Genomic DNA, 57,671 nt, shown 5'->3' with positions numbered 1-57,671 from the left:
GCCGACGTACAGAGCTACGCCGAATTGCGCTACCCGCAATTGGCATGCGAGGTTTTCCTCGACCACGGCGCCGATGCGGCGCTGCTATTCCATGGCAGCTTCGGTTTTCGCGAAGTCGGCCAAAACACCATGAACGAAGTGGAGGTGCGTACAAGCATGCTATTGAAGGACCTGTGCAGCTACACCTGGGTCCGCGAGACCTATGGCGAAACGCTGCCCGAACTCCCCTGGGCCGGCCACGCTCACCGCCTGCAGCGGGCACAACGCCCGACGGGAAGCTGAGCATGTCGTCGGTGAATCCGGATTTCGAGCAGGCCGGCGAACTCAAAATTGGCCAGGTCGGTATCGCCAACCTGCGCGTGCGCACGTTGGACGTGATGCGCCTGAGCCAAGAAATGCGCGAACGGGTGCAGCGCGCACCCAAACTGTTCGGCCGCGCCGCCGTCATCATCGATTTCGGCGGACTGGCCCAAGCGCCAGACGTGGCCACCGCGCAAGCGCTGCTGGACGGGCTACGCGAGGCCGGCGTGTTGCCGGTAGCGCTGGCCTACGGCACCCGCGAGATCGAAGCGCTATCGGAGGCGTTAAGCCTGCCGCTGCTGGCCAAATTCCGGGCGCAATACGAGCGCATCGACGGCGGTCCGCCTGCCGTCGCCGCAGCGCCGGTCTCACCGCCGCCTCCACCGCCCGCACCGGTGGCGCGAGCACAACCAGGGCGCATGCAGAAGACGGCCGTGCGTTCGGGCCAGCAGCTCTATGCGGAGAATTGCGATCTGACCGTGATGGCGACGGTCGGTGCGGGCGCCGAGGTGATCTCCGATGGCAGCATCCACATCTATGGCAGCCTGCGCGGCCGCGCACTTGCGGGCGCGCAAGGCAACACCGAGGCTCGGATCTTCTGCCGCGATTTCCGCGCCGAACTGGTCGCCATTGCGGGCAATTACAAGGTACTGGACGATGTTCCCAAGGAACTGCGCGGCAAAGCCGTACAGGTCTGGCTGGAACAGGACGAAATCAAAATTGCCGCGCAAGATTGACGCGGCCCTACAACGCACATATCAGGAGACATTCCTTTGGCTGAAATTATCGTAGTCACCTCCGGCAAGGGCGGCGTCGGCAAGACCACCACCAGCGCCAGTCTGGCGTGCGGACTTGCGCGGCGCGGCAAGAAAGTCGCCGTGATCGACTTCGACGTGGGCTTGCGCAACCTCGACCTGATCATGGGCTGCGAGCGTCGCGTGGTGTACGACTTCGTCAACGTGGTGCACAACGAGGCCACGTTGAAGCAGGCACTGATCAAGGACAAGCGCTTCGACAACTTGTTCGTGCTGGCGGCTTCGCAGACCCGCGACAAGGATGCGCTGACCCAGGACGGCGTGGAGAAGGTGCTCAAGGATCTGGCCGCCGACGGCTTCGACTACATCGTCTGCGACTCGCCCGCCGGAATCGAGAAAGGCGCGTTCCTGGCGATGTATTTCGCCGACCGCGCGGTGGTGGTGGTCAATCCTGAGGTGTCGTCGGTGCGCGACTCCGACCGTATCCTGGGCCTGCTCGACTCCAAGACCCACAAGGCCGAGAGCGGCAAGAGCCTGCCTGCGTTCTTGTTGCTGACCCGCTACAGCCCCACACGGGTGCAGGGCGGAGAAATGCTCAGCATCACCGATGTGCAGGAGGTCCTGGGATTGAAGGCGATCGGCGTGATCCCCGAGTCCGGCGACGTGCTCAACGCCTCCAACAAGGGCGAGCCGGTGATCCTGGATGGCGAGTCCCCGGCCGGACAGGCCTACGACGACGCGGTCGCGCGGATTCTCGGCGAAGAACGTCCGATGCGTTTCATCTCCGTGGAGAAGAAGGGCTTCTTCAACAAGCTGTTCGGAGGATGAGCATGGGACTACTCGATTTTCTCAAGGCTAAAAAGAACACCGCCGAGACCGCGAAGAACCGCCTGCAGATCATCATCGCCCAGGAACGCAACCAACGCGGCGGCCCGGACTATCTGCCGCTGTTGCAACGCGAGTTGCTGGAAGTGATCAAGAAGTACGTGAATATCGACGCCGACGCGGTCAAGGTGGATCTGGTCAAGGACGGCGAACACGACGTCCTGGATATTTCCGTCGCCCTGCCGGAGGGGCCGGCGCCCTGATCGGCACTGCGGCGCAGCCATGAGCACGGGCGCGGCACCGTCTGCGGTCCGCGTCTGACGAGAGTGGCTTGCTCTGCATTCGACCTTTTCTGCACGTCAACCGCCAATGCAGACCGATACCGCCATGACCGCATTGATCAGCGAAATTCTGACAGTCGGCGCAATCGGTCTGGAAGCGCCACGCGCGCTGCTGGCTCGCTACGCATTGGAACTGCACCATGTCGCCGAAGGCACCAGCATTCCCGGCAGTTACTGGGGCGAACCGGAAGCCGGCGTGATCGCCAGCAACGTGTACGTGCGCGACGACACACCGGTGCATTCGTTGCTGCACGAGGCCTGCCACCTGATCGTGCTGCCACCGCAACGCCGCGCGCAAGTGCATACCGACGCCACCGACTCGGTGGAGGAAGAGGACGCCACCTGCTATCTGCAGATTCTGCTGGCCGACACACTGCCCGGCGTCGGCCGTGCGCGGCTGATGGCCGATATGGATGCCTGGGGCTACACCTATCGGCTCGGTTCCACCCAAGCCTGGTTCGAGCACGATGCTGAGGACGCACGCATCTGGCTGGCGCAGCGCGGGCTACTGCCGGAATAAGTGCCTGCAACAAACCGCAGCGCTTGCGAATACCGGGATTGCACCGCTGTCGGCATCGGCCACACACTTCGCCCACGCTGAGTCGGCGGGTCTACATCGACGCGCCAACTCCCACTCGGGCGGACACGCATCAGCGCGTGCAACCTGGCCCGCCGAAATAGAAACCGCCGCTGCGCATTTCCGGTGCCAGGCGAATGCTGCTCACCCCCCTCATCACCGGCCCGCTCATACCTGCCAATGCCAACGTATAGCAGGTGGGAGAATCCAACGAATAGGCGGACAAATTGGTGACCGCATGCGCGTCCAAGTTGTCGTCGAGGTAAAAATGATTGGCCTGGAAAGCGGCTTTGCGATAGCCGCCAGCAGCGAACGCGCCGCTGCCCATCGGAGTGCTGGGAGTCAGATCGTTCGCGTAGATTTCGCCACCTGCCGAGAAACCCACCGCCGCACTACCCTGGGCCAGATCGCCGGAATATAGGCTGGCCTTGTAGTAGCCGATCCAGGTCCCATCCAGCATCAGCCACCAATTGCCGCCGGAATCGCGCTGGTACTGCACGCTCATCAGCCCCTGTTTGCCGCCACTGACGCTGTACCGGTCCGCCGCATATGGCGTGCCCAGCACATTGTCCGAAACCACCTGCACGAAATCGCCGCACTCCAGATTGTGGCAACCGGTCGTGGCGTAGCCGTCCTGCGTGGAATAAATGAAAGTGATCGACTTGTTGCCCCAATCCCGATACGAGGGCCGCAACTGCCAACCCACTTCCAAGGTCTGCTGCTGTTGCGCATCGCTTTGACCATAGATCCATATTTGGCTGATCGACATGTAGTCGTTGCTCGACCTAAACACCGGCGTCCAGATATTGAGATCCGCCCCCGCGCCATTGATCGGGGCACCTTCGGTATCGGCAAACATGGAAGCGTAATGGTGGCCGTTGGAAGCTGCCGCTGCGGTGATCGTGCCGGCGCGATCACCACGGGTCGGCGGCTTACCAAGGAACTCGCGCAGACTAGTGGCCTTCGCCAGATCCTCAATGCCCAGGCGCTCCAGCGGCACCGTGCCGGCATTGCAGCGGGTCGCCGCGTCGCTCGGCGAGGGCTTACGCAAGGCGCCATCGAGCCCTCCAACACGCGACGGCGGCAACGCCACCCGCGCGACGCCGCGCAATCCCGGTTGCTGCGACAACGGGATGCAATCGAACAGATGCCCGTCCACGAACAAGGTACGCACCACGGTGACGCCGTTATAACGGTTGTAGAGATAACGCTGCATCTGTGCGAACGCAGCCGAATCGGCGCGTCTGAGCGAGGCCGGAATCTGTTCCGGGGTCAACGCCGCATCGCGTTCGCGAAAGCGCGCGAATTCACTGGTCACTCGGGGAAACGCTGGGCTGACGAATCCATCCACCTGCGTTGCCGTGGCCGAGAGCGCTTGGCGCACCTGCACATGTGCCGGTGTCGCTAGCAACGGCGGCATCACGCGATCAACGTCGCGCGCGGCAGCATCGGTCAGCGTCGGCACTGCCGCATCCGCCGACGATGCCACGGCAGTACCAGCTCCGATCAGCAGCAAAGCAACGGCCTGCATGCCGACACGCACTCCCCACCCATGCACTTGCGCACAAGCATTTGTTTTCATGCCCGATAGCCTTGTAGTGATCAATGTGAAAATAGCATACGACGTTGCACGCAACAGGCGACTGGCGTTTACCGCGTGGATTTCACGCGAAAAATCACACGCTCGGCATCCGTCTCGATTATGTAGAAAAATTCTGTGATATCACTGCACGTTTTCATTTACATGACACAGGCGCTATGCCTGCGACCACAGCGCATCATTCAAGCAACTCGCGCGCCGTTGCGTGCGCGGGCAAATTCAACACCGCGCTGGCGAATGCGCGATGCAGCGTGGTCGTATCGGCCCTGCGCGCCGGCAAGCCCAACGCTACCTACTCGGGCAAGGTGGGCACGCCCTGGCGCGTGGATTTCAACGCGCTGCTCAGATCCAGGGTAGCGCGAGTACCGGTACCGGCCAGCGAATCCAAGTGCAGCGCCCAGCCCAGGTGTTCGCACAGGCGCGCGATCAAGTCCAAGCCGATGCCGCTGCCATCGCGGCTACCACCACGGGCCATGCGAGTGTAGATCGCGCTGATCTCTTCCGGGCTCATCCCATGGCCTGGATCGTCGATACAAACAACACCGGGCGACAGCATCCCGATCTGGATTTGGCCTTGGTCGCTGTTCTCGATTGCGTTGCGTAACAGGTTGCCGATCGCCACCTGCACGATGGCCAGCGGAATCAGCACCTCGCACGGTGGCAATGGCGCCAGCGCCAGTTCCAGACGCTTATCGGCGCACAGGTGACGGTGGTCGTCGACAATGTCCGGCAGCAACTGATCCAGACGCACCAGATCGTTGCCGCTTGCCAGTCGCGCCGGATCCTTGGCCAACATCAGCAGCAGCGAGATCAACTGACCGACGCCGCTGGCGGCGCGGCGAATGCGCAGCAACTGGTTGCGCACGCCTGGAGGGACGTCGTGCTGTTCCAGCGCCAGTTCGGCAGCGCCTCCGATCACGGCTATCGGCGTGCGTAACTCGTGGCTGGTGCTGTCGATGAAAGCGCGCTCACGCGCGACGAACAGGTCGTTGCGCGCAAGATAGTCGTTCAACGCATCGGCAATCACCACCTGCTCGGCGCTGGCGCGCGGATGCACGGCGATACGCTGACCAGGACGATCCGGACGCAGACGACCGATGCGTTGCGCCATGTCGGTCAGCGGCTGCACCACCCGGCCGATGCCCCAAAGCACCAGTCCACCAAGCAGCAGGATCGCCAACGCATTGGACACCAGCATCCACAGCGCCAGATCGTCCTCGTGGTCGTGCAATTCGCTGATATCCAGCACCAGTGCCAAGCGGCGACCGCGCACGTCACGCACCAGCACCACCTTTTCGCTGCCAGCGAGTGGCACTTCGTCGTGCAAGCCCGGTCCTAGCGCCGCCACCGCCGGCGGCAACGGCGCGCCGCCTGGGTTGCCGTACAGGCTCACGGTACGGGTATCGATCCAGCGGTAATGCGGATCGCTGGCACTGCGCTCCAGGAAATATTCCAGCTCCAACGTCAGCAGCGAGCGCCAGGTCAGTTTCTCTGCCTGCGCGTTGACGATGTAGCCATGCACGAACACCGTCAACGAGAGCAGCGCCGCATACCCAATCAACCACAGCGTCAGCCGCTGTCGCAACCCTGCCCTAAGCGGCATGCTCGTCTTCGTTGGATTCCACCAGCGCCAGACGGTAGCCGATGCGCGGCAGGGTATGAATCAGCTTGACTGCGAACGGGCCGTCGATGCTACGGCGCAGGTCGTAGATATGCGAGCGCAGCATATCGCCGTCCGGCGGCTCATCCCCCCACAGTGCATGCTCCAGGCGATCGCGGGTGACCGCCGCTGGACTGGCCTGCATCAGCACTTCCAGCAACTTACGGCAGGCCGGATACAGATGCAGGATGCGCCCGCCACGCGTGACCTCCAGCGTCGCCATATCCAGTTGCAGGTCGGCCACACGCAACACCTTGCTGCGGCCGCGGCCACTGGCTCGCACCAGCAACGCCTCAAGCCGAACCTCTAGTTCCGGCAACGCGAACGGCTTGGTCAGGTAGTCGTCGGCACCAGCACGGAACCCGGCGATCTTGTCCGGTAATTCGTCGCGTGCGGTCAGCATGATCACCGGTAAGTTGGTCTGGTGCTCCTCGCGCAGCACGCGCAGCACTTGCTGTCCATCCAGGCGCGGCAGCATCCAGTCCAAAATGAGCGCGTCATACTGTTGCGTCGTCGCCAGATGCAGCCCGGTCACGCCGTCCGGTGCCGCATCCAGGGTATGGCCGCGCGCTTCGAAGTAGTCGAACAGGTTCGCAACCAGATTTCGGTTGTCTTCTATCACTAACAGCCGCATGGGACGCTCGCATTACGGAGGACAGAGCACTCCATGCTAACGGATCCATGTCGGAACCCCGTCAGAAAGGGCGCTGTATCGATGGAAAACCCTTAGCATCATGGCACGATATCCGGACTACGCCACGTCAGCGCACCATCGACCCGAAGGCCCCTGAAAGATTCGCCCCGACGCTCGCACGCCCGGACTGGTGCAACCGAAGACAAGCCCTCTTCGACACTATTCCGACATGTATCCGACATTTGCAACACCAACATGCCTTCACCCGACCATCACCGGCCACGGTTGCCGCTCATGTCCAGCCCGCCCCCGCACTCGTCCGCCGCAACGGTAACCGGCTGCGCTGCACATCGGCACTTCTATCTGTGGCATGCGCTGATCCCTCTGACCATGGTGCTACTGATGAGCGCCGTGCTGATGAGGCTGGGTGGGGATTTCTGGATCGCCGACCTGATCTACCGCTCGGAAGGTGGCCAATGGGCGCTGCGCGATGTGGTGCTGACCCGCAGCGTGATCCATCACGATGGCAAATTGCTCAGTTGCGTGGCCTGGGCGATGACCGCCGTGCTGACGCTGTGGGCCTGGCGCCATCCTGACCGCCGGCGCTACCGCTGGCCGCTGCTGTACCTGCTACTGGCGGTGGGGCTGGGTACCGGCGTGATCTCCCTGCTGAAGTCGCTCACCAACATGGATTGCCCATGGGACCTGACCCGCTACGGCGGTGAACACATGTTCATCGGCCTGTTCGAACCACGTCCTGCCGGCATGCCGCGCGGGGTATGCTTTCCTGCCGGACACGCCAGCGCCGGTTATGCCTGGATCGCACTGTACTTCGTCGCGTTGGCCCTGAAGCCCTCCTGGCGCTGGCCAGCGCTGGCCCTGGGACTCGGCGCCGGGCTGCTATTTGGCATCGGCCAGCAACTGCGCGGAGCGCACTTCATGTCGCATGACCTGTGGACGCTGGCACTGTGCTGGGGCGTGGCGCTGGTGCTGTACCGTGTTTTGCTGTGGCCGCACACATCGCCGCCGCAACAAGCCTGCCCCACCTCTTCAAACGATGCGGAAAAGCCCACTGCATGAGCCCGTCCTTTCCCCGGCAACACCCTCCTCTCGGCTCCAAGCGCGGATGGGCCTGGCGCCCCCAACTGAGCAACGAAATGCTGGCACTGACGGCCAGCGCGTTCTTCGCCTTGGCCTGCAATGGCATGTTCTGGCGCAGCGCGATGAATGGCCACTCCGGCGACCTGAAGCTGGCACTGTCACTGTTCCTGCTGCTGCTGTCGGTGCATGGGCTGCTCCTGGGCTTGCTGCTATGGCGCGGTATTGCCAAGCCGATCCTGACCGTCCTGCTGATCAGTACCGCGTTCGCTGCGCATTACATGAACAGCTACAGCGTCTATCTGGACGCGGACATGCTGCGCAACGTCCTGGCCACCGACCACAAAGAGTCGCGCGAACTGATGACGCCGACGCTGATCGCGCCGCTGCTGTTCTACGCTGCGCTGCCGATCCTGGTGCTGTGGCGGGTACGCCTGATCCGGCGCTCACCGCTCAAAGCAGTGGCGATCCGCGCCGGCTTCCTGCTGGGCATGCTGGCGCTGGGCGGCATTGGCGCGATGCTGTCGTTTCAGGACCTGTCGGCGATGATGCGCAACCATCGCGAGATCCGCTACCTCGCCACTCCGATCAACTACCTGGTCGCACTGCGGCAGAACTTCAAATCCGACGGCCCCACTCACAAGGCCGCCAAACTGCCGCTGGAGCACGATGCCAAGGCCACCACGCGCGCACCCGGCAGCAAGCCGCGGCTACTGGTGGTGGTGCTGGGTGAAACCGCGCGCGCACAAAACTGGGGGCTCAACAGCTACGCCCGCCAGACCACGCCCGAACAAGCCAAGCTGGGAGTGATCAACTTCCCCGACATGCACTCGTGCGGCACCAGTACGGAAGTCTCGGTACCGTGCATGTTCTCCCCATTCGGCCGCCACGACTACAACGAGAGCACGATTCGCAAGCACCAATCGTTGCTGCACGTGCTCGAACACGCCGGCATCAGCACCTTGTGGCGCGACAACCAATCCGGCTGCAAAGGCGTGTGCGACGGCCTGGCATTACAGAGCATGGACGACGCCAAGGATCCACAGCTATGCAAGGACGGACGCTGCATGGACGAGATCATGTTGAAAGACCTGGCCGCCCAGGTGCGTGCCAAACCCGGCGACCGCGTGGTGGTACTGCATCAGCTCGGCAGCCACGGCCCCAGCTATTTCGAGCGTTACCCGGCGACGTTCCGTCACTTCACCCCGACCTGCGACACCGCCGACCTGGGCAACTGCAGCCGCGACCTGATCGCCAACGCCTACGACAACTCGCTGCTGTACACCGACCATCTACTGGCACGCACCGTGGATACGCTACAAGCGATGCCCGACTACGACACCGCCATGATCTATCTTTCCGACCACGGCGAGTCGCTGGGCGAAAAAGGCCTGTATCTGCACGGGGTACCTTATGCGATCGCGCCGCAGGAGCAGACCCATGTGCCGATGGTGATGTGGTTTTCGCCGGGTTTCGCCAATGCGCGCGGCCTGGATCTGGCCTGCCTGCAAGCCCGGTCGCGTCAATACGCCGATCAAGACAACTTGTTCTCTTCGGTGCTGGGCCTGATGCAAGTCAAGACCTCGGTCTACGACCGCTCGCGCGACCTATTCGCATCCTGCACCAAACCGCACTAATCGCCAGCGCGATCGTGACCCACCACGCGATCGCGCGATTCCCGACGTCGCCATCGTGCGCACCGCGCGCGGCCCACCGCAACGCCGCGCTTGCAGCCTAGCTGACGGCCCACTAGCCTTCCTTGTACACCGCCCAAGGATTCGCCGTGAACCACCGCCTCCCGCTGCTCGCGCTGTGCATCGGCGCGAGCCTGCTGTGCTTGTCCGCGTGCCGCAAGGATGCCGCACCCGAGAGCGTCGCACCCGCCACGCCACATGCCATCGGCGAAAGTGCAGACCAATTCGTGGCCCGCATCAACGAGGAGTACCGCAGCAAACTGCTCCCGGAACTGACCAGGGCACAATGGCTGTCTGCCACCTACATCAACGCCGACACACAGCGACTGGCGTCCGAAGCCAACGCACGCTGGTTGAGCACGCTCAACGGCTGGATCGCTCAGGCCAAACGCTACCAGGGCCAACCGATGTCGGCCGATAGCGCACGTGCGCTGCGACTGCTCAAGCAGATGACCACGATGCCAGCGCCGCGCGACCCGGCCAAGCTGACAGAACTCACCGCGCTGGCCGCAAAGATGGAAGGCGCCTATGCGGTGGCCACATCCTGCAGCGGTGAAGGCGATGCGCGCCACTGCCGACGCTTGGACGAATTGGAGGACGTGCTGCGTCGCAGTCGCGACTACGACCAGCAACTGGACGCCTGGCAAAGCTGGCACGCCACCGCACAACCGCTGCGCCAGGACTACCCGCGCTTGGTCGAACTGGTCAACGAAGGCGCACGCGAGATGGGCTATGCCGACACTGGCGCGATGTGGCGCAGCGGCTACGACATGCCGCCAGCGCAACTCATCGCCGAGACCGACAGGCTATGGGCTCAAGTCAAACCACTGTACGAACAATTGCATTGCTACGCGCGCAGCAAGCTCGACGCCGAATACGGCAAGGACAAGGGCGAAGTCGCAGGCGGACTGCTGCCGGCCCACCTGCTTGGCAACATGTGGCAGCAGGACTGGAGCAATCGCTGGGATCTGTTGCAGCCCTACCCTGATGCGAGCAATCTCGACATCACCGATGCGCTGGAGCGGCAATACCAGAGCGACCTGAGCGCGGCACTGGCGCGGCGTCAAGGCGACACCTCGCCCGAAGCACGGTTCATGGCACAACGTGAAGCGCAGTTGCTCAGCGCCAAGCAGATGACCGAGCGCGCACAGGACTTTTACACCTCTCTGGCGATGCCCAAGCTACCCGATAGCTACTGGAGCCGCAGCCAGTTCATCAAGCCACTGGATCGCGATGTGGACTGCCATGCCAGTGCATGGAACATGGACATGGCCGGCGACGTGCGCGCCAAAATGTGCATCAAACCGGATGAAGAAAACTTCGCCACCATCTACCACGAACTGGGGCATGTCTATTACAACCTGGCCTACGACACGCTGCCGCCACTGTTCCAGAGCGGCGCCAACGATGGCTTTCACGAGGCCATCGGCGACACCATCGTGCTGGCGCTGACGCCGCAGTACCTGCACTCCATCGGCATGGCCGAGACGCCGCAAGTCAGCCGCGAGGCGCTGATCAATACACAGATGCGTATGGCATTGAACAAAGTGGCGTTCCTGCCGTTCGGGCTGATGATCGACCGCTGGCGCTGGGGCGTGTTCGACGGTTCGATCAGACCGGAGCGCTACAACCAAGCATGGTGGCAACTGAAGGCCAAATACCAGGGCGTGGCCCCGGTTACGCCGCGCGACGAGGCGTTCTTCGACCCAGGCGCCAAATACCACGTTGCAGCGAATACGCCGTACACACGCTACTTCCTCTCGCACATTTTGCAATTCCAGTTCTACAAGAGTCTGTGCGATGCGGCCGGCTACAAAGGCCCGCTTTACGCCTGCACCTTTTACGGCAACAAGGAAGCCGGACAGAAATTCTGGTCGATGCTGCAACGTGGCGCGAGCCAACCCTGGCAGACCACGCTCAAGGAACTCACCGGCAACGAGCGCCTGGATGCCGGCCCGCTACTGGAATACTTCGCGCCGATGCAGGAGTGGCTCAAGCAACAGAACCAGGGACATCTGTGCGGCTGGGACACATCGACAGCGGCAGCTCGCTGAAACACAGCGGCAACTCCCCCCATTCATTGCGTAGACAACGCTTCATCCAACACCCAAGATTGCTCGGAAATCTTGACGATTCCGATCCCTCGTGCGCGCCCCCCCCCCCGCCTGCAAGCTTTCCCGTGCGCTGCTAGCGGCGCATACGACGCCATGCGATCAAAGCAACCGTCGCCAACGCGGCAACGCTGCCGATCGCGGTCAGTTGAGCCATCCGTCGCGCACGCTGCGCGCGCAACTGCACGTGCGCGTTGTCCGTATCGCCTGCGGAAAGCGGTGATTGAAACACCGCGTGAGACGCTACCGACTGACTGCGGGTCGTCGGCTTGGCGCTGGCGGGTGTGCGATCGACATCGTGGACGGGACGGAGGGTTTTATTCATGTCAGGCGTCGTCTTGGGCGTTGCGTTCATGCGTCGGGTCGATGCTGGGGTAGGCGTGGAGTCACGCCATCATTGTGCCAAGCGCAACGTTAACCCGATGCGGGCGAAACGTCATCTTGTACCTGCACGCTATCTGCATGGTCAGCGCATGAGCCAGCGGCCATTGCCGGACTGCTCAACAACGCCGACATCTGTTTGCCGCATGACGGCATCAGCATATTCACAGCTCGGTGTACTTGGTGATACGGCCCTTGGCCCGCTCCACCGGATATTTAGCCGCGTTCACCTGCATCTTGCGCTGCGCCGCATCGATCGGATCGATGCCGAGTTTGTCGCACAATTGCAGCAGATAAAGCAGCACGTCGGCGATCTCGCTGCCCACCTGCGCTTTCTTGTCGTCGGACAAATGTCGACTCTGCGTGTCGTCCAGCCACTGGAAATGTTCGAGCAACTCCGCCGCTTCCACAGACAGAGCCGCAGCCAGATTACGCGGACTGTGGAACTGGCCCCAATCGCGAGCGTCGGCGAAAGCACGCTGGGCGGTCTGCAGATCGCGAAGGCTATCGGGCATGGCATGGCTCGCTGTGGGTCACGCGGCATGGTAATGCAGCAGCGCACGCGGCAGCACATGGGGGAGACACTGTGCGCCGCTTACCGGACGACTGGACGCGCGTGTCTGCACGGCTCGCCATGGCCACTTACACTTCGGATCTACCCACGCCGGCATTGCAACAAGATCCCGGTCTGCACGTCGCTCGAATTTTCAGCCAAACGGGAGCGATCTAAACCAGGCGACGAGTGGCTTTCCCTATCATACGGGCGCGCTAGCCTCCCCGGTGGAGGAGCACTGCGACCGGCGCAACTGCGCGAACGGACACGCGCGGTCGCCTTGCGCAGGCCAGGCAGACGTATAGGATCGAAACAGATACGCAACTGCGCAGCATGAAAGCGGAAAGCATCGCTCGCGATGGTCGCTGTGCACCGAAAGCGCAATGCAAGCCCGTGACCTTATGCCAGCAGAGGTGACGGGCACGTCAAGAATTCACACACCCTTCACCCGCATCCGATGTAGGGAGTGCCAACTCAGCACGGGATAAGTTTTTCCTCGGCTGATGCCGCCGCCTACCGACGGCGTGGAAACGCCATCACTCTTTCCAAGTTTTTAACATAAAATTATCTTTTATATCAATGGCTTGATGTTCTTTTCGATGCCACTCGGTCGCTTAGACGTTGTCCACAGGGGGTGTGGATGACTTTTGCATAACGTTGTGGATAAGGTCGATACCGCCCTGTGAAACAAGAGTGTCAAACGGTGTGATGAAAATTTCACCAGAATTCATTTCCATGGGACCGCCCCGAGCCCATCCGCCCTTTGGGTGGCATGGGGGATCCAGCCTCATATGGCCAGGCGCTGGAAAGCCGACTTCACTCGGGTTCCCCACCGGCCTCGCAGAAGAGGCCGGGAGATGCGAGCGCGGGAGGATGCTCGCGGTTCAGACCAACACGTCTTCCTTGTATGCCTCCACCGGGATGCAGGCGCACATCACGTTCTTATCGCCGTAGACGTTGTCCACGCGTGCCACCGGCGGCCAATACTTCTGTTGCTTCAGGCTCGGCAGCGGGAACGCTGCCAGCTCGCGCGGATAGGCATAGGTCCATTCGCTGGCGGTGACCTGCGCGGCGGTGTGCGGGGCGTGCTTGAGCGGGTTGTCTTCGCGGTCCAGGCGGCCGTCTTCGATCGCGGCGATCTCCTCGCGGATCTGGATCATCGCCTCGATGAAGCGGTCCAACTCGTGCTGCGATTCGCTCTCGGTCGGCTCCACCATCAACGTGCCGGCAACCGGAAAGCTCAGCGTCGGGGCATGGAAGCCAAAATCGATCAGACGCTTGGCGATGTCCTCCGCGCCGATACCGCTGGTTTTCTCCAGCGGGCGCACGTCGAGAATGCACTCATGTGCGACCAACCCGTTGCGGCCGGTGTACAGGGTTTTGTAGTACGGAGCCAGACGCTTGGCAATGTAGTTGGCGTTGAGCAGCGCGACCTGAGTGGCCTTGCGCAAGCCGGTGCGGCCCATCATGGTGATGTACATCCAACTGATCGGCAGGATCGAAGCACTGCCGAAACTGGCAGCGCTGACCATGCCCACGCCACCCTCTTCGGCAACTTTTTGCTCTTCGCCGGCATTGGGCAACGTCTTGGGCAAATAAGGTGCCAGATGCGCTTTCACCGCGCAGGGACCGACGCCCGGGCCACCGCCGCCATGCGGAATGCAGAAGGTCTTGTGCAGGTTCAGATGCGACACGTCCGAGCCCCACTTGCCGGGTTTGGCGACGCCGACCAGCGCGTTCATGTTGGCACCATCGGTGTAGACCTGTCCGCCGTGGGCATGCACGGCCTCGCAAATCGCCACCACGTCTTCCTCGAACACGCCATGGGTGGAGGGATAAGTAATCATCAACGCGGCCAGACGCTGGGAATACTTCGCCGCCTTGGCGCGGATGTCTTCGATATCGACGTTGCCGTTACCGTCGCACTTGGTCACCACCACGCTCATGCCGCACATCTGCGCCGACGCCGGGTTGGTGCCGTGCGCCGATTCGGGAATCAGGCAGATATCGCGATGGCCTTCGCCGCGTGCGCGGTGATAGGCGCGGATCGCCAGCAGGCCGGCGTACTCGCCCTGCGCGCCGGAATTGGGCTGCAGACTGACCGCGTCATAGCCCGTACACTCGACCAGCATCGCTTCCAGTTCGTCGATCAACTGTGCGTAACCGGCGCTCTGTGCGGCTGGTGCCAGCGGATGGATCGCGCCGAACTGCGGCCAGGTCACCGGGATCATCTCGGCAGTGGCGTTGAGCTTCATCGTGCAACTGCCCAGCGGGATCATCGTGCGATCCATCGCTAGATCCTTGTCGGCCAGCGCGCGCATGTAGCGCAGCAATTCGTGCTCGCTGTGATGGGTGTTGAACACCGGATGCTGCAGAAACGCGCTACGACGCTGCAATTGCGCCGGCAGCGCGTCGACAGTGATCGCGTCGAGCGCATCGACGTCGGCCTGCACACCGAACAACTGCGCCAGCGCGACCACATCGGCGCGCGTCGTGGTCTCGTCCAGGCTGATGCTCAACGAGGCGCTGTCGATCGCACGCAGGTTGATCCCGGCCGCATGCGCCTTGGCATGCAGCGTCTGCGCATCCACGCCGGTGACGTGCAGGGTATCGAAGAAGCGCGCGCCAACGGCAACGCCGGCGCCGCGCAGCGCAGCAGCCAGGATCGCAGCCAGGCGGTGGGTGCGCCGCGCGATGCGGACCAGACCCTCGGGGCCATGGTAAACCGCGTACATCGACGCCATCACCGCCAGCAGTACCTGCGCGGTGCAGATGTTGGAGGTGGCCTTCTCGCGACGGATGTGCTGTTCGCGAGTCTGCAAGGTGAGGCGATAGGCGGGGTTGCCCGCCGCGTCGATCGACACGCCGATCAAACGCCCCGGCATCGAGCGCTTGTATGCGTCGCGGCAGGCCATGAACGCCGCGTGCGGACCGCCGAAGCCGAACGGCACGCCGAAACGCTGCGAATTGCCGACCACGATGTCCGCGCCCCATTCGCCAGGTGCGGCAATCAGCGTCAGCGCGAGCAGGTCGGTGGCCACGGCGACCAGACCGCCACGCGCATGCACGGCGGCGGCCAGTGCGGCGTGCGCGTCGACCGAGTCGAAATGGAGCCGGCCAAAGCTATCCGGATACTGCAACAGCACGCCGAAGCATTCGGCCTGCAGCGCTTCCTCAGGTGTCCCCACGCGCAGCACGATCCCCAGCGGCTCGGCGCGGGTGCGCAGCAGTTCCAGGGTCTGCGGATGCACCGCATCGTGGACGAAGAAGATATCCGACTTGGCCTTGGCCGAACGCTTGGCCAGGGTCATCGCCTCGGCGGCGGCGGTAGCCTCGTCCAGCAGCGAGGCATTGGCGATCTCCATGCCGGTGAGGTCGGCGCACATGGTCTGGAAGTTGATCAGCGCTTCCATGCGGCCCTGCGAAATCTCTGCCTGATACGGGGTGTAGGCGGTGTACCAAGCCGGGTTTTCGAGAATGTTGCGTAGAATCACCTTCGGCGTGTGGGTGCCGTAATAGCCCTGGCCGATAAAGGTGCGGAACACACTGTTTTTATCGGCAATGGCGCGAATTTTGGCCAGTGCCTCCTCTTCGGTGATCGCCTCGGGCAACGCCAACGCAGCCGGCGATTTGATGCTGCCAGGCACGATGGCATCGGTGAGCGCATCCAGCGAGTCGTGGCCGACTGTGCGCAGCATCTGCGCGATCTCGGCATCGTTCGGGCCAATATGGCGCTCGATGAAAGCCGAGTGGTGTTCGAGATCGCGCAGCGAAGAGGTGTGAGACATGGAGAGAGTCCGGCAGAGGAAGGCACGAGAAGCAGGCGCGCGTATGCTGCGGCACGACCGCCGAGGCGGTTGGCCGACGAGAAGCGCGCGCCTCCCAAATGTGCCCCTCTGTCCTTTTGCCTGAGAGTTTGGAAGCCGCTGTGCATCGCGCTGCGCTTCGTGCCCCTTCGGCGCCGGGTTTGACCGGTCTCTCCAGAGTCTTGGTGCGGGTGGTATCGGGCCTGAGCGATTACGGGCGTTGCGCCTTCGGCAGCGGGTTGCCCCGCTTCTCCCACCATATTGCAGATTAATTATAGCGCAGCCAGCACCGTCCACGGCCGCTGGAATCGAGCAATATCAGGCTGAATAGGCAACGTAGTCTGTGTGCAGCGACGCTGCTGGCGCGTATCATAGCCACACCCTATTCTCCCACGCCTGTCCATTGCCGGACTGGATGGTCGTGTGTGCGACCGATTTATCAGGATGTCCGAATGTCCCTCACGAACGTGTCCACCCGCCGCATGACCTTGCTGCTGGCTGGACTGACGATGTTCGGCCCGTTCTCGATCGACACCATTTTCCCGGCGTTCCCGCAACTGGCGCAGCGCCTGCACGAGGATCCCGTGGCAATCCAGCAGACGGTCAGCGTGTACCTGCTGGCCTATGCGCTGATGGGCCTGGCGCACGGACCGCTGTCAGATGCCTGGGGACGCCGGCGGGTCATCGTCGGTGGGTTGGCGGTCTTCATTCTGGCCTCGGTCGGTTGTGCGCTATCGCGCGACTTGCCGACCCTGCTGACATTCCGGGCGCTACAGGGCATCTCCGCCGGCGTCGGCATGATCGTTGGCCGCGCGGTGATCCGCGATCTGTTCCAGGGCGACGATGCCCAACGGCTCATGAGCCACGTGTCGATGCTGTTCGGTATCGCCCCGGCCATCGCACCGATTATCGGCGGCTGGATTCTGAGCAGTGGCCACGACTGGCCAATGATCTTCTGGTGGCTGGTCGGGTTTTCTTCGCTGCTGTTGCTCGCCACGCTGCGCTGGCTACCGGAAACCCATCCAGCGCAGATACGCACGCCATTGGCACCGCGCACGCTCCTGCGCAATTACCTCAGCATCGCGTTCAACCCACGTTTCCAACGCCTGGCCGCCGCCGGTGCGTTCAACTCCGCCGGGGTGTTCCTGTACATCGCCTCGGCGCCAGCGTTCGTCATCGACCTGCTCGGCATGAGCGCGCAGGATTTTGCCTGGCTGTTCATGCCCACCATCGGCGGCATGACCCTGGGTGCATTTCTCTCCGGACGCATGGCCGGCCAACTCGGGCCATTACGCCAGGTCCGCATCGGCTTCATCTGTTGTGGTGTCTCGGTGGCTGGCAACATCGCCTATACCGCGCTGGCACCACAGATCGCGCTGCCATGGGCGGTGTTGCCGATTTTCGGCGGTGGCTTGGGCATGGCGTTGATCTTCCCAATCCTTGGGCTCGCCGTGCTGGACATGTATCCACGCCAGCGCGGACTGGCCTCGTCGCTACAAGCATTCATGCAACTCATGGTGAGTGTGGCAGTGGCGGGGATATTGGCGCCGTTGCTCAGTGGCCACCCATTGCATCTAGCGCTGGGTTCGGGCGGGTTTTTCCTGCTTGGATGGGCATTCTGGTATCGGGATCGGCGCAGCGGCACGCCCCTGCCGAAGCCGGAAACGCAGATGCCGTTACTGGAACCGACAGACCCTCTATGAGCAACGAAGGCGTGGTTCGGCTATCGTCCTCGGGTCACCGTTGAGGGAATCGCATGTCCATCCAGTCCAAGCAGCGCCGCGACCTACGCAAAAAATTGGCCGAACGCCTGCGCCACCGTGCCGAGGTTGCCACCCTGAGCCCGCAGATCGAGGCACACGCGGAACTGCGCGATCAGCAACGCACGCTCCTGGCCGGAATCGTGCGCCGCGACGGCGAATGGGTGCTGGGCATGGACGGACGCATCGCCGGACAGAGCGAGAGTGCGGCGCAGGTGCTGTCACTAATCATGCAGGCAGCGGAAATGCACGAACGCACCGGCACACCGGTACGCTTGATGTACTCGGATGCACTGAAGGACGCCGCGCACGCCGATGCGCTGGCACAGGGCCTGAGCTTCGAGGAATTCAAAGCACGTCACACCCAGATCATGCGTCGCGACGATAGCGGCGCAGCGGTCCCGCCGGCCTGACTCCATGGGCCAGAGCGCGAGCCAGGCTGCGCATGAGGCCGTGTCGCTGAAGCGGGTACGCAAGCGCGACGGCATCGCACTGATCCAAGCGCATCGCACCAGCATCGCCCTGCATCATCCTTGGGCGTATCCGTTCACCGACGTGCCTGGTTTCGAAGCCTGGTATGCCCAAACCCTGGACGGCAGCAACATCGCGCTGCTCGCGCGCGAGCGCAGTAGCGACGCGCTGGCAGGGCTGTTCACTTTCGGCCAGGTGGTCGGCGGCTGTTTCCAGAGCGCCTATTTGGGCTATCACGCGATGGCCGGTTGCGAAGGCCGTGGGCTGATGACCCATGCGCTGCGCCTGTGCGTGGCCTATGCGTTCACCGAACTGGGATTGCACCGGGTAGAGGCCAATATCCAGCCGGACAACACTCGCTCGCTGGCGCTGGTAAAGCGCGCCGGTTTTCGTTGCGAAGGCTATTCACCACGTTACATGCGTATCGGCGGAATCTGGCGCGACCACGAGCGCTGGGCACGATTGGCCGACGACTGAACGCGTGCAGATTTGCCGGTTAGCGAGACGAGCGTAACTCCACCGCAAAGAAACCGACCCAACTCACACTCGATAAGGCCGAGCATCCGGAGCAAGGCCAGTGGACGCGGCAGAAAGGACTCTTGATCCTGCTGGAGCAGCCACCTCAGACCAGAAAGCCTATCGCGAGCGGTAGACACTTGCAGACCCGCCACTCGCTCACATCCATGATTTGGAACTTACGTTCAAGTCGCCATGGATTAAGTCAACCTAATATCTCGTATCAGCCAACGTGTGCTCCCTGTTGTAATGGGAAGTTTCTTCAAACGCACACGAATTCAAATAGTGCAATTCGTCACATTGCACTCCGTCATCACGGAACATCATCATGATCGCGACTCCAAGACTTAAAGCCAAAGCAAATGCAGTTGGCATTTTTGCCATTATGACCACTGCAACTGCAATTGCCGCCGCGCCCTCGGTGCCACAATGCGCTATTCCGCAACAATGGCCAACCCCAAGCGCGACAAAGGTCGTTGGCAATGGCACGCCAGCCAGTTGTACCGCAACAGCGCTTTCCAATGCTGTCGCACAGGGCGGCTACGTCACCTTCAATTGCGGCACACAACCACTCACCATTCCAGTCACCCAGTCGATCACGATCGACTCAAGAAATCCGACTGTGATCGATGGGCAAGGCCAAATCATCCTGGATGGCCAGCAATCCACACGCATTTTCCTGGTGAATTCATGGAGCGCACTCTCGGTGCGCAACATACAGCTTCAAAACGGCAGCTCCGTACAACCACCGTCAAACACCTCCTATGACCCAGGCACCTGGGGTGGCGGCGCGATCAAAATCGGCTACCAAAGCAAGCTGGAAATCATCAACAGCCAGTTTCTCTCCAACCGCAGCAGCATCGGCGGTGGCGCCCTGTTTGCCGGTAGCGACGCGGATGTCACCATCGTGGGAAGCTCCTTCTACAAGAACTCCTCATGGCTTGGCGGCGCGCTGTACACCCAACTCAGCCGCCTGACGATCGTCAACACGGATTTCGTGGGAAATCAGGCAATCAACCCTCCGCAGGGCTTTCCCGATGCCGGTGAGTTTGGCGGTGGCGGCGCCATCGACACCGATGGCGCATCACTTAACGGGTATATCCACGGGGGAGTGGGGAGCGGCGGCACCTTGTCGCTCTGCGGCACAGTGATCAATAACAATGTCGCCGCCAATGGCTCCGGAGGGGTGACACTCTGGGCATACGCGCCAGACACGATTGACGTGAAATATTCAACATTCGCCAACAACGTCGCGACCAGCGGCCTTGGCGGCGCTGGCCGCATCAGCCTTGGGTTCACCGATGCTTCGCATTCGGGTTCGACCATGACAACACCGGGCATCATCAACGTCGCCGAATCGAGTTTTATTTCGAATAAGGCAGCCAATGGCAATGCCGGTGCGTTATATATGGACTGCTACGGTGCGTGTGACATCAGCAACAGCACATTTTATGGCAACTCCGCATCGAACGTCGGCGCTGTCATCCAACATACCGGGTGGCCGTCATCGGTTGGCGATCAAGGCAATGTCACGGTGCGCTTCAACAATGTCACCTTCGCGGAAAATTCGCAGGGACCAGCGCTGTTCGGCGACAGATTCGACATTCACAACAGTATCTTCACCTCAAAGACCGAACGCTCGTTCTGCAGCAGCCAGAACAACAGCGGCGACAACATCATTGAACACTCAGGGAAAGGTGCAGTCTGGCCCTTCAGTTGCTTGAAATCTGGCTCGGTCAAATCAGCAGATCCATTACTGTCCGCTCCTAACAACAATGGTGGTCCAACCCTGACCATGCTTCCTGCTGCAAATAGCCCTGCATACGCCTCCGGCATGAACTGCCGCGAAATCGATCAGCGCGGCTACGCTCGACATCCCTCGCTATGCGATCTCGGCGCAGTGGAGATCAATGCAAAATCTAGCAGTGGCGGTTCCACTGGCGCTGGTGGTTCAGCAGGTGGTGGTGGCTCGACCGGTGGTGGTAGCTCCGCGGGCGGTAGCGGCTCGACAGGCGGTAGCGGCTCGACAGGCGGTGGCAGCTCCGCAGGCGGTAGCGGCTCGACAGGTGGTGGCAGCTCTGCAGGCGGTGGCGGCTCGACCGGTGGTGGCAGCTCCACAGGCGGTGGCGGCTCCACCGGCAGCCCCAGCTTCAGCACTCATATCATCGTTGACAGCACTTGGCAGACCGGTCATTGCGACCGCGTGCAAGTCACCAATACCGGCACCACTCCCGGCAATTGGGCAGTCACACAGACGGTCAGCGGCACGATCAACAACCTATGGAATGCAGCGTGGACGCAGTCCGGCAGCACGCTCAGCGCCACGGGCATGGATTGGAACAAGACCTTGGCACCCGGTGCCATGGCCGAGTTCGGTTTCTGCGCCAGCCGTTAATCTGGTCGGGTTATGTCACACCATCACCACGCCATGCGCGGTGAGCAGGAACGGCAGTGTCGCTTGACGCTGCCGTTCGTGCTTTAAGGCATCACCACACGCGAACCATTGGCGATCGGCAAACACGGGGCGATGCCACTCAATCCAGCCCATCCATGCGGATACGGTTGGCGAACAGCGAAAACGCCAACATCCCAGTTAGTCCTCTGACCCGCGCCATCCACGGCGGCAACCAACGCGGCGGCAGCACAATGCCGGATTCGAACAGCGGTGCGAATCCGACCGCATCTTCCAGCGTCATCTTGCCAGCGAACAACCCACGGCATAGCGACAGGCGGTCACGCTGCAAAGCTTGGCGGAAAAACGTGTGCACCGACGCCAACCCACGCAGATACACCGTGTCCTTGGTGAACGCAACGCCACCGCTGGTCGGCACACCACGAAACACGCGCTGGGTCGATGAAAAACTCTCCATCGGGGACTGTCCGGCCGCATCGAAGTAACGGAACACCTCGATAAAGTCGGCACCATCGCGTGCCAGTGCGATCGCCTCGATACGCATACTGATCCGCTTCATGCGCACGATGTCGATACTGCCGGTGATCTGCTCGGCGAAAGTCGCCAGACCTTCCTGGGTCGCCGTCACTCGTGGCGAGGACAGCGCAAGACTTCGCAGATGCACCTGTGCGCGGCCATTGAGCGCGGTCAGCGAATGCACCAAGGCCTCGTGGTGGAACAACTGCGCCCGGTCGTAATCGCTGAACGTCGCACCGGCGCGCAGGCGGATGCGGCGGGCTCCCGCTGCGGCCTTGGATGGCAAGTCCGGATCCAATTCGACCGCGATCACCCGCTTACCGAAAAAGGCATCCAGGTCGCGCTGCAACAACAAATGCAACGCGGTGGCCGACACCGGCACCTGCTCTTCGGCCGAAAGCAGCTCACCGTCCAGTTCCTGAGCGATATGAATGAAATGACTGGCCGCCTCGCGCATGGTCGCCCCTTGTCCGGGCATCGGATCTTCCGGGACGCCGAACAACTGCGCCGAATACGTCCCCACCGCCGATGTCCCCAGCGACTCCAGCAACGCCGCAGCCAGATCCCAACTGTGCACCGACGCCTGCAGATAGACACCAAGCGGATGCGTTGGATCGCACGCCTGTGCGATGGCGGCCAACTCGCGACGTGTGTCGGTCAAGTCCAGGCGCGGATACTGCACCTGCGGCAGTTGCGGCTGACCGCGCGCCACACTTTGCAGAAACGACGCCTGCAGCGCCAACGGCCAGCTCGTCAGTGCCAGTAGACGAATGCCGCGCACCGCCTTGACCATGCGCGCGTCCAGCTTGGTGTGATGGCGGATCTCGGCAGGTACCACCGCCATCGCAGAATCCGATCTCGCTCAGCGACGCAGGCTGCGTGGCGGCTGGCGCTTGCCGCCCGGCTTGCCGGAGGACGAATGGCCGGCGCGGCCGGTCGTGGCGTTCTGCGCCTTCCGCTGCGCCAGCTTGCCAGCGGCACCGGCGACTTCCTCGCGCAGCTTGAGGTAATTGGCCAGACGCGCGGCGTCGATCTCACCGCGCTCGATCGCGGCCTGCACCGCGCAGCCCGGCTCAGCCTGGTGTGCGCAATCGTTGAACCGGCATTGCGCCGCCAATGCCTCGATATCGGCGAAAGCGCCTTCGGCCAGGTCTTCCTCGCCAGTGGGCTTGAGCTCGCGCATGCCCGGCGTATCGATCAGGCAGGCACCAGAGGGCAATGGCAACAACGCGCGGTGCGTGGTGGTGTGGCGGCCACGCGAATCGCGCTCGCGTACCGCAGCGGTGCGCATCTTCTGCACACCGAGCAAGGTATTGGTCAAGGTGGACTTGCCCGCGCCAGACGACCCCACCAGCACCACGGTCTGCCCCGGTCGCAGCCAGGGCCGCAGCGCGGCGACGCTTTCAGTTTGCTTCGCATTGACCGTCAGCAGCGGGATCGACTGCGCGGCCAGCTCCTCCAGCACCGCCAGGGCATCGTCGGCGTACTCGGTGAGATCGGCCTTGGTCAGCACCACCACCGGCGCGGCACCGCCACCGCCGACCAGCAGCAGATAGCGCTCGATGCGGCGCGGATTGAAATCCGCATCCAGGCCACAGACGATGAACACCGTATCGATATTGGCCGCAATGACCTGCTGATGGTAATGCTCACCAGCAGCGCCGCGCTTGATCGCGGTGCGCCGTGGCAGCAGCGCGACAATGCGCGTGCCATCCAGCAGAACCCAGTCGCCGACCGCGGCGCGCTCATGGCTGGGGAAGCGTGGCCGTTGCCAATCCGGCAGCGACTCCACTTTGAAGGCGGTGTCCACCGCATCGGCGACCACATAGCCGGTGCGATGCTGCTCCACCACCCGCGCCGGCCGCGCTTGCGGATAGGCATCGAACTGCGCCAGCCAGGCCGGCTCCTCAGGCGATCCGGGCCAGGGCCAGCCGATGGGGCGCAACGCAGCGAAATCGATCTGGGGCAGACTCATGTGCGGATTCTAGACGCTGCCGATGCGGTCCCGGTGGTTCTATCGCATTTCCGCTACCATGCCAGTTCCACGCTCCACCGGCTAATGCGATGCCTACACCGCCGATCAAGCCGCTCGCGATTCGCGAACGTCTGTCTGAAGTCCGCTATGAAATCCGCGGAGAACTGGCCCGGCGCGCCCGTGACCTGGAGGCGCAGGGGCGCAAGCTGATCAAGCTCAATATCGGCAATCCCGGCGCATTCGGTTTCCGCGCACCGGACCATCTGCAGCGCGCGATCGCCGACGACATGGGACGCACCGACCCCTACACTCACCAACAAGGCATGCCGGAGGCACGCGAGGCAATCGCCGCGGCCTACGCCCGACGCCAGCATCCGGATGCCCATCCGGAGCGCATTTTCATCGGCAACGGGGTCAGCGAACTGATCGACCTCTCCCTGCGCGCCCTGCTCAACCCAGGCGACGAAGTGCTGGTGCCGTCGCCTGACTATCCACTCTGGTCAGCCGCCACCATCCTCAACGACGGTCGCCCGGTGTACTACCGCTGCGCGCCGGAGAATGGCTTCCAGCCCGATCCGGTGGAGATCGAAACACTGGTGTCCTCGCGCACCCGTGCCATCGTGCTGATCAACCCGAACAATCCCAGTGGCGCCAGCTATTCGCGCGCCCTGCTGGAGAAGATCGTCGCTATCGCGGTCAAGCACAACCTGCTGTTGATGGTCGACGAAATCTACGACCAAGTGTTGTACGACGGCGCCGACTTCGTCCCGGTCGCGCCCCTGGCCGGGGAGCATCCCTGCGTTAGTTTCGGCGGCCTGAGCAAGGTGCACCGCGCCTGCGGCTGGCGGGTCGGTTGGGCGCTGCTCTCCGGTGCCACCGAGCGCATCGGCGAGTTCCGCAATGCCATGGACCTGCTCGGCGCGCTGCGCCTGTGCGCGAACGTGCCTGGTCAATTCGCCATCGACGCCGCAGTCAACGGCCCGGATACCATCTCCCCGCTGTGCACACCCGGCGGCCGTCTGTACGAAACCCGTCGCGCGGTGATCGACGCCTGCGCGGCCAGCGAACACTTGTCGCTGGTGCAACCGGCCGGCGCGCTGTACGCGTTTCCAGCCGTGGTCGGCGCAGCCGCGCGCGGATTCGACGACCACGCCTTCGCGCTGGAATTGATGAACGAAGAGGGCGTCTTGGTGGTCCCGGGCTCCAGCTTCAACGTGCCTTACCACAACCACTTCCGCGTCACCCTGTTGCCGGAAGCGGCGACGATGCGCGAGGTGTTCGCACGCATCGACCGAGTGCTGACGCGGCGTGCCGAAGCCGCCACCAAGGTGGTGCCGCTGAAACCGCGCAGCGCTGTGCGCTGATGCCACGCAAAGCAAAGACCAACACGCCGGTGCCGGACCCACCACGCTACCAGGCGCTTGGCGACTGCTACAGCATCGGCCAGAGCCTGACCGTGGAAGAAAGTTGGCCAATGCAACTGGCCGCCGCGCTGCGCACGCGCGGGGTGGACTTGAGCGATCCGCAGATCATCGCCACCACCGGCTGGAGCACCAACCAACTCGCACCGCCATCGACGAGGCCGCGCCACAGGGACCGTTCGCACTGGTGACGCTACTGATCGGGGTCAACGATCAATATCACGGCCACCCACTGCAGGAGTACCGTGCGCAGCTCAACTCACTGCTACAACGCGCAATCGATTTTGCCGGCACGCAATCGCGGCGAGTGCTGATGGTCTCGATCCCGGACTGGGGCTTGAGCCCACTCGCACAACCGCCCAAGTACGACCCAATACAGATCAGCATCCAGATCGACGCCTTCAACGCGACCGCCCAAGAGTGTTGCGCCGCGCATGCAATTGGTTTCGTCGATATCACCCCGATCAGCCGCGATGGCGGCGGCGAAGCGGCGATGCTGGCCGCCGACAGACTGCACCCGTCGGCGGCGATGTATGCGCGTTGGACCGAGCGCGTGTTACCTGCGGCATACGCGGCCCTGGCCTGACCGGCACGCCCTAACCCGCACGCGACGCCTGCTGGCAAACAACACCCGCGCAACACCACGTCACTCCTGGTTCCGATGGTTCGGCATCGCGCATCACGGCTGATCGACAGGCGGTTCTTCGCTGCGATGGGCTGTCACCTGCGCGGTGCCGGCATCAGGCACCTCGGCGCAAAGCCCGCGTGCGTGCAGCGCCTGTAGCACGCCCTCTACGATCACCGGGTTGTGCCCGTGCGCCGCACCTTCATGCAGTAACACAATCGCGCCTGGAGTCAGCTTGCGGACGATGCGCGCCACGGTCGCCGCAGGGTCGCAGCGCACGCCATCGAAGCCGCGCACGTTCCAGGCCACCCGGGTCAGGCCATGACGGCGCAGCGGTGCGGCGACAAAGGGGTTGGTCATGCCCACCACCGAGCGGTACCAGCACGGCGCAACACCGGCGATGCTGGTCAAGGTTTGCTGGGCCTGATCGATCTCGCGCGCCATGCGCTGCGGCCCCAACGCCCAGAACCAGGCATGTGGATGAGTGTGACTGTGGTTGCCGATGCCATGGCCACGGCGCACGATCTCGCGCACCAACTGCGGACGCGCGGCAGCGCGCGCGCCGACCAAAAAGAAGGTGGCCTTGGCCTGATAGCGGTCGAGCAGCTCCAGGATCGCCACGGTGTCCTCGGACGGACCGTCGTCGATCGTCAGCCATACCCGGGGGGCGCTGCCGGGCAGACGATCGAGCACCGGCGCGTACAGCCACGCCCGTGGCAGGAAGACCGGCAGCAAAAACGCCGCATGCGACAGCAGCAACACCGGCAGGCCGATGCGCCAGCCACACGCCCACCAGAGCGCCGCGACCAGTGCCTGCGAGGCCAACGCCCAGAGCAGCCAGCGGTGCGGATGAGGCGGGATACGATGCAGCGTTTCCGGAACTGTCATGCCCCATGATGCCATGCGGCGTAGAATGTCCGGCCTGACTTCGCCACCGAATACCTGCCATGTCCCTGGATCCCGCCCTGCGCTCGCGCATCGAAACGCTGCTTAGCTCCAACCGCGTCGTGCTGTTCATGAAAGGTCAGCCGGGCATGCCGCAGTGCGGGTTTTCCGCCAAAGCGGTGGGCGCGCTGAACGACCTCGGCGTCGACTTCGCCCACGTCAACGTACTGGCCGACCAGGACATCCGCGAGGGCATCAAGGTCTACGGCGACTGGCCGACGATCCCGCAGTTGTACGTGGACGGGGAGTTGATCGGCGGCAGCGACATCATTCTGCAAATGGCCGGCAATGGCGAACTGAGCGAGTTGTTGGGCGTGCCAGCCCCGGATCGCACGCCGCCGACGATCACCATCACCGACGCCGCCGCCGACATGCTGCGCGGCGCGCTGGCCGACGCCCCAGGCGCCAGCCTGGCATTGGCGATCGATGCGCAGTTCCAGCCGAACTTCCAGCTTGCGCCGACCGATCCCAACGCCATTGCCGCCGAATCCAACGGCCTGCGCGTGCAGTTCGACCTGGGCAGCGCACGCCGCGCCGACGGCATCACCATCGACTGGGTGGACGACCTGCGCGGGCGCGGCCTGGCCATCGACAACCCCAACGCGCCCAAGCCGGTACAGGACATCAGCCCGCGCGACGCCGACGACCAGGTCCGCGCCGGCAACCTGATCCTGGTGGACGTGCGTCCGCCGGAGGAGCGCGCGGTCGCCGCGGTGAATGTGGCATTCCGCTCACTGGACGGCGAGCAGCGCGCGCAATTGGAAGCCCTACCGAAGGACACCGCGCTGGCGTTCTTATGTCATCGCGGCGGGCGCAGTGCACAGGCAGCCGAACGCTTCCGCGCGCTCGGCTTCACTCGGGTACACAACGTGATCGGCGGCATCGACGCCTGGACAGACCAAGTGGACGGCAGCGTGCCGAAGTATTGAGCCGTTCACGCACGCGGCCATAATCCGCTCAACGGGCAGGCGCAAGATCATGCGCTCGTGCAGCCACGCATACACCGATCCATCCACTGCGCCATGGCAATGCACCGCGTGCATCGCCACGGCGCAGTGGATGACGCACGCTGATTGCCTTCGGTGCGCAGACGCGTTTGGCCAGTCAGCCGATGCCCGCGTCGACCTGCAGAAAATCGTTCTCCTCCTGCGTGGTTTGCCGTCCCAACGCCGCATTGCGATGCGGAAAACGACCGAAACGCTGGATCACGTCCTCGTGCATCACCGCCCATTGCAGCGCCTGGGCATCGGCAAGCGCGCTGAACAATTCCACCGCCTGGCGTTGCAACGCGACATCCTCGGTATGCGTGTAAGGCAGATAAAAAAACATCCGCAACGTCGTATCCGTCTGCCGATCGAACCCGTCCACCAACGCCTGATGCGCGTAATAGCAGGCCAGCCCGTCGGTGGCGTAAGCATGCGCACTGCCACGGAACACGTTGCGCGGCACTTGATCGAGCAACAGCAACAGCGCCAGTGCACCTTCGGCATCGCCCATCCACCCCGCATATTCGCCGCGCGCAGCGGCATGGTGGGTGTCCAGCAAGTGTTGGCGGACATTGGCGTCGAAGGATTCGTTGACGGCGAACCAGCGCTCACGGCCAGCACTACGCCAGAAATCCACGACAGCCTGCGGGGTGATTTCGCTCATCGCGGCGTCTCTCTGGCTTCAATACAGTTGCATAGCAGATCCCACGTCGCGATGCAGTGCAGAGCCGGCCAGCGTCAACGTCGACACGGTAGGAAACAGAGCATGGACCGCGTGGCGACTTGTAACTGAAGCGGAACATGTCGATGTCAAGGTGATATCCACACCTGATTTTGTAAATTAATTAAAGACCCACATCCCATGAGAAATGCCTGCGTGCGCACCTTTTTTTCCATGATCTTGTTTTGTCTCGCAGTGGGCAGCGCACTGCCTGCTGTGGCACAGAATGGAACCTTCGGCCTCAGCCACAGCGGCGGGCGCTTCACCGTCGATAGCGGCGCCAATCTGGTGTTCAGCGTGGATGACAGCAATGGCGACCTGGTGTCGATGCGCTATCGCGGCACCGAGTTGCAGAGTACCGAGCCCAAGGGTTCGCAGATTGCCTCGGGACTCGGCACAGCGACCGTGGTGGCGCGCACCGTGGGCGACACCATCGTCATCTCGGCTCAAGCCGGCGATCTGACCCATTACTACATGGCGCACAAAGGCCGCAATGCGATTTACATGGCCACCTATGCGCCCACCTTGCTGCCAATCGGCGAATTGCGCTTCGTCACACGGCTCAATGTCAACCTGCTGCCGAACGCCGACCGCGAACCGGACTCCAACGTCGGCACTGCGATTGAAGCCAAGGACGTGTTTTTGCTTCCCAACGGCCGCACCAGTTCCAAGTTCTATTCTGCGCGGCGTGCAATCGACGACAGCATCCATGGCGTGAGCGGCACGAACGTGGCCGTTCGCATGTGGATGGGGAACCGCGAATACAGCTCCGGTGGCCCATTCTTCAAAGACATCGCCACGCAAAAGACTGTGGTCACCCACGAGTTGTACAACTACATGTTTTCCAACCACACCCAGACCGAGTCCTATCGCGGCGGTCTGCATGGCGTGTATGCCCTGCTGTTCACCGACGGTGGCCCAGCGCCAGACGCGGCGACCGATCTCAGCTTCGTCGATGCGACGCTGAAACTAAAAGGCTTCGTGGACAACACCGGCCGCGGCGCGGTATCCGGTCAGGTCTCGGGCGTAGCAAACGGGCAACCGGCCGTCGTCGGCCTGAGCAACGACCAGGCGCAGTACTGGGCAAGCGCGGACTCGACAGGACAATTCCAGATCGCCAGCGTGCTTCCTGGACACTATCGCATCACGCTCTACCAAAACGAACTCGAAGTTGCGCAGGACACACTCGAAGTCGATGCCGGCACCACCACGCAGACCGCATTGCAAGCGGTGCCGCTGCAGGGCCAGGTACAGTGGCAGATCGGCGTGCCCGACGGCACTCCCAGCGGTTTTCTCAACGCAAGCCTGTTGCCCACGATGCATCCCTCCGACCAGGCCATGGCACCTTGGGGGCCGCTGACCTACCGTGTGGGAACCAGCGCGCTTGAGGATTTTCCTGCGGTGCAATGGCACGGCGTCAACACGCCCACGCGCATTGAGTTCGTCCTCGGCGCCGACCAAGTCAGCGACTATCGCTTGCGGATGTTCGTCCCACTGACACAAGCCGGTGCGCGCCCGCAAGTGAGCGTGAACAGCCAATGGATTGGCCCGGCACCAGCGCGACCCAATCAACCGGACAGCCGCGGCATTACCCGCGGCACCTATCGCGGGAACAATACCCTGTACCTTGTCGACATCCCGGCCACGGCCTTGCAGGCCGGCCTCAATTGGCTGGACATCGATACCATCTCCGGCTCGCCGGACAATGGCTTTCTCGGTCCGGCTGTCGTCTTCGACAGCGTGCAACTGATCGCGCCATAAGCTGATCGTGCCTTGAAGGTTGCACGGATGCGGGAACGTCCTTGCAACCTGGGTGATGCAGTGCATTGCAAAGAAATATGCCTGGACGACCGAGAACGCTCATCCAGGCATACCCTCATCGTTTGAACAACCCAGCCCAATAGTGATTTGCTGGGTTATTCAGACCTCGTGATCTCAACGGCTGGCGCAGAAGCCGAACTCGGCCATGGCACCAGGCGCGAGAGTCTTGTTCCAATCCATACCCGCAGCGCTGAGCGTGCTGCCGGACTGCGTCCAAATCGCATTCCACAGGCTGTTGATCGTGCCGCTGATCGGCTGGCTGATTGACCAGTTGCCTGCGCTGGTACCGGTATTGGTCACCTGCACGTGCTCGCAATAGCCGGCATGCCAGTCGCTGTCGACAATGGTACGTGTGCTGAAGCTCGGGCTGCTCGTGGAGCCACCACCGCTGGTGCCGCCACCGCTGGTGCCGCCACCACTGGTGCCACCACCGCTGGTGCCACCGCCGCTGGTGCCACCGCCGCTGGTGCCACCGCCGCTGGTGCCACCGCCGCTGGTGCCACCGCCGCTGGTGCCGCCGCCACTGGTGCCACCACCGCTGGTGCCACCGCCGCTGGTGCCGCCACCGCTGGCGCCGCCGCCACTGGTACCGCCAGTCTTCGCGTCGATGTTCGCCGTGATATCGATCCAACCTTTGCCGCGCACTACTTCGAAGCCAGTTTCAACCACATGCAGGTACAGCGAATCGCTGTAGCGACCATCCTGACTACGATTAGCCTGCAACCAATTGAGGAATTGCTTCACGTCAACATTGAGGCTACCGCTGGTCGGCAGATTGGCCTGGCCAGCAGTGCCGTGCGGGATAAAGGTATAAACGTAATAGCCGGCACCGGCGTTATCACCCTCCCACAAATCGAAGGTATAGCCGCCAGCGGTGATTACGTTGGTGGCGGTGGGCTGACCCACCGGATAGGAGTTATTTCCGCCCCAGATCATCAATTCCAGTTGTGGCACGTCCTTGTTCGCGTCGCGGCGGAAGAATATGTCGTAGGCAAAGTCGCCGTGCATGTCAGTGCCGCCAGCACTGTAGGAGAACTGGACCGGGATCGATGTCAGCGAGGACACCTGGGCGGGAAACAGATTATCGTTGGCCGGATTCCAACCGTAGTGGTAGCCGCGCAGAATGGCTGGATAACCATGCAGGTCGTTGCTGGGATAGTTGAAAGACACATTCAATTCCGGCGTGGTGCCGGTACCAAACGTGCCTTGCATGCCGTGGTTCGGATCGCCGAAATCGTTGACCCATGCGTAATGGCTTCCATAGACCTTATTCGGCCCAGCCATAACCAGGGGCGCGGCGGCCATACACGCCAGCGCGAGCAGTGTCTGCAAGGGACGGCGCGTCTTACGCGGGACACCCGCGACCATCTTGATGTTGTGCATCGGAATTTTCCTTAGGGAAACAGCCATTCGCTGTCTTAACCGACGCTAACAAGATGTCCGCAGATTGAGCTATGAAAAGAACATCTGAGTAATGCACGAACGGCAATAGTGCTAGCTCGGCACAGTATCAAGCGTGCGCGAACACTCACTTCCAGGCCATTAGCAACCTCCGACAACGTGTATTGTCTACCGAGCGGACCACTGCCATGTGCCCATCCAGCATCGATATAAGATCGTCGATGGGCTGGTTGCGCTAGTGACGAGGCGGCCTCACTGCACACCGGATGGTAGTCTCGCTCTGCTAGGCTGCTTGGCCTTGCATCACGGAAAAACATCTATGACCGTCACCTATTCGATCAGCCTGCCCGATCCCTCCCGTGCGCGCGGCAGCCAACCGTCGCTGAGTTTCACCGCACATGGCGCCGACGCCTTCGCCGAACAATTGCAAACCGCCCTGCGCGACCCAGGCTGGTGTGAGCGCTGGCACGCGTTGCAGCCAGATCCGGACGAGGTGGATCCAGCCCAGGCCATCACCGATCCCAATGCACGCGTCACCGGCAGGCAGAACGACCTGCGCATTGACCTGTCCGTCACGACCAGCATCCCCGGCGACATCCTGAGGCAGCGCATGCGCTTGCTTGCCGGCAGCTTCTGGGAACTGCACGACGTGCGCTGAGAGAGCACAACACTCTCACGCACAACGCGCGTGAGGCAGCCGCACAGTCGATGCCCGAGCATGGGATTTGCCTGCGCCCACCCAAGGCTGACCGCACACCACCAACCAGCCCCGACGCCCCCTCTCGCTGCGCTCAGTCGCGCAGCGCGCGCGCGTGGAAGGCGATGTGCTCGCCGATGAAGCTGCCGACGAAGTAGTAACTGTGGTCGTAACCGGGCTGCAGGCGCAAGGTCAGCGGATAACCAGCGGCATCGGCCGCATCCTGCAGTAACTGCGGCCGCAGTTGCGCCTCCAGGAACGCATCGTCACCGCCCTGGTCGATCAGCATCGGCAGATGCTCCCGAGCCGTGCGGATCAGTGCGCTGGCGTCATACGCCGACCACTGCGTGCGATCCTCGCCCAAATACGCGGTAAAGGCTTTCTCACCCCAAGGCACTTGCGTCGGCGCAACGATCGGCGCGAACGCCGACACGCTGCGGAAGCGACCTGGATTCTTCAGCGCGACCACCAGTGCGCCATGCCCTCCCATCGAATGGCCGCTGATCGCACGGCGACCATTGTGCGGAAACTGCGCTTCGACCAACGCCGGCAATTCCTCCACCACGTAGTCGTACATGCGGTAATGCGTGGCCCACGGCGCGCGCGTGGCGTTGACATAGAAACCTGCACCGATGCCCAAGTCATAGCCATCGGCATCGGCGACGTCATCGCCGCGCGGACTGGTATCGGGTGCGACCAGGATCACCCCATGCTCGGCGGCATAACGCTGCGCACCGCACTTGATGATGAAATTCTGCTCGGTGCAGGTCAATCCACTGAGCCAGTACAACACCGGCAACGCTGCGTGCTCTGCCTGCGGCGGCAGATACACCGCGATGTGCATGGTGCAGCCGAGGGCCGTGGAATGGTGACGATAGACGTCCTGCCAACCACCGTGACAGGCATGGTGTTCGATACGCTCCATCAAAGTGACTCCTGTGTTTGGAAACTACCTGCGTGCGACGTAGCGCATGCACGACACCGCAACGCAACGAACCGTCGATCAGAAATGGATGACGGTACGGATCGACTTGCCTGCATGCATCAGATGAAACGCTTGGTTGATCTCATCCAGCGGCAAGGTGTGGGTAATGAACGGATCCAGGTCGATTTCGCCTCGCATTGCCTGCTCGACCATCCCCGGCAACTGCGTGCGGCCCTTGACCCCACCGAACGCGCTGCCGCGCCACACCCGGCCAGTCACCAACTGAAACGGACGCGTGCTGATTTCCTGACCAGCACCGGCCACGCCGATGATGACGCTCTCGCCCCATCCCTTGTGACAGCACTCCAGGGCCGCGCGCATCACCTGCACATTACCGATGCACTCGAAACTGAAATCCACACCGCCATCGGTCATCGCGACAATCACTTCTTGAATCGGACTGGCATGGTCTTTGGGATTGAGGCAGTCGGTGGCACCCATGCGCCGTGCCAGTACGAACTTGTCCGGATTTGTGTCGATCGCGAGAATGCGCCCCGCCTTTGCCTGCACCGCGCCCTGGATCACCGCCAGACCGATACCGCCCAGTCCGAACACCGCCACCGAATCGCCCGGCTTGACCTTGGCGGTATTGTGTACCGCGCCGATCCCGGTGGTGACGCCGCATCCGAGCAGACACACCTTCTCCAACGGTGCCTGCGGATCGACCACGGCCAGGGAAATCTCCGGCACCACCGTGTATTCGCTAAACGTGCTGCAACCCATGTAGTGGTAGATCGGCTGGCCGTTATAGGAAAAGCGCGTGGTGCCATCGGGCATCAGGCCTTTACCCTGCGTGACGCGCACCGCCTGGCACAGATTGGTCTTGCCAGACAGGCAAAACTTGCACGCGCGACACTCGGCCGTGTACAGCGGAATCACGTGATCGCCCACCTTCACGCTGATCACTCCCTCGCCCACCGCTTCGACGATGCCCCCGCCTTCGTGGCCGAGCACCGCCGGAAAGATCCCTTCCGGATCGTCGCCGGACAGGGTGAACGCATCGGTATGACAAACGCCGGTGTGGGTGATCCTGACCAGCACTTCGCCCTGACGCGGCGGCGCGACATCGATCTCCACGACCTGCAACGGCTGACCTGCTGCGAAGGCAACGGCGGCACGGGATTTCATGGGCGTTCTCCTGACTGAAAAACGGAGGCAATGCGACCGGTGACACGGGATGACTCAAGATACGCGCGAACCAACAGGCACAGCTTGCGTAAACGCCAATGGCCCAATGCTTCACGCATATGCGCCTGCATCACCGATGCCATCAGACTGCCAACCGCAGCGGCGCATAGCGCCGCGATCTGCTGAGGCAAGGGCGCGTAATCCGAACTACCTTGCAGCGCCCGCTCCACTGCCTCGCTCTGCCCGCGCGTAAGGCGGATGGGAAACAGAACACACGTCCTTTCATGCAGGTGTGTGACATGCGATTGGAGGTTGAAACATATGTTAAAGATAATATCTGCACGACCGGCAAAAAGGAACGGCGAACCGTGTCCACACCGTGCCGACCGGCCTGCCCTGCATCGCGCGTGCAGCAGACAAAAACCGCCATGAAACCGCAGCCTATGATGATCCGACGACCATACCCTGGCCGGAGATCGGTGAACAGACGCTGGCCGCACCAGTTCCAGACAGCCGTCACCACGTCTAGACTGACCGAATACCTTATGACCCTCCCTCAAGATCGTGGACATGAAATCCTTCATCCTGGTCGTTGACGACGACCCGGACCTGCGCCGACTCATCAGCGAGTTCCTGAGCGAACACGGCTATCAAGTAGAGTCCGCCGAGACAGTGGCGCAAATGCGCCAATTGATGGCCGAACGGCAACCGGACCTAATCGTTCTGGACGTGATGATGCCCGGCGAAGACGGGCTCAGCGCAGCGCGCCAACTCGCCAGCGAGCGCGGCGCACCCGCCGTCATCATGCTCAGCGCACTGGGTAGCGACACCGACCGCATCATCGGCCTGGAAGTGGGTGCCGACGATTACCTGGCCAAACCCTGCAATCCACGCGAACTGCTGGCACGCGTGCGCGCCCTACTACGCCGCAGTCAAGCCACGATGCTGCCGCCGGAAGCGCGCGGCAACGTCTACGAATTCGCTGGCTGGCGGCTGGACGTGATCCGTCGCGATCTGCGTGACCCCACTGGCATCTTCATCAATCTCTCCGACGGCGAGTTCGCCCTGCTGCGCACCTTCGTCGAACACCCGCAACGTGTCCTCAGCCGCGATCAATTGCTCGACTACGCGCGCGGGCGCGACACCGAGGTCTACGATCGCGCCATTGACAGCCAGATCAGCCGTCTACGCCGCAAGATCAACGAGCGCGTGCAGACCGAATTGATCCGCACCGTGCGCAACGAAGGCTACATGCTGTTGCCGAGCGTCGCCCGCCTGTGAGCGCGTCCAAGCGCGGCTTGCCGATTTTCGCACGCACCTTCCTGTTGCTCATCGTGGCGTTGCTGGCGGCACAACTGATCGGCATCGCCCTGGTTTTGCGCACACCGGTCTACGAGATGCCGGTGCATCCACCGGAAGTGATCGCGCTGCTCAGTACCCGGATGCCCGCACGCACGCAGACGCTGAAAGTCCAGGACTCTGCGCGCGCGCCATTGCCGGCCCCGGATCAAGTCCGCGATGGCATGGCCGAACGCCTGATAGCGCATTGGCTGGCAGTGGAGCAGGAAGAAGTACGCTTCTACCGCAATAGCGACGGTCGCCTCGACCGCCTGCGCTTCCGGCTGGGGGAGCTACCACCGCAACCCGCCTCTGCAGCATCGGACCAAAGCGCAGACACGCCCTCCTTGCACGTTGTGGTCGATGCCACACCACCGCACACCGCGCCCAGGGATACGACCCGCAGCAACGCCTTCGACGCAACGATGCGCGCCATGGGCTGGCGCGAACATGGCTTCGCCCCAGAGGTGCCGCTGCTGGATGGCTTCACCGCCGCGCTACACCAACCCGATGGCAGTTGGCGCAGCGTGATGTCACCGCCGCAACGCTTTTCCCGCGAATTCAAGAGCAAGGTGGCGATGCTGCTCTTGGCCGGCATGTTGGCGATGCTACCGCTGGCCTGGTGGTTCTCGCGGGCGCTGTCGGCGCCGATCCGGCGCTTTGCCGAAGCCGCCGACCGTCTGGGCCGCAATCCCAACGCACAACCACTACAGCGCAGCGGCCCCAGCGAGATCGTGCAAGCCGCCGACTCGTTCAACGCGATGCAAGCCCGCCTGAACCGCCTCATCAACGAACGCACGCACATGGTCGCCGCGATCGCCCACGACCTGCGCACACCACTGGCGCGCTTGGCGTTCCGTCTGGAGAGCCTGCAGCCACCGTTGCGCGACAAAACCATGGCCGACATCGACGAGATGAAAGCAATGATTTCCGCCGCACTGAACTTCATCCACAACGATAACCATCGCACTCCCCGCTCTCCGCTGGATTTTCGCCTTCTCGTAGAAAGCGTGGTGGACGATGCCAGCGACACCGGCGCCGACGTCAGCCTGCACGCCGGCCAGGCCATCACCCTCGACGGCGACCCGCTATCACTGCGGCGCATGGTGATGAACCTGGTGCAAAACGCCTTGAAGTACGGCAAGCGCGCGCGCGTGCACCTGCGGCGCGAAGCCAACGAGTGCGTGCTGTGGATCGACGACGATGGTCCCGGCATTGATCCAACGCAACGCGAGAAATTGTTTCTGCCGTTCTTCCGCGGCGAAAACTCGCGCAATCGCGACACCGGCGGCATCGGCCTTGGCCTGTCAGTGGCGCACAGCACGGTGCTCGCACACGGCGGTGTAATCGAGCTGAACAATCGTCCCGAAGGCGGCTTGCGGGTGTGCGTGACACTGCCTTGCCAAGCGAGCACATGAATCCGCAAACAAGACGGACGCAGCTGACCCGCCTAACGTCGTTGCTGATTGCCGTGTTCTGCCGCGCTTTCCCGCTGCAATGCCGCCTTCATCCTCGCCAGTCCATCGGGATTGGGCCAACCAGCGAACGTCTCGAGGCTGGTGCTGCCACGCAGCAGATAGAACGTCGGCGTCGCGATGCTGTGCAGGAAAGCCCAGCGCTGCGCCGATACATCAGGTGCATCGGCAGCAGGGCTGGCGGCGATTCCATTGCGCGATGCCGTCGATGGAAGGGCTAGGGCCTGGCTCGGCGACGCGTCCACCTCAGTAAGCGAACTCGCCGAATACCCTATCGATATCGCCCTGCCAGGCACCGTGGTACAGCGCCAGCTTACGCTCGGCGGCAGTCTCGCCATCGTGCAGGATCTCCACCAGCGGTTCGAGGAAGCGTGATTCGTCCTGGCCATCGCGATTCAAGCATGCACGGCGACGCAATCCAGCCAGGGCGATTTTCACCGCTTCGGTGGCGAGATCCTGCACGCTGCCATGACGGAACGGCAACTTCAGGGCGTGGCGCGGCACGCCGTCGCGCAGGGCGTGGCGTTCGCTCAGGCTGAAATCCTTGACCAAGTCCCAGGCAGCATCCAGCGCCGCGTCGTCGTACAGCAGGCCGACCCAGAACGCCGACAGTGCGCACAGCCGCCCCCATGGCCCGGCGTCGGCGCCGCGCATTTCCAGATATTTCTTCAACCGCACTTCCGGAAACGCCGTGGTCATGTGATCGGACCAATCGCGCAGGGTCGGCAACGCACCGGGCAGCGCCGGCAACGCGCCACGCATGAAATCGCGAAAGCTCTGCCCGCTGGCATCGATATAGGTGCCGTCGCGATAAGAGAAATACATCGGCACGTCCAGCAGGTAATCGACATAGCGCTCGTAACCGAAGCCATCTTCGAAGACGAAATCGAGCATGCCGGTGCGGCCGGCGTCGGTATCGGTCCAGATGTGCGAGCGGTAGCTGAGGTAGCCGTTGGGCTTGCCTTCGGTGAATGGCGAATCGGCGAACAGCGCGGTGGCAATCGGCTGCAGCGCGAGCGAGACACGGAATTTCTTGATCATGTCCGCTTCGCTGGCATAGTCCAGGTTGACCTGGACCGTGCAGGTGCGGGTCATCATGTCCAAGCCAAGCCCGCCGACCTTGGGCATGTACGCCTGCATGATCTTGTAGCGGCCCTTGGGCATCCACGGCATGTCGTCGCGGCGCCATTTCGGCTGGAAACCCATGCCGAGAAAGCCCAGGCCCAATTGATCGGCCACCTGCTTGACCTCGTTGAGGTGGCTGCCCACTTCCACGCAGGTCTCATGGATGGTCTGCAGCGGCGCGCCGGACAGTTCCAACTGCCCGGCCGGCTCCAACGTCACCGAAGCTCCATCGCGCAACAGGGCGATGGTACGTCCAGCTTCGCGCACCGGCTCCCAGCCGAATTGGGTGAGACCGAGCAGCAAGGCTTCGATCCCGCGCTCGCCGTCGAACGTCGGCGGCCGCAGATCGTCCAGGCGGAAACCGAATTTCTCGTGTTCGGTGCCGATGCGCCACTGCGCCTGGTGCTTTTCTCCGGAGGCCAACACCTGAACCAGTTCGGCGCGGTCGGTGATCGGTGTCTCGGCAACGTGACTGGGGCTCGACAAGGGCAGCACTCGCACGAAAAGAGGGAGGAATGTGGGGGTCATCCACCGCCATCGCAAGGCCGGCACTGTAGACTGCCGACGACATCGCGCACATCACGACGGGCGGTAACGCAGTATTCCATGGCCGCCATGCTGGCGGCGTCGAGAGTGAGACGCAGCCACAAGCCCCGCGATCGACTCGGCTAAGCTGCCATCTTGACCTATTTCGCAACAGGTGTCGCAATGCGCCCCGCCCACTCAGAACGACACCGCTCCGACCGCGCCGGCTGGCTGCGCGCAGCCGTGCTCGGTGCCAACGACGGCATTCTCTCCGTGGCCGGCCTGGTGGTTGGCGTCGCCAGTAGCGGCGCCTCCACCACCACCGTGCTGACCACCGGCATCGCCGGTCTGGTCGCTGGCGCGATGTCGATGGCCGCTGGCGAGTACGTCTCGGTGCAGTCGCAGGCGGACACCGAACACGCGGACCTGGCGCAGGAACGCCGCGAACTACACGAAGATCCGCAAAGCGAACTGGAAGAGCTCACCGCGATCTACCGCCAGCGCGGACTGGACCCGGCGTTGGCGCGCCAGGTTGCCGAACAATTGACCGCACACGATGCGCTGGGCGCGCATGCGCGCGACGAACTCGGCATCACCGAAAGCCTGCGCGCCCGCCCATTGCAGGCCTCGGCCGCCTCGGCGGCGGCATTTTGCGCTGGCGCGGCGCTGCCGGTCGTCGCGGCCTGGCTGGCACCGACCGGGGAGCAACTCTGGGTCACCGGCGTGGCAACCCTGGCTGGACTGTCGCTGACCGGCGCGCTGGCCGCTCGTGCCGGTGGTGCGTCAGACGCGCGCGGCGCGGCACGCGTGCTGTTCTGGGGAACACTGGCGATGCTGACCACTGGCGCGATCGGGCACCTGTTCGGCGTACATGTCTGAACGCGGCTAGCGCGCGCATTCGGCTATGTCCGCACCACTGACCATGCCCGACAACGATCACACTGCATGGGCAGCGACTCTCGCACAGCGGTGGCATGCGCAAGGTTATCGGTGATCGCCTGACACCTCGCCCGCCATCCACCACCTGAAGACGGCAATGGGCACAGCGCCAGCAGTTCGAGCGCGCAGCTCAAGGCACGACGGACGGCGCAGCCTCCAGCCCCAACCAATCGCCGACGATGGCGCGCGCCTCGTCCACGCCCTGGCGACTGGCGCCGGAAAAAGTCTGCACACCGACCGTATCGCCGAACGCCATGAGCAGTTCCTTGCGCACCTGCTGCAACGCTTGCGCCTGCTGACCACGGCCGAGCTTATCGGCCTTGGTCAGCAGCGCATGCGCCGGCAAGCCGCGTTGCACGGCATAGCGCAGCATTTGCCGGTCGTAATCCTTGAGCGGATGCCGGATGTCCATCACCACCACCAATCCACGCAAAGCCTGGCGCGTGCGGAAATACGCATCGATGAACGACTGCCAGTGCGCCTGCAGTTCCTGCGGCACCTTGGCATAGCCGTAGCCTGGAAGATCGACCAGATAACGCTCCGGCTGCACCTGGAAGAACACCAGTTGCTGGGTGCGTCCAGGCGTCTTGGAGACACGGGCCAGCGCGTTCTGCCGGGTGAGCGCGTTCAACGCGCTGGATTTTCCCGCGTTGGAACGACCGGCGAATGCCACTTCCCAGCCGTCGTCATCGGGCAACTGGCGGGCGTTGTGGGCGGAAAGCAGATAGTGAGCACGTTCGAGGATCAGCGACATGCCACTAGGATCGCACGTCTGCCCGCCAAGGCGGGCTGCGTTGACCACTGGGCAGTGGCGCGAGGATAATCGCGCGAATGCGGTCGCCGCCTCGGCAGCCGCGGGGTCGGGTCATACGGAGCTTCAGCAATGCGCCACGCTCGCGTTCTTGCCTTTGCCGGTCTAGCCGTTTCCATCGCCGCCGCTGTCGCGTTCGCGCAGACCGCGGTGGTGCCCATCCCCGACAACGCGCCGGTGCGCACCATGCCGCTGGAAAGCGATGTCGGCAAGGTCGCCTGGGGCGATGCCAAGGCCGGCCAGGCCAAGGCCGCCAACTGTGCCGCCTGCCACGGGCCAGACGGCAACCCCTCGCTGGCCATGTATCCACGCATCGCCGGCCAGATGGAACGCTACAGCGCGCGGCAGATGGCGCTGATCGCGCACGGCGAACGCACCAGTGGCGCAGTCGCGGCAATGGTGCCGTTCGTGCAGGCACTCAGCCCGCAGGATATGCGCGACATCGGTGCCTACTTCGCCACGCAAAAGGCCGGTGCCGGCATCGCCGACGATGCGGTGATCGCCGAAGGGCCTTACGCGGGCATGAAGTTCTACGAGGTCGGCCAGCAGTTGTACCGTGGTGGCGACCCCACACGCGGCATTCCCGCGTGCATGGCTTGCCATGGCCCGACCGGCGCCGGCAATCCCGGCCCGGCGTATCCGCATCTGGCCGGTCAACGCGCCGACTACGTGGCGCGACGTCTGCAGGAATACCAGGCCGGCACCACCCAGGAACGCGACCCAACGCTGTTCAAGATCATGGCGCAGGTCGCCAAACCGCTGACCGACCAGGAGATCAAAGCGCTCGGCAGCTATCTGCAGGGTCTGCACGACCATGCCGACGATGCCGCCGCCACGCCGGCCAAACCTGCACCGTCCATGCCCCAACAGGGAGCACCTGCGCAACAATCCTGACCGCGCCGCCATGGCGGCACCCACCCCGTCCCAGCCTCGCGCCGGTCCCGATGACCGGCGTTCGTTTTTGCCCATTGGAGATCGCATGAAACGACTGTTCCACCCGCTGTTGTGCCTGCTTGCCCTGCTGCCGCTCAGCGCCTTCGCGCAACCCAAGCCAGCGGCGCTGGTGGAAGGCCAGGACTACACCGTGATCGCCGACCCCAAGCCGTTCGCACCACTGGCTGGCAAAATCGAAGTGGTGGAACTGTTCGGCTACACCTGCCCGCATTGCGCGCATTTCGAACCAATGTTCGAGGAGTGGACCGCCAAGCAGGGCAAGGACGTGCGTGTGACCCTTGTCCCGGCCGCGTTCGGCGGTTTCTGGGACAGCTTCGCCAGCGCCTTCTATGCCGCACAGCAATTGGGCGTGCAGAGCCGCAGCCACCACGCCATGTTCGAGGCGATCCACGACAAGCACAGCGTGCCGACGCAGAACGTCGCACCGCAGGAACTGGCCACGTTCTATGCCGCCTACGGCGTGAAGCCGCACGACTTCATCGCCGCCTACGAAAGCCCGCAAGTGGCCGCACAAGTAAAGGCCGCGCGCGACTTCGCCATCCGCAGCGACATCGCCGGCACCCCCGCACTGGTGGTCAACGGCAAGTATCTGGTCAAGGGCAGAAACTTCGAAGACATGCTGCGTATCACCGACGCCCTTGTCGCGCGCGCGCGCGCCGGCAAGTAAGCAGCCACAGTCCTCGATCCCCGGCATGGCATCATGGCGGCACTGCCGGCCCGCGTTTGCTGCGGGTCCGGCGCATGCCCCCTATCCTGCTGGAGATGTCGCCGATGAAGACCCGCTTCGCCCTGATCCTGATGGCCCTGCTGCCGATTCTGGTGGCCTGCAAGGCCAAGGACGGCACCACCGAAACCGTCGCCCCCACTACCGCAACGGCAGCGGCCAGCGACAACAGCACCGCCACCGCCGCGCCCACCGAAACCGCGCCGACGCCAGCACCGGCCGACGCGAGCACGCCGCCAGCGGCCGAAAGCGACGCTCCCCCCGCAGCCGCGCCAACTGCGGCGAAGAAGCCCAACGGTCCGGAGCCGGTCGCCGGCACCGACTACATCGACATCCCCGGCGGCCAACCGTTCCAGCCGACCAACGGCAAGGTCGAAGTCGCCGAAGTCTTCGGCTATGTGTGCCCTGCCTGCGCAGGCTTTCAGCCGTTGATCGGCCCATGGAAAGCCGGCCTGCCGTCGGACGTGCACTTCATCTACGTCCCGGCGATGTTCGGCGGCACCTGGGACGACTACGCGCGTGCGTTCTACGCCGCCGAAGCGCTGGGCGTGCAGGAAAAGACCCACGACGCCTTGTACAAGGCCATCCACGTCGACTCGACACTCAAGGGCGAGCGCGGCCATGACTCGGTGCAGGACATCGCCAATTTCTACGCCAAGTACGGCGTGGATCCGAAGCAATTCGCCGACACCATGAGCAGCTTCGCGGTGGCAACAAAGACCAATCGCGCCAAGCAATTCGCGACCCGCAGCGGCATCACCGGCACGCCGTCGCTGATTGTGGATGGCAAATATTTGATCAAAGGCAAAAACTACAACGACATGCTGCACATCGCCGATCAATTGATCGCGCGCGAACGTGCGGCGCTGTCCAAGTAGACACTGTGCGTCGAGCCGCAACGACGTGACCACTCCCGCCACTCGCACACTGCGCGTGCTGACCGCCAATATCCAGGCCGGTTCCAGCACGCGCCGCTACAGCGACTATGTGACTCGCAGTTGGTCGCATGCGTTGCCGGCCGGGAGCAAGCGCAGCAGTCTGGACACGATCGCGCAATTGGCCAGCGCCCACGACATCGTCGGCTTGCAGGAAAGCGATCCTGGCAGTCTGCGCTCGGGCTTCACCAACCAGACCCACTACCTGGCCGAGCGCGCTGGTTTCCATTACTGGAGCCACCAACCGAACCGGCGCGTGGGCGGCGTGGCCTCCAGCGCCAACGGCCTGCTCAGCCGGCTGGAGCCGCTGGAGGTGCAAAGCCATGCCCTGCCAGGCCGCCTCGGTGGCCGTGGCGTGCTGCTGGCCAAGTTCGGCGACGGCAACGAGGGCCTGGCGATCGCGGTGGCGCACCTGTCGCTGGGCGCAACCTCGCGCACGGTGCAATTGGCATTTATTGCGGACCTGCTCGCCGATCATCCCAACGCCATCTTGATGGGCGATTTCAACTGCCTCGCCGACCGCCCGGAAATGCAGTTGTTGTACCAGCGCACCCGGCTGCAACCACCGGCTTGCGTGGTGCCCACCTTCCCCAGTTGGCGCCCGCAGCGGGCCATCGACCACATCCTGGTCAGCGACGGCCTGCGCTGCAGCGCCCATCGCGCCGTACCCGCCGCCTTCTCAGACCACCTGGCACTGACCACCGAAATCGAAGTGCCGCAAGCGCTGCTGCGTTGACCGCTCGCGCAGCACGCACGTCGTGCCGTCATCGAGGCCATTGCATCATGCACTGGCCCGCGCACACGATATCGCCCTAAAACTTCACATCCACGCGCGCATACAGATAACGACCGCCGGGAATCCCATAGGTCGAGGCATCGTAGCCATTGAGCGAACACGACAAACAGATCGGCGGATTCTTGTCGAACACATTGTTGACGCCGCCGCTGACAGTCATCCCCTTGAGCCAATCGAAGCGGTAGCCCACCTGCGCGTCGTGATAGGTGATCGCCGCCAGCGTGTTGGTCCCGGCGACCTGATGACTGCACACTGCAAATGCAACCGCGTCGCCGCACTGCTCGGTCAGTGCGGACAGATGCCGCAGCGTCCATGACGCATTCCAGCGTCCACGCGTCCAATCCAGCGTCATGGTGCTGGTCCACTCCGGGATGGCGCTGTCCACCACCTCCACGCCGGGGCGTTGCGGTTGCACTTGGCCGGCAGCCCCCGTGGCGACGTAGCGGGTAACGAACGTATTCTGCCAGCGCAGCTTGAAGCGTCCGCGCGCCGTTTCCGGCGAGCTCCAGAACATGCCCACATCCCAACCGTCGGTCTTGATCGCGCCAAGATTGGTCAGGCGGTTATTGAAACCGTTGATGACGCCCGTGGCGGCGCGGGTGATACCTTGACAGTAGATGGGCGAGAGCGTCTGCACGCACGCATCGAGCTGGGATTGCGCATTGATCGCCTGGATCGCGCCATCGATGTCATGACGGTAGAAGGTGACATCGATATCGAAGTGGTCCGACCACGGCACGCTACTGGCGAACCATGGGCTCCACACGAAGCCCGCACTGAAGCTGCGCGCCTTCTCAGGCTTCAGCGCCCGGTTGCCGCCGGTGGTCACCGAGATCTGCGCATTGGCCTGCTGATAACCGGCCGGCGCACCAAGCGCGGCGCAATGGGACGCACTGCCGCGCGGCGCGGTACCGCCCAGGCCAACCGAACACGGGTCGGAGAGCGTCAGGTCCGCACGCGCGGCCGAGCCATACAACTCGCCAATGCTAGGGGCACGAAAGCCTTCGGCATAGCCGGTACGCAGCACGAAATCCGGCGACACCTGCCAGCGCAGGCCGTACTTCGGCGTGAATTCGCTACCGAAGGTGGAATAATCCGAATAACGCCCTGCCAGGCTGAGATCCAGTTTATCGCCCAGCGGCGAGTCGGCGAAAATCGGCACGCTCAGTTCGAGGTAAGCCTCTTTGACATCGTAACTGCCCTGGGTCGGCAACGACGGCACCCCGTTGTAATGGCCGATCACGGTCAATGGATCGGGCTGATACCAGCCCTCGTACCTGCGATATTCGATCCCGGTGGCGAAGGACACCGCACCTGCGGGGAGTCGGAACAGATCGCTACTGAGGTTGCTGGTGAACTGGGTCAGTACGTTCTGACTGCGATCGTGCAGCACCGGCTGAATCCAGCGCAACATACTTGGCGTGATACTGCCAGCACCGCCGAAGAGATTCAGCGGCACACAACCGGGCACCGCCGCGCATGCAGCCGGATCACCCAACGCCACGTTGATGTTGTAGATGTTGTAACTGCCATGGTTGGTCTGCTCGGCGTGATTCTTGCTGTAGGTGCCGTTGACATCCCAGAACCAGGTCCGATCAGCGCCTTGAAAACTACCGATCAGGCCGGTCCCGATGTAATGCGTATCCACGCGCTGCTCGAACACACGCATGCCGCCCTCCACCGGCCGACGCGCAATCATGATCAGATTACGCGCCGGATCCAGCGCGAAGCCAAACGGGTTATATGGATTGGCCGCAGAAACGGACACATTATCGGCCAGCGGATTTCCGGTGCCGGCGCCTGGCCCCAGAAAAATCGGCTCCGGCGCGGCCTGATTGGTCGATGTCCGCCGATTTTCCAGCAGTTTCAGATACCACTGCATCTCATCGTTGAAGAAGAAACGCAACTGACCATACACGCCCTTGCGCTCCGAAGGCGTCAGCAGCAGGTTGGAGGGGGCGAAGTTGTAGCGGTCGGCGGTGCTGAAACAATGATAATCGTCGCGACGGCTGCAGCCGGGGCTGCCGTCGTAACGGGGCGAGGCGACACCATGATTCGGTGTCAGATCCTGCTGGGCGCCGGTATTGGGATCGATGAAGATGAAACGCCCATCGGGTATGGCCGAGCTACCGAAGCTCACCCCGGTACCGGGAACCGGATACGACGACTGCGCGCGATCACGTGCATAGATCGGATCCTGCTTGGTATCGCTGGCACCGACGAACACGCTGGCGCGCTCGTTGCTATGGCCCCAAGCCAGATCCACGCCCTTGTTCGCGCCATCGCCCTTGTCGTACAGACCATCGCTCAGCGTCACCTGGCCGCCCTCGAAACTGCGCCGGGTGATGATGTTGACCACACCGGCAATCGCGTCGGAGCCATACAGCGAGGAAGCACCATCCTCCAGCACCTCGATACGCTCGACGATCGCCAACGGAATGGTATTGAGATCGGTCGCCGCGCCCACCCCCGATGCGGAGGACTCGTTGACCCACCGCATGCCATCGACCAGCACCAACACGCGCTTGGCGCCGAGATGGCGCAGGTCCACCTGAGCCGAGCCAGCCCCAACGCCGCTGCCGTCGGGCGGAAAGCCCTGGTTGCCGGAGGAGTTGAACTTGGCATTCAACGCCGAGCCGGAGGCGGTGAGTTGCTGCAACACATCGCCGATGGAGGTCAGGCCAGTACGCTCGATATCGGCACGGCTCAGGCGCTGCACTGGTACCTGGCCTTCCACTTCGGCGCGGCGGATGCGCGTTCCGGTGACCTGAACGCCATCCAGCGTGGTGGTCGTCGCGGAAGCGGTCGCCGCGCCCTGCTGTGCTCCGGCCAACGCTGGGGCACCTGCGAGCAAGGTCGAAGAAACTACGAAAACCAAACGATGACGGTGCAGGACGTTCATCCGTCTCTCTCCGGAAAGGATGTGGGCCAGTCGTTGCGCCCCCTGTACCGCGCGGGCATAGATGCGTTGTAATCAAATCATGAACGACACGCAAGCACCAACACACGACACCCACCTAACGAAAAGACCCCGCATCCCGTAGCAAAGGCAACGGTGCCATCGTCAGTCCTACGCGAAAATTGGACTGCGAACCGGAATGGGGAGAACATCACGGCATGCTGATTTCTTTACGTACATGATAGAGCGTACGTGCAAGCTAAAGAGCTATTGCTTCATTGGCAAAATACAACGATCTGAAAGTTGTAATCGCGCTCTTCGTGTCGAACACAGAGAAATCAATCAACCATAATTTGTTGATCTGAATCACTGAAAATTTGTTGCACGAACAAAAAATTTCATTTTTATTATTAGTGATGTAAAAACGCCAAATTTTATGCGTTCTGCGAAGCCAGAAGGCGATGATCACCTGGCTTTCCTATGAAACTCTGTCGCATGCGTTTCCCAGAAAAATTTCAGGATTAAAATTTTACTTCGCCAGAGGTAGAGCATGCAAAGCCGTTTCCACGGTTGGTCCGCGCAGGTGCTCGATGCGAGCGACACACAGGCCGTCATGCGCGATATCGACAAGTACGGGTTCGCTATCGTCCAGGACGAATGGCGATTCGATGCATCAGACTTCGAGCGGATGGCGACGCTCTATCATCTCGGGCCGATGTATCAGTCCGATTTCAACCGCCGCATGCACATGGAAGGCATGTCGACGTCTGGCATCAACCAGGTCGGTGGTTTAACCAGCGGTCAACACGATGTATTCAACGGCACATCGGGGGCGGCGTTGCATACCGATGGTTCCTACTTGCCTATTGGTACGATCAAGACGTCGATTCTACTCTGCAAGCAGCATGCGCTTGGCGGTGGCGAATCGACGCTGTTCGATAGCCTGGCGGCATTTCATGCGCTTTCCAGGCATCACCCAGAACTCGCCCAGTGCCTGCTAGCGCCCAAGGTGTTCCGACGCAGATCGACCGATCCGCGCCTTGACAGACAATATGAGCACATCGGGCCGGTATTTCTCAGCGCAGAAGACGGTGGAATCGTTGGCGGCTTCACCATCGACGTGACTGCGGACTGGGACTATTCGCGCCGCGTGGAACCTCGAGTGCTCGATGCTGTGGCTTACTTGACCCGACTTGCCGAGCCGGATAGCGGGTATACGCTGAGCTTTACCCTGCAAAGAGGGCAGGCATTGATCATACGCAACGATCAGCTTTCACACGGGCGGAAGGCCTATGTCGACGACCCTGTCAATCCGCGCATTCTATTGCGAGGTCTATTTCTGTCAGCACCGTGCGCACACCATGCAAAGAAAGTTTCCTAGCGCTTCGGCTTCCATGTCATTACATCGAACCCGGCACAAATGACGGATACGACAGCACCGATACTCACATCCCAATGGTCCGCATGGATGTCTTACAGCGAACGCGAGTTCGCCACGCGCATTCATAGCGACCTTGCCAAACACGCGATTGACGACGATATGGTTTCTGCCATCGCCGAATTCGTACATGAATATCGCGCTGGCGGAAGAAACTGGAGCCGGCAGGGGTTACGAGGCGACGAAGTATTGTCGCCCATGCTCGGCCTGGCAGATCGCGCGCCCACGATGCTGGAACTCCTGCGCGCACAGGTCGCGCAGGCCGAGCACAACAAATGGCTGGGCGGCAGCCTGCGCGAAGAGGTCGCCTGCGCACAGAAGCAGTACACCAAGTTCGCCATCGTGTCGACACCGCGCTCCGGCACACACCTCTTGCGCACGCTGCTCGGCTCACATCCATGTATCGAGATGCACGGCGAAGCATTCAATCGGTTCGGCCAGCACTTGCTTCCATATTCCGTACAGGACACCAGCGCAGAGCGGATTCTTGAGCGACATCTATTTCGACCGTATTTCGAATATGTGGAAGCTGTCGGCTTCGTGCTCTTTCGTGATCTCGACACAGAGTGGGCAGGTGCAGATATCTGGGAGACACTGGCTGGCTGGCCGGATCTAAAAATCATCCTGCTGGATCGACGCAACCGTCTCGAACGACTGGTGTCGCTCAAGAAAAGTCTGCTCGATCAGGTCTGGTACGTCGGTCGTGACGATAAGAGATTCCGGAAACAGATCAAACTCACCATTCCGCATGGGGAACTCGTAGACTTTATCGACCAGGACCTTGCCAATCTAGCCAAGTTTCATGATCGCTTTGCTTGTCACGAGATCTTGTCAATCGAATACGAAGACCTACTCGCCGAACCAGAATCTGTACACGAAAAATTACTTTCCTTCCTTCATGTCTCAGCGGCAAGACTCGAACCAGGAACAGGAAAAAAGGAGACATCCTCGGTCTGGTCTACGATCGAAAATATCGACCAATTGAAGCTGGAACTTCAGGGAACACAATATGAGCGCTATCTCTAGACCACGCCACTATTGGCCACCGTATACGCCCATGAATACGGAGGATCACCGACCTAGAATCGTGCGCGGCCAGGGGAGTTATCTCTACGACAAGACGGGCATGCGCTATCTAGACGGCATATCGGGCAGTTATAATCATTGCCTTGGTCATTCTCACCCGGCCCTGATCGAGGTGGTCAAACAGCAGATAGATACACTGGTCCACGCGTGCAATATCGGCTCAAGCACATTACTACCAGAGGCACTCGCGGAACGACTCGGCGATGCGTTGGCACCAGCGGGACTTGCACATACATTCCTTGTAAGCGGTGGTAGCGAGGGGGTCGAAACCGCACTAAAAATGGCATGGCACTATCAAATCAGTCGCAACAAGCCACAGCGGACGCGAGTCGTGGCGATTGATGGCGCTTATCATGGCTGCACGCTCGGGGCGATGGTCGCCACGCGACGCGCCTTCATCAACGAAGGCGCACTACCATTTATCTCGACCTGTTCGATGACGATGCCTCTACCACAGAGCCTAGACGACTTATCGGCATGGGAGGCGCTTCTTGCCGAACACGGATCGACCGTGGCGGCGCTCATCATCGAGCCGGTGATGGCGATGGCGGGAACACGGCAATTTCCACACGGCTTTTTGCGAGCGCTATCCTCGCTCGCCAGAGCACACGACATCCCTTTGATTTGCGACGAAGTCTATTGTGGCATCGGAAGAACCGGCGTTCTGTGCGAGTCAGCCTCTCAGGGCGCTAGTCCGGATATCGTCATTTTTAGTAAGAATCTCGGAGGTGGCTTCCCGATCACCGCCGTCATGACAACAACCCAAATTGCCGAAAGCTTCGCATCACAACCTTTTCCGCTTTTCCGGCATGGACATACACAATCCGGCAACCTATTAGGCTGCCGTGCCGCCTTATTCATTCTCGACCACCTGCACACACAAGAATTTTATGAAAAAGTCCGGATGAAGGGAGCGCGTTTATTACAGGAAATTCGCAAAAATTTGCCGACAACAGACACTGTGGTGAGCGCACAAGGAAAAGGCCTGATGCTATCGATCACTTTCAATTCACCAGAAACATGCGGCCGCGTACAACACGAAGCGCGCCGACAGGGATTAATCATCGGAGCTGCGGATCGAAATCTGAAGCTTGCGCCACCCTTCACCATCAATGACACTGAGATCGACGAGCTGACACAGCACCTTGCATTCGCGATAAGTAACGCGTCGCACCATTGATTATTTATTTAACACGAGGCAACACATGACCTCCGAATATTTCGCACTTGATCAAATTGCAGGAGGAACACTCCATTCCACGCCATTCAACTGGGGAGAGTTGCAGGCAATATGGCATAGCGACGCGCTAGCATACAGACTGGCAAGTGAGTTTCCGACAGAAGGATTCAACTTCCGCGAACGCAACGGCGGACATTTTTATCGACGCACCGTGGTTCCGCTTGGTTCGCTCGACGTAGACGAACCTGCGACATTGTCCGATACATGGCGCGCAATGTGCAAAGAACTCGTGTCAGACGCATTCAGGTCGTCCATGGCCGATTTCTGCGGAACAGACCTGACGGAATTCCCGATGGAGGCCGTTGCGTTTCGGGGAGGCCAAGACACGCACTACCTGCCACATGTGGATGCTTCGTTGCGCCGAGGTTTCCGCCTGATTATCTATTTCAATGCCCGCTGGGAACTGGACTGGGGTGGATTGCTTCGTATTCTCAATCCTCAAGATCACCACGAAGTTCACTACACCGTGGTTCCCGTGATCGGGAACGCTACCTTGATAATTCGCGATGGATGTTACGAAGATACTTGGCATGAAGTGACACGCCTATCCCCAACAGGCGGACTCACGCGCAACACCCTCAACGTCACCTACTATGAACCAGGGACGAAAGAAACCGCCCAGTGAGACAACGATGAGTCTGTGCCACCGCAAAAAACTCGTCATGCTTTACGGCCCACCCGCCGTTGGAAAATTAACTGTCGGCAAGGAAGTAGCCAAGCACCTCTCCGCAACTCTTTTTCATAATCATCTGACTTACGATCTCGCCACCGCCTTACTAGGCGCCGATAGCAGCTTCGAGACTCGCCGGCGGTTTGCATGCCGATTGAGACTCGACGCGATTTCTTTATTGCTCGAATCCGAGCATCGCAACATCGTCACCACGTTTTGTTATGAAGGCCCCAATGATGACTGGTATGTCGATGCACTCAAATCTCTCTGCACAAAATATTTGACAACACCTTATTTTGTGCAACTAAAAGCACGTCACGATCAGCTCATCGACAGAGTAGAGAATCCCGATCGACGCGCATTCGGAAAGCTCAACCATTGCGAGCAGCTTGCTGCGATTCTGCAACAGTGCCCATATAGAGTCCCGATCCGTGCGGACAACCATCTCTGCATCGATACATCCGATCTCTTGCCAGATGACGCTGCTATTGCAGTGGCAAAATGGACCGACTTGGCACCCTCCAACACGTGAAGCCAAGCCCAGTGCGGACGACACCCTGACTGCATCTTTCGGCACCGATATACCAGGGAACCTCGATTGAAATTCGCAATACATCACACACCACCGTCATTCTCGATAGATCGGGTCGATGCTGACGCGACATTTTGTGCATCGGTTGCCGACTCGCTGGTCATCGTGTCGCCCACCATTGGCACGTCCATTCATCGGCATTCGGTATAGTCTTGCTCATGACCCTGCGCACCTCTCTCCTGCTATTGACTGCCGCACTGTGCGGTAGCACGCCCGCTCTCGCCCAATCGCTCGATGCCCAGCGTCCGGCACTACGCGCGGCAATCGAGGATGCCGAGCAAGGGCACCTCGATCCCGCCCAGGCCGCCGCGTTCAAACAGCATCCACTGTACGGCTGGCTGGAATACGCCAACTTGCGCCGCACAATCGACCAGGTACCCGATGCACAGGCGCAGGATTTCCTCAAGCGCTACGCCGGTCAGCCGGTCGCAGAGAGTTTCCGAGCGCTATGGCTGGCGGCGCTGGCGCGGCGCCAGGATTGGTCAACGCTGCTGGCAAACTGGAAGCCCACCGACAACCTCGGCTTGCGCTGTGCGCAACTCAACGCGCGTCAGGCCACCGGTCATGCCGATGCGCAGTGGGTCCAGGAGGCGCAGGGGTTGTGGCGCAGCAACATCAAATCGTCATCGACCGATGGCTGCGATACGGTCTTCGACACACTGCAGGCGCACGCTGGCATCAGCGATGCACTGCGTTGGGAACGAGTGGAAGCCGCGGCGGACGCGCAGCAGCCTGCGGTCATGCGCGCCGCCGCACATGGCCTGCCCGCCGCCGAACTGAGCCTGGCCAACGATTACGCCGCCTTTCTGGATGCCGTGCACCCGCGCGCACTGAACTGGCCCAAGACCGAGCGTAGCCGCAAGGTCGCCGTGGACGGGCTGGAGAAACTGGCCAAGACCGATCCGGATGCCGCCGAGCAGCAGCTCCCCTCGTTCGCCCAGGCGCTCCAATTCAACGAGGCGCAACGTGGCGCGGTGCTGTACCAGATCGCGCTATGGACGGTGGCCTCCTACGGCCCCGATTCGGCGCGCAGGCTCAATGCGGTGCCGGAATCGGCCTACGACGAGCGCCTGTACGAATGGCGCGCACGCGAAGCGATGGCGCGTGGCGACTGGCCAGCGGCACTGGTCGCGATCCGCAAGATGCCGGCGGCGCAGCGCAACGATTCGCGCTGGCAATATTTCGAGGCACGGCTCGCTGAAAAAACCGGCAACACCGCCGAGGCACAGCGGCTGTACCACGCGGCCGCAACGTCCAGCACCTTCCACGGCTTCATGGCCGCCGACCGACTCAAGCAAGCCTACACGCTATGTCCGTGGGAACCCAACGATAACGCGCAGGCGCAGGCCGCCGTGGCACGCGATCCGGCCATGATCCGAGCGCTGGAACTCTTCAAGATCGACCGCATCGGCTGGGCAACCGCCGAATGGAACGATGCGCTGAGCCGTTTCGACGACACGCAACGGCGGCTAGCGGTGGAAGTGGCGAGCCACACGGGTTGGTTCGACCGCGCGGTGTTCTCGCTGGGCAAACATCCGGAAGAACAACGCATGTACCTGCTGCGCTTCCCGCTGGACCACGACGCGAGTATCCGCCGTGAGGCTAGCAAGAACGCAATCGACCCGACATGGATCGCCGCCGAGATCCGTGCCGAAAGCATCTTCAACCCGAATGCACGCTCGTCGGCCAACGCCATCGGGCTGATGCAGTTACTGCCCGCTACCGGCGCCAACATCGCCCGCGCCATCGGCCTGACCGGCTACAGCGGTGCCGCCAGTCTGTACGATCCTGACATCAACATCGCCATCGGCACCGCTTATCTGCGCCAGTTGCTGAACAGCTACGGCCAAACCTACCTGACCATCGCCGCTTACAACGCCGGCACTGGCCCCGCGACACGCTGGCAAACCCAGCGTCCCGGTTACGATGCCGACTTCTGGATCGAGACAATCAGCTATAAAGAAACTCGCGAATACGTGGCGCGTGTCCTCGCCTTCAGTGTGATCTACGACTGGCGCCTCAACGGCAATGCGCTGCCCGTTAGCGAGCGCATGCTGGGCAAGTTCGACGCACCGCGCAAGGCATTCGTCTGCGCAAACGCCGGCAATCACCAATGAATCCAGGCGACCTCGCATCGAGCGCTGATTCCACCTATCCCGGACCGCACCTCGCACATCGCACAACATGAAGACCTATCTCGTCGGCGGCGCGGTGCGCGACGCCCTGCTCGGACTGCCGTCCGGCGACCGCGACTGGGTGGTGATCGGCGCCACCCCGGACCAGCTCCTGGGTATGGGTTACAAACAGGTCGGTCGCGATTTCCCGGTCTTCCTGCATCCACACAGTGGCGAGGAGTACGCCCTCGCGCGTACAGAGCGTAAATCCGGACGCGGCTACCACGGCTTCGTGGTCCAGGCCGATCCATCGGTGACCCTGGAAGAGGACCTGCGACGGCGCGACTTCACCATCAACGCCATCGCCCGCGACGAAGAAGACGGACGTCTGCTCGATCCCTATGGCGGCGTGCGCGACCTCGAACGCCGCGTGCTGCGCCACGTCGGCCCAGCCTTCGGCGAAGACCCGCTGCGCGTGCTGCGCGCGGCACGGTTCATGGCGCGGCTGGCGCCGCTCGGTTTCCAGATCGCCCCGGACACCATGGCGCTGATGCGCGCGATGGCGGGCAGCGGCGAATTGGAAGCACTGGTACCCGAACGGGTATGGCAGGAATTGCGACGCAGCCTCGCCTCGGCACAACCTTCCGCCTTCCTGCGCACCCTGCACGAAGCCGCAGCGTTGCGCTGCGTGCTACCGGAACTGGACGCACTCTACGGCGTGCCGCAGCGTGCCGAATACCATCCGGAAATCGATACTGGCCGCCACCAGGAACTCGTCAGCGACATGGCCGCGCGGCTCGCGCCAGGCGATGCGCTGATCGGATTCGCCGCGCTGACGCACGACCTGGGCAAGGCACTGACGCCACCGAGCGAATGGCCTCGCCACCTCATGCACGAACAACGCGGGTTGGCGCCACTGCACGCACTGTGCGAGCGGCTGAAAATCCCGCAGGAACATCGGCAACTAGCCGAAATCGCCTGTCGCGAGCATTTGAACGTGCATCGACTGGCCGAACTACGCGACCGCACCGTGCACGCACTGCTGCAACGCTGCGACGGTTTCCGCAAGCCCGAGCGCATCGCGCAACTGGCGCTGGTGTGCGAGGCCGACAAGCGTGGCCGTCTCGGCAGCGAAGATGCCGACTATCCGCAAGGACGCGAACTGCAGTGTCTGCATGCGGCCGCATTGGCGGTCAACGCGCGCGATCTTGCCACACAGGGCCTGAGTGGCCCGCAGATCGGTGAAGCGCTGGCCAAAGCGCGGATCGCGGCGATCGCCGCCGCGCGGATCAGCATGCGTGCTTCCTCAGCGGCCAGCCAGAGATGACCTACAACCTCGCGTATACAACACGACCGCCCTCAACCTTCTCCATCGTGTCGTGTGCGAGTGCTATGGTTGCCACCACGTGTCGCACTATGCTTGGCGAACTGCCAATGCGACACGCTATGCGCTAGCTCGGTCTGGCAACACTGCATCGTCGGCAAGTCGTTTCGGCAAAAGTCCCGCTGTGATAGCCACTGGCTGTGATAGCAAAACGCCCATTTGCGCGATCCGACGCGCCTTCCTGGAATCGAAGAGCGCCATGGGTTATCGCCCACCTGGCATCGGCGGTCCGCCCATGACCGGCCCCTGCTGCGCGGCTTGTGCGTTGATCTGCGCGTTCTGTGCTTGAAGCTGCGCGTTAATCTGCGCCTGTTGCTGCTCGAACTGCTGCACCTGCTGCATGGTGTGTTGCACGCTGGGCGCAGGTTGATTGGTATTGAGCGTGGCGTTATCGGCGTGTATCGAGTTGGTCTGGAACAAGATGCTGCCACCACTACCAACGACATTGCCCAGATCAGCGGGCTGCTTGATGCCCGACATATAACAGGCCGCCGTCGCCTGGGTAAGCAACTCGGGGGAGGTCCCCGGCGGAAACCCGTCCTTGAGTGTGTTGTAAAGCGGGTTCTGCGGATGGCTGGGGTCGCTGAAATCGCGCAAGAGGGCACCGCGATCATGAGCCAAACCCGGCATGCGCTGGTCACGCACGGCCGCATCCAGATGCTGCTGCGTGTCAGGCCCTAGTTTGCCGTCCACCACCAGCCCCTGGGCACGCTGAAAGTCCTCGGCAGCGGCTTTGGTTGCAGAACCGAAACGGCCATCCGGCTCAGCCTTCAGATAGCCGAGGTCGTGCAGTTTCTGCTGGACGTGCTTGACGTCGTCGCCGTGCATGCCTTGTTTGAGGGTATGGGGCTGTGCTGACTGAGTGTGCCTTGTTACAGGAGGACCAAGCTTGAGTTCGGCCATAGCTTCGTTGAAATGTGCTGCACGGCCTGCAATGCCACGGGCGTTGGCAGAGTCACGGCCATATGGTGAGGCACCGATAAATTTTTGCAAGTCATTCAACGTTGGCGGATTACCTGCCTGTATTTCACGCTCAAGTTTACCCGCCAAAAACTTAGCAAGTTGGTCATCATGCCGAGGGGAAAACTGGTTCGCATAGTCAGCAATGCCTAGCTGCAATTTTGCATCTTTATTGATGGCATCAGCGGCATTTGGATTTTCCTTACGAACATTGTCAATGATGTCGCCGACGCGACCAATCGTGACGTCCAACTGTCGATTGGTAAATTCATCAATCTTATCCTTATGGATAACCTGCAACTTCAAATCTAACGAATTTTGATCTTCGACCGAAAGCTGCGCGTGATTTCTCAGCTTAGTGATATCGGCTTCAGTGAACCCATTATCTCTTAGAAATTCTCGCGCAGCGGGATTTGCATCAACATCGAACTGCAATTGACCAAAAGAAGATGAGCTACTACCGAGTTTCGCATACGAAAAGCGACTTGAATCGCCTACATTACCTCCTAATTCGGTAAAAATAAGAAAGGTGCGGAGCTGTTCGCGAGTGATAGTAGCGCTATTCGACATAGTAAGATCCCTTGCAATAGTCTTGGCAGATCAATCCCCTGAACACTTGTAAGTAAATTGAATCAGATTTTTTTCAGACATGTCCTGTGACTTTACTGCTTGAATATTAAAATCCCCAACCATATCATCCTTGCAAACAACCACATCTTGACGTTGCTTTGCAACTTGCAATACGCAGTAGCCGCCAAATGTCTGCTCACCAACTCCTGGGCCAATGTGATTGCCATTTGACAGCCTTATTAATCGCCCACACTGAATAATTTTTCCGCCCTTCTTTTTCTCTACGAGAGACTGATTGAACGACTGAATGATACGCCCAGGGTTCCCTAGACATCTCAAGGCCATGGAAAATGGCTAATTCGGAGGTGTCCATGAGCAGC

The 57,671-nt window shown here is 61.9% G+C and carries 49 protein-coding genes, 1 pseudogene and 1 riboswitch (1 of these 51 cut by a window edge); of the genes and pseudogenes, 31 read left to right on the top strand and 19 right to left on the bottom strand.

What is annotated here, in order from left to right; translation table 11 throughout:
- From XALGPE39_RS04090 to XALGPE39_RS04070, 5 genes are all read left to right on the top strand, one after another.
- Nucleotides 1-282 carry the 3' end of a GNAT family N-acetyltransferase gene (locus tag XALGPE39_RS04090; RefSeq protein WP_045727099.1) on the top strand. Its footprint begins 312 nt before the window's first position, so only the last 282 of its 594 coding nucleotides appear in the window; its start codon lies beyond the left edge, outside the window; the stop codon is at nt 280-282.
- Between the two features lie 2 nt (nt 283-284).
- Nucleotides 285-1,037, top strand: a complete 753-nt coding sequence (gene minC / locus XALGPE39_RS04085) for a septum site-determining protein MinC (RefSeq protein WP_045727098.1) — start codon at nt 285-287, stop codon at nt 1,035-1,037.
- 36 nt (nt 1,038-1,073) lie between these two features.
- Nucleotides 1,074-1,883, top strand: a complete 810-nt coding sequence (minD, locus tag XALGPE39_RS04080; RefSeq protein WP_045727097.1) for a septum site-determining protein MinD — start codon at nt 1,074-1,076, stop codon at nt 1,881-1,883.
- 2 nt (nt 1,884-1,885) lie between these two features.
- Complete coding sequence (gene minE / locus XALGPE39_RS04075; protein WP_045727096.1) at nt 1,886-2,143, top strand: cell division topological specificity factor MinE; 258 nt, start codon at nt 1,886-1,888, stop codon at nt 2,141-2,143.
- Nucleotides 2,144-2,249: 106 nt separating this feature from the next.
- Nucleotides 2,250-2,741 (top strand): hypothetical protein, encoded by a 492-nt coding sequence (locus XALGPE39_RS04070; protein WP_045727095.1) that lies wholly within the window; start codon nt 2,250-2,252, stop codon nt 2,739-2,741.
- Nucleotides 2,742-2,871: 130 nt separating this feature from the next.
- On the opposite strand, the gene XALGPE39_RS04065 is transcribed toward XALGPE39_RS04070, so the two are convergent.
- From XALGPE39_RS04065 to XALGPE39_RS04055, 3 genes are all read right to left on the bottom strand, one after another.
- On the bottom strand, nt 2,872-4,380 hold the full coding sequence (locus XALGPE39_RS04065; protein WP_161795316.1) for a neprosin family prolyl endopeptidase: 1,509 nt from the start codon (nt 4,378-4,380) through the stop codon (nt 2,872-2,874).
- A gap of 310 nt (nt 4,381-4,690) precedes the next feature.
- Nucleotides 4,691-6,001 carry a HAMP domain-containing sensor histidine kinase gene (locus tag XALGPE39_RS04060; RefSeq protein ID WP_045727094.1) on the bottom strand — a complete coding sequence of 437 codons (1,311 nt, stop codon included), beginning with the start codon at nt 5,999-6,001 and terminating at the stop codon, nt 4,691-4,693.
- Nucleotides 5,991-6,692 carry a response regulator transcription factor gene (locus XALGPE39_RS04055; RefSeq protein ID WP_045727093.1) on the bottom strand — a complete coding sequence of 234 codons (702 nt, stop codon included), beginning with the start codon at nt 6,690-6,692 and terminating at the stop codon, nt 5,991-5,993. The genes XALGPE39_RS04060 and XALGPE39_RS04055 overlap by 11 nt, the downstream gene beginning before the upstream one ends.
- A 294-nt stretch (nt 6,693-6,986) precedes the next feature.
- Here XALGPE39_RS04055 and XALGPE39_RS04050 point away from each other — a divergent pair, with 294 nt between their 5' ends.
- The 3 genes from XALGPE39_RS04050 to XALGPE39_RS04040 all read left to right on the top strand — a co-directional run bounded on the left by XALGPE39_RS04050 (nt 6,987) and on the right by XALGPE39_RS04040 (nt 11,538).
- Nucleotides 6,987-7,772 (top strand): phosphatase PAP2 family protein, encoded by a 786-nt coding sequence (locus XALGPE39_RS04050; RefSeq protein ID WP_045727092.1) that lies wholly within the window; start codon nt 6,987-6,989, stop codon nt 7,770-7,772.
- The gene (locus XALGPE39_RS04045) at nt 7,769-9,427 is read left to right on the top strand and encodes a phosphoethanolamine--lipid A transferase (protein WP_045727091.1); all 1,659 of its coding nucleotides are present in this window, start codon (nt 7,769-7,771) and stop codon (nt 9,425-9,427) included. The genes XALGPE39_RS04050 and XALGPE39_RS04045 overlap by 4 nt, the downstream gene beginning before the upstream one ends.
- A gap of 146 nt (nt 9,428-9,573) precedes the next feature.
- Entirely contained in the window at nt 9,574-11,538 is a 1,965-nt protein-coding gene (locus tag XALGPE39_RS04040) for a M2 family metallopeptidase (RefSeq protein ID WP_045728946.1), read from the top strand.
- A 133-nt stretch (nt 11,539-11,671) separates the two neighbouring features.
- Here the strand turns inward: XALGPE39_RS04040 and XALGPE39_RS04035 are convergent, their stop codons facing one another.
- The 3 genes from XALGPE39_RS04035 to gcvP all read right to left on the bottom strand — a co-directional run bounded on the left by XALGPE39_RS04035 (nt 11,672) and on the right by gcvP (nt 16,317).
- Nucleotides 11,672-11,950, bottom strand: a complete 279-nt coding sequence (locus XALGPE39_RS04035) for a hypothetical protein (RefSeq protein ID WP_152624812.1) — start codon at nt 11,948-11,950, stop codon at nt 11,672-11,674.
- Nucleotides 11,951-12,140: 190 nt separating this feature from the next.
- On the bottom strand, nt 12,141-12,491 hold the full coding sequence (locus XALGPE39_RS04030; protein ID WP_045727089.1) for a nucleotide pyrophosphohydrolase: 351 nt from the start codon (nt 12,489-12,491) through the stop codon (nt 12,141-12,143).
- Between the two features lie 922 nt (nt 12,492-13,413).
- On the bottom strand, nt 13,414-16,317 hold the full coding sequence (gene gcvP, locus XALGPE39_RS04025) for an aminomethyl-transferring glycine dehydrogenase (RefSeq protein WP_045727088.1): 2,904 nt from the start codon (nt 16,315-16,317) through the stop codon (nt 13,414-13,416).
- A 98-nt stretch (nt 16,318-16,415) separates the two neighbouring features.
- Nucleotides 16,416-16,523: riboswitch (glycine riboswitch) on the bottom strand.
- 264 nt (nt 16,524-16,787) lie between these two features.
- On the opposite strand from gcvP, the gene XALGPE39_RS04020 reads away from it, so the two are divergent.
- The 4 genes from XALGPE39_RS04020 (at nt 16,788) to XALGPE39_RS04005 (ending at nt 21,477) form a co-directional block, all read left to right on the top strand.
- On the top strand, nt 16,788-18,038 hold the full coding sequence (locus XALGPE39_RS04020; RefSeq protein ID WP_045727087.1) for a multidrug effflux MFS transporter: 1,251 nt from the start codon (nt 16,788-16,790) through the stop codon (nt 18,036-18,038).
- 53 nt (nt 18,039-18,091) lie between these two features.
- Complete coding sequence (locus tag XALGPE39_RS04015) at nt 18,092-18,508, top strand: hypothetical protein (RefSeq protein ID WP_045727086.1); 417 nt, start codon at nt 18,092-18,094, stop codon at nt 18,506-18,508.
- A gap of 4 nt (nt 18,509-18,512) precedes the next feature.
- Nucleotides 18,513-19,043: a GNAT family protein gene (locus XALGPE39_RS04010; RefSeq protein WP_045727085.1), complete on the top strand. Its 531-nt coding sequence runs from the start codon at nt 18,513-18,515 to the stop codon at nt 19,041-19,043.
- A gap of 367 nt (nt 19,044-19,410) precedes the next feature.
- Nucleotides 19,411-21,477 carry a cellulose binding domain-containing protein gene (locus XALGPE39_RS04005; RefSeq protein ID WP_343123012.1) on the top strand — a complete coding sequence of 689 codons (2,067 nt, stop codon included), beginning with the start codon at nt 19,411-19,413 and terminating at the stop codon, nt 21,475-21,477.
- Between the two features lie 139 nt (nt 21,478-21,616).
- On the opposite strand, the gene XALGPE39_RS04000 is transcribed toward XALGPE39_RS04005, so the two are convergent.
- The gene (locus tag XALGPE39_RS04000; protein WP_045727084.1) at nt 21,617-22,855 is read right to left on the bottom strand and encodes a flavohemoglobin expression-modulating QEGLA motif protein; all 1,239 of its coding nucleotides are present in this window, start codon (nt 22,853-22,855) and stop codon (nt 21,617-21,619) included.
- Nucleotides 22,856-22,873: 18 nt separating this feature from the next.
- Nucleotides 22,874-23,986 (bottom strand): ribosome small subunit-dependent GTPase A, encoded by a 1,113-nt coding sequence (gene rsgA / locus XALGPE39_RS03995; protein ID WP_045727083.1) that lies wholly within the window; start codon nt 23,984-23,986, stop codon nt 22,874-22,876.
- 89 nt (nt 23,987-24,075) lie between these two features.
- Between rsgA and XALGPE39_RS03990 the strand changes: the two genes are divergently transcribed.
- Together XALGPE39_RS03990 and XALGPE39_RS03985 are read left to right on the top strand one after the other, a co-directional pair.
- Nucleotides 24,076-25,350: a pyridoxal phosphate-dependent aminotransferase gene (locus XALGPE39_RS03990; protein WP_045727082.1), complete on the top strand. Its 1,275-nt coding sequence runs from the start codon at nt 24,076-24,078 to the stop codon at nt 25,348-25,350.
- A gap of 103 nt (nt 25,351-25,453) precedes the next feature.
- Nucleotides 25,454-25,993 (top strand): GDSL-type esterase/lipase family protein, encoded by a 540-nt coding sequence (locus XALGPE39_RS03985; RefSeq protein WP_343123011.1) that lies wholly within the window; start codon nt 25,454-25,456, stop codon nt 25,991-25,993.
- Nucleotides 25,994-26,086: 93 nt separating this feature from the next.
- Here XALGPE39_RS03985 and XALGPE39_RS03980 read toward each other — a convergent pair whose 3' ends face one another.
- A complete protein-coding gene (locus tag XALGPE39_RS03980; protein WP_200893859.1) occupies nt 26,087-26,935 on the bottom strand; it encodes a polysaccharide deacetylase family protein in 849 nt (282 codons plus the stop codon).
- A 44-nt stretch (nt 26,936-26,979) separates the two neighbouring features.
- On the opposite strand from XALGPE39_RS03980, the gene grxD reads away from it, so the two are divergent.
- Entirely contained in the window at nt 26,980-27,906 is a 927-nt protein-coding gene (gene grxD, locus XALGPE39_RS03975) for a Grx4 family monothiol glutaredoxin (protein ID WP_045727080.1), read from the top strand.
- 175 nt (nt 27,907-28,081) lie between these two features.
- On the opposite strand, the gene XALGPE39_RS03970 is transcribed toward grxD, so the two are convergent.
- The gene (locus XALGPE39_RS03970; RefSeq protein WP_045727079.1) at nt 28,082-28,627 is read right to left on the bottom strand and encodes a DUF924 family protein; all 546 of its coding nucleotides are present in this window, start codon (nt 28,625-28,627) and stop codon (nt 28,082-28,084) included.
- A gap of 231 nt (nt 28,628-28,858) precedes the next feature.
- On the opposite strand from XALGPE39_RS03970, the gene XALGPE39_RS03965 reads away from it, so the two are divergent.
- Nucleotides 28,859-30,445 carry a rhamnogalacturonan lyase B N-terminal domain-containing protein gene (locus XALGPE39_RS03965; RefSeq protein WP_235429742.1) on the top strand — a complete coding sequence of 529 codons (1,587 nt, stop codon included), beginning with the start codon at nt 28,859-28,861 and terminating at the stop codon, nt 30,443-30,445.
- Between the two features lie 174 nt (nt 30,446-30,619).
- Here the strand turns inward: XALGPE39_RS03965 and XALGPE39_RS16360 are convergent, their stop codons facing one another.
- Nucleotides 30,620-31,888: a cellulose binding domain-containing protein gene (locus XALGPE39_RS16360; protein ID WP_235429741.1), complete on the bottom strand. Its 1,269-nt coding sequence runs from the start codon at nt 31,886-31,888 to the stop codon at nt 30,620-30,622.
- A 337-nt stretch (nt 31,889-32,225) separates the two neighbouring features.
- Here XALGPE39_RS16360 and XALGPE39_RS03955 point away from each other — a divergent pair, with 337 nt between their 5' ends.
- Complete coding sequence (locus XALGPE39_RS03955) at nt 32,226-32,564, top strand: hypothetical protein (RefSeq protein WP_045727077.1); 339 nt, start codon at nt 32,226-32,228, stop codon at nt 32,562-32,564.
- 133 nt (nt 32,565-32,697) lie between these two features.
- Here the strand turns inward: XALGPE39_RS03955 and fghA are convergent, their stop codons facing one another.
- Together fghA and XALGPE39_RS03945 are read right to left on the bottom strand one after the other, a co-directional pair.
- Complete coding sequence (fghA, locus tag XALGPE39_RS03950; protein ID WP_045727076.1) at nt 32,698-33,528, bottom strand: S-formylglutathione hydrolase; 831 nt, start codon at nt 33,526-33,528, stop codon at nt 32,698-32,700.
- 78 nt (nt 33,529-33,606) lie between these two features.
- Nucleotides 33,607-34,716, bottom strand: a complete 1,110-nt coding sequence (locus XALGPE39_RS03945) for an S-(hydroxymethyl)glutathione dehydrogenase/class III alcohol dehydrogenase (protein WP_045727075.1) — start codon at nt 34,714-34,716, stop codon at nt 33,607-33,609.
- A 564-nt stretch (nt 34,717-35,280) separates the two neighbouring features.
- Between XALGPE39_RS03945 and XALGPE39_RS03940 the strand changes: the two genes are divergently transcribed.
- Together XALGPE39_RS03940 and XALGPE39_RS03935 are read left to right on the top strand one after the other, a co-directional pair.
- Entirely contained in the window at nt 35,281-35,997 is a 717-nt protein-coding gene (locus XALGPE39_RS03940) for a response regulator (protein ID WP_045727074.1), read from the top strand.
- The gene (locus tag XALGPE39_RS03935; RefSeq protein ID WP_045727073.1) at nt 35,994-37,472 is read left to right on the top strand and encodes an ATP-binding protein; all 1,479 of its coding nucleotides are present in this window, start codon (nt 35,994-35,996) and stop codon (nt 37,470-37,472) included. The genes XALGPE39_RS03940 and XALGPE39_RS03935 overlap by 4 nt, the downstream gene beginning before the upstream one ends.
- A 32-nt stretch (nt 37,473-37,504) precedes the next feature.
- Here XALGPE39_RS03935 and XALGPE39_RS16640 read toward each other — a convergent pair.
- Both XALGPE39_RS16640 and XALGPE39_RS03925 read right to left on the bottom strand, forming a co-directional pair.
- A pseudogene (locus tag XALGPE39_RS16640) lies at nt 37,505-37,757 on the bottom strand (hypothetical protein); the annotation flags it as partial.
- A gap of 18 nt (nt 37,758-37,775) precedes the next feature.
- The gene (locus tag XALGPE39_RS03925) at nt 37,776-39,140 is read right to left on the bottom strand and encodes a glutamate--cysteine ligase (RefSeq protein WP_045728943.1); all 1,365 of its coding nucleotides are present in this window, start codon (nt 39,138-39,140) and stop codon (nt 37,776-37,778) included.
- Between the two features lie 222 nt (nt 39,141-39,362).
- Here XALGPE39_RS03925 and XALGPE39_RS03920 point away from each other — a divergent pair, with 222 nt between their 5' ends.
- Entirely contained in the window at nt 39,363-40,058 is a 696-nt protein-coding gene (locus XALGPE39_RS03920) for a VIT family protein (RefSeq protein WP_045727071.1), read from the top strand.
- Nucleotides 40,059-40,248: 190 nt separating this feature from the next.
- Here XALGPE39_RS03920 and yihA read toward each other — a convergent pair whose 3' ends face one another.
- Nucleotides 40,249-40,872: a ribosome biogenesis GTP-binding protein YihA/YsxC gene (gene yihA / locus XALGPE39_RS03915; RefSeq protein ID WP_045727070.1), complete on the bottom strand. Its 624-nt coding sequence runs from the start codon at nt 40,870-40,872 to the stop codon at nt 40,249-40,251.
- A 129-nt stretch (nt 40,873-41,001) separates the two neighbouring features.
- Here yihA and XALGPE39_RS03910 point away from each other — a divergent pair, with 129 nt between their 5' ends.
- The 4 genes from XALGPE39_RS03910 to XALGPE39_RS03895 all read left to right on the top strand — a co-directional run bounded on the left by XALGPE39_RS03910 (nt 41,002) and on the right by XALGPE39_RS03895 (nt 44,278).
- Nucleotides 41,002-41,823 (top strand): c-type cytochrome, encoded by an 822-nt coding sequence (locus tag XALGPE39_RS03910; protein WP_045727069.1) that lies wholly within the window; start codon nt 41,002-41,004, stop codon nt 41,821-41,823.
- Nucleotides 41,824-41,908: 85 nt separating this feature from the next.
- Entirely contained in the window at nt 41,909-42,550 is a 642-nt protein-coding gene (locus tag XALGPE39_RS03905) for a thiol:disulfide interchange protein DsbA/DsbL (protein ID WP_045727068.1), read from the top strand.
- Nucleotides 42,551-42,654: 104 nt separating this feature from the next.
- Nucleotides 42,655-43,485: a thiol:disulfide interchange protein DsbA/DsbL gene (locus XALGPE39_RS03900; RefSeq protein ID WP_045728942.1), complete on the top strand. Its 831-nt coding sequence runs from the start codon at nt 42,655-42,657 to the stop codon at nt 43,483-43,485.
- 25 nt (nt 43,486-43,510) lie between these two features.
- Entirely contained in the window at nt 43,511-44,278 is a 768-nt protein-coding gene (locus XALGPE39_RS03895; protein WP_045727067.1) for an endonuclease/exonuclease/phosphatase family protein, read from the top strand.
- A 76-nt stretch (nt 44,279-44,354) separates the two neighbouring features.
- Here the strand turns inward: XALGPE39_RS03895 and XALGPE39_RS03890 are convergent, their stop codons facing one another.
- Entirely contained in the window at nt 44,355-47,240 is a 2,886-nt protein-coding gene (locus tag XALGPE39_RS03890; protein WP_045727066.1) for a TonB-dependent receptor, read from the bottom strand.
- A 547-nt stretch (nt 47,241-47,787) separates the two neighbouring features.
- Between XALGPE39_RS03890 and XALGPE39_RS03885 the strand changes: the two genes are divergently transcribed.
- From XALGPE39_RS03885 to XALGPE39_RS03860, 7 genes are all read left to right on the top strand, one after another.
- A complete protein-coding gene (locus tag XALGPE39_RS03885) occupies nt 47,788-48,618 on the top strand; it encodes a TauD/TfdA family dioxygenase (RefSeq protein WP_045727065.1) in 831 nt (276 codons plus the stop codon).
- Nucleotides 48,619-48,657: 39 nt separating this feature from the next.
- Entirely contained in the window at nt 48,658-49,701 is a 1,044-nt protein-coding gene (locus XALGPE39_RS03880) for a sulfotransferase (RefSeq protein WP_045727064.1), read from the top strand.
- A 61-nt stretch (nt 49,702-49,762) separates the two neighbouring features.
- Complete coding sequence (locus tag XALGPE39_RS03875) at nt 49,763-50,941, top strand: aspartate aminotransferase family protein (RefSeq protein ID WP_235429861.1); 1,179 nt, start codon at nt 49,763-49,765, stop codon at nt 50,939-50,941.
- A 25-nt stretch (nt 50,942-50,966) separates the two neighbouring features.
- Nucleotides 50,967-51,626, top strand: a complete 660-nt coding sequence (locus XALGPE39_RS03870) for a 2OG-Fe(II) oxygenase (protein ID WP_045727062.1) — start codon at nt 50,967-50,969, stop codon at nt 51,624-51,626.
- 7 nt (nt 51,627-51,633) lie between these two features.
- Nucleotides 51,634-52,203 carry an AAA family ATPase gene (locus XALGPE39_RS15095; protein WP_082061820.1) on the top strand — a complete coding sequence of 190 codons (570 nt, stop codon included), beginning with the start codon at nt 51,634-51,636 and terminating at the stop codon, nt 52,201-52,203.
- Nucleotides 52,204-52,421: 218 nt separating this feature from the next.
- On the top strand, nt 52,422-54,380 hold the full coding sequence (locus XALGPE39_RS03865) for a transglycosylase SLT domain-containing protein (RefSeq protein ID WP_045727061.1): 1,959 nt from the start codon (nt 52,422-52,424) through the stop codon (nt 54,378-54,380).
- A gap of 67 nt (nt 54,381-54,447) precedes the next feature.
- On the top strand, nt 54,448-55,704 hold the full coding sequence (locus tag XALGPE39_RS03860; protein WP_045727060.1) for a multifunctional CCA addition/repair protein: 1,257 nt from the start codon (nt 54,448-54,450) through the stop codon (nt 55,702-55,704).
- A gap of 261 nt (nt 55,705-55,965) precedes the next feature.
- Here XALGPE39_RS03860 and XALGPE39_RS15090 read toward each other — a convergent pair whose 3' ends face one another.
- Nucleotides 55,966-57,291 carry a peptidoglycan-binding protein gene (locus tag XALGPE39_RS15090; RefSeq protein WP_082061819.1) on the bottom strand — a complete coding sequence of 442 codons (1,326 nt, stop codon included), beginning with the start codon at nt 57,289-57,291 and terminating at the stop codon, nt 55,966-55,968.
- Between the two features lie 30 nt (nt 57,292-57,321).
- Nucleotides 57,322-57,636 (bottom strand): hypothetical protein, encoded by a 315-nt coding sequence (locus tag XALGPE39_RS16355; RefSeq protein ID WP_235429740.1) that lies wholly within the window; start codon nt 57,634-57,636, stop codon nt 57,322-57,324.
- Nucleotides 57,637-57,671: the final 35 nt, after the last annotated feature.

The sequence above is a fragment of the Xanthomonas sp. GPE 39 genome, from assembly GCF_000963005.1.
Lineage (GTDB): Bacteria > Pseudomonadota > Gammaproteobacteria > Xanthomonadales > Xanthomonadaceae > Xanthomonas_A.
This window is presented reverse-complemented; position numbering and strand designations above follow the sequence as displayed.

Coding starts and splice junctions, on each gene's coding strand:
- minC (WP_045727098.1), top strand. CDS start 285: ATGTCGTCGGTGAATCCGGATTTCGAGCAGGCCGGCGAACTCAAAATT.
- minE (WP_045727096.1), top strand. CDS start 1,886: ATGGGACTACTCGATTTTCTCAAGGCTAAAAAGAACACCGCCGAGACC.
- XALGPE39_RS04070 (WP_045727095.1), top strand. CDS start 2,250: ATGCAGACCGATACCGCCATGACCGCATTGATCAGCGAAATTCTGACA.
- XALGPE39_RS04065 (WP_161795316.1), bottom strand. CDS start 4,380: ATGAAAACAAATGCTTGTGCGCAAGTGCATGGGTGGGGAGTGCGTGTC.
- XALGPE39_RS04060 (WP_045727094.1), bottom strand. CDS start 6,001: ATGCCGCTTAGGGCAGGGTTGCGACAGCGGCTGACGCTGTGGTTGATT.
- XALGPE39_RS04055 (WP_045727093.1), bottom strand. CDS start 6,692: ATGCGGCTGTTAGTGATAGAAGACAACCGAAATCTGGTTGCGAACCTG.
- XALGPE39_RS04050 (WP_045727092.1), top strand. CDS start 6,987: ATGTCCAGCCCGCCCCCGCACTCGTCCGCCGCAACGGTAACCGGCTGC.
- XALGPE39_RS04045 (WP_045727091.1), top strand. CDS start 7,769: ATGAGCCCGTCCTTTCCCCGGCAACACCCTCCTCTCGGCTCCAAGCGC.
- XALGPE39_RS04035 (WP_152624812.1), bottom strand. CDS start 11,950: ATGAACGCAACGCCCAAGACGACGCCTGACATGAATAAAACCCTCCGT.
- XALGPE39_RS04030 (WP_045727089.1), bottom strand. CDS start 12,491: ATGCCCGATAGCCTTCGCGATCTGCAGACCGCCCAGCGTGCTTTCGCC.
- gcvP (WP_045727088.1), bottom strand. CDS start 16,317: ATGTCTCACACCTCTTCGCTGCGCGATCTCGAACACCACTCGGCTTTC.
- XALGPE39_RS04020 (WP_045727087.1), top strand. CDS start 16,788: ATGTCCCTCACGAACGTGTCCACCCGCCGCATGACCTTGCTGCTGGCT.
- XALGPE39_RS04015 (WP_045727086.1), top strand. CDS start 18,092: ATGTCCATCCAGTCCAAGCAGCGCCGCGACCTACGCAAAAAATTGGCC.
- XALGPE39_RS04010 (WP_045727085.1), top strand. CDS start 18,513: ATGGGCCAGAGCGCGAGCCAGGCTGCGCATGAGGCCGTGTCGCTGAAG.
- XALGPE39_RS04005 (WP_343123012.1), top strand. CDS start 19,411: ATGATCGCGACTCCAAGACTTAAAGCCAAAGCAAATGCAGTTGGCATT.
- XALGPE39_RS04000 (WP_045727084.1), bottom strand. CDS start 22,855: ATGGCGGTGGTACCTGCCGAGATCCGCCATCACACCAAGCTGGACGCG.
- rsgA (WP_045727083.1), bottom strand. CDS start 23,986: ATGAGTCTGCCCCAGATCGATTTCGCTGCGTTGCGCCCCATCGGCTGG.
- XALGPE39_RS03990 (WP_045727082.1), top strand. CDS start 24,076: ATGCCTACACCGCCGATCAAGCCGCTCGCGATTCGCGAACGTCTGTCT.
- XALGPE39_RS03980 (WP_200893859.1), bottom strand. CDS start 26,935: ATGGCATCATGGGGCATGACAGTTCCGGAAACGCTGCATCGTATCCCG.
- grxD (WP_045727080.1), top strand. CDS start 26,980: ATGTCCCTGGATCCCGCCCTGCGCTCGCGCATCGAAACGCTGCTTAGC.
- XALGPE39_RS03970 (WP_045727079.1), bottom strand. CDS start 28,627: ATGAGCGAAATCACCCCGCAGGCTGTCGTGGATTTCTGGCGTAGTGCT.
- XALGPE39_RS03965 (WP_235429742.1), top strand. CDS start 28,859: ATGATCTTGTTTTGTCTCGCAGTGGGCAGCGCACTGCCTGCTGTGGCA.
- XALGPE39_RS16360 (WP_235429741.1), bottom strand. CDS start 31,888: ATGCACAACATCAAGATGGTCGCGGGTGTCCCGCGTAAGACGCGCCGT.
- XALGPE39_RS03955 (WP_045727077.1), top strand. CDS start 32,226: ATGACCGTCACCTATTCGATCAGCCTGCCCGATCCCTCCCGTGCGCGC.
- fghA (WP_045727076.1), bottom strand. CDS start 33,528: ATGGAGCGTATCGAACACCATGCCTGTCACGGTGGTTGGCAGGACGTC.
- XALGPE39_RS03945 (WP_045727075.1), bottom strand. CDS start 34,716: ATGAAATCCCGTGCCGCCGTTGCCTTCGCAGCAGGTCAGCCGTTGCAG.
- XALGPE39_RS03920 (WP_045727071.1), top strand. CDS start 39,363: ATGCGCCCCGCCCACTCAGAACGACACCGCTCCGACCGCGCCGGCTGG.
- yihA (WP_045727070.1), bottom strand. CDS start 40,872: ATGTCGCTGATCCTCGAACGTGCTCACTATCTGCTTTCCGCCCACAAC.
- XALGPE39_RS03910 (WP_045727069.1), top strand. CDS start 41,002: ATGCGCCACGCTCGCGTTCTTGCCTTTGCCGGTCTAGCCGTTTCCATC.
- XALGPE39_RS03905 (WP_045727068.1), top strand. CDS start 41,909: ATGAAACGACTGTTCCACCCGCTGTTGTGCCTGCTTGCCCTGCTGCCG.
- XALGPE39_RS03900 (WP_045728942.1), top strand. CDS start 42,655: ATGAAGACCCGCTTCGCCCTGATCCTGATGGCCCTGCTGCCGATTCTG.
- XALGPE39_RS03890 (WP_045727066.1), bottom strand. CDS start 47,240: ATGAACGTCCTGCACCGTCATCGTTTGGTTTTCGTAGTTTCTTCGACC.
- XALGPE39_RS03885 (WP_045727065.1), top strand. CDS start 47,788: ATGCAAAGCCGTTTCCACGGTTGGTCCGCGCAGGTGCTCGATGCGAGC.
- XALGPE39_RS03880 (WP_045727064.1), top strand. CDS start 48,658: ATGACGGATACGACAGCACCGATACTCACATCCCAATGGTCCGCATGG.
- XALGPE39_RS03870 (WP_045727062.1), top strand. CDS start 50,967: ATGACCTCCGAATATTTCGCACTTGATCAAATTGCAGGAGGAACACTC.
- XALGPE39_RS15095 (WP_082061820.1), top strand. CDS start 51,634: ATGAGTCTGTGCCACCGCAAAAAACTCGTCATGCTTTACGGCCCACCC.
- XALGPE39_RS03865 (WP_045727061.1), top strand. CDS start 52,422: ATGACCCTGCGCACCTCTCTCCTGCTATTGACTGCCGCACTGTGCGGT.
- XALGPE39_RS03860 (WP_045727060.1), top strand. CDS start 54,448: ATGAAGACCTATCTCGTCGGCGGCGCGGTGCGCGACGCCCTGCTCGGA.
- XALGPE39_RS15090 (WP_082061819.1), bottom strand. CDS start 57,291: ATGTCGAATAGCGCTACTATCACTCGCGAACAGCTCCGCACCTTTCTT.
- XALGPE39_RS16355 (WP_235429740.1), bottom strand. CDS start 57,636: ATGGCCTTGAGATGTCTAGGGAACCCTGGGCGTATCATTCAGTCGTTC.